This is a genomic window from Brevibacillus sedimenti (assembly GCF_020923495.1).
GTDB lineage: Bacteria > Bacillota > Bacilli > Brevibacillales > Brevibacillaceae > Brevibacillus > Brevibacillus aydinogluensis.
The window spans coordinates 1,197,734-1,255,404 of sequence record NZ_CP064048.1 but is presented as its reverse complement, the minus strand read 5'-3'; the positions used below and the strand labels follow the sequence as shown (position 1 = coordinate 1,255,404).

At 55.3% G+C, this 57,671-nt stretch carries 57 protein-coding genes (2 of these 57 running past the window's edge); 2 read left to right on the top strand and 55 right to left on the bottom strand.

Annotated elements, in window-relative coordinates; translation table 11 throughout:
* The 20 genes from IRT44_RS05970 to IRT44_RS05875 all read right to left on the bottom strand — a co-directional run.
* Positions 1–755, bottom strand: the 5' portion of a protein-coding gene (locus IRT44_RS05970; protein ID WP_171567237.1) for a type II secretion system F family protein. 154 nt of this gene lie to the left of the window's left edge; the window shows 755 of its 909 coding nt (coding positions 1–755); it begins with the start codon at positions 753–755; the stop codon falls past the left edge of the window.
* A gap of 4 nt (positions 756–759) precedes the next feature.
* Positions 760–1,659, bottom strand: coding sequence for a type II secretion system F family protein (locus IRT44_RS05965; RefSeq protein WP_171567236.1), 900 nt, complete (start codon positions 1,657–1,659; stop codon positions 760–762).
* A 12-nt stretch (positions 1,660–1,671) separates the two neighbouring features.
* Positions 1,672–3,156: a TadA family conjugal transfer-associated ATPase gene (locus IRT44_RS05960; RefSeq protein ID WP_230077625.1), complete on the bottom strand. Its 1,485-nt coding sequence runs from the start codon at positions 3,154–3,156 to the stop codon at positions 1,672–1,674.
* A 13-nt stretch (positions 3,157–3,169) separates the two neighbouring features.
* Entirely contained in the window at positions 3,170–4,573 is a 1,404-nt protein-coding gene (locus tag IRT44_RS05955; RefSeq protein WP_230077624.1) for a CpaE/TadZ family protein, read from the bottom strand.
* Positions 4,570–5,298: an RcpC/CpaB family pilus assembly protein gene (locus tag IRT44_RS05950; protein ID WP_171567233.1), complete on the bottom strand. Its 729-nt coding sequence runs from the start codon at positions 5,296–5,298 to the stop codon at positions 4,570–4,572. The genes IRT44_RS05955 and IRT44_RS05950 overlap by 4 nt, the downstream gene beginning before the upstream one ends.
* A gap of 122 nt (positions 5,299–5,420) precedes the next feature.
* Complete coding sequence (locus IRT44_RS05945; protein WP_230077623.1) at positions 5,421–5,948, bottom strand: hypothetical protein; 528 nt, start codon at positions 5,946–5,948, stop codon at positions 5,421–5,423.
* Between the two features lie 335 nt (positions 5,949–6,283).
* Positions 6,284–6,691 carry an RDD family protein gene (locus tag IRT44_RS05940; RefSeq protein ID WP_230077622.1) on the bottom strand — a complete coding sequence of 136 codons (408 nt, stop codon included), beginning with the start codon at positions 6,689–6,691 and terminating at the stop codon, positions 6,284–6,286.
* Between the two features lie 34 nt (positions 6,692–6,725).
* Positions 6,726–7,640 carry a signal peptide peptidase SppA gene (gene sppA, locus IRT44_RS05935; protein ID WP_230077621.1) on the bottom strand — a complete coding sequence of 305 codons (915 nt, stop codon included), beginning with the start codon at positions 7,638–7,640 and terminating at the stop codon, positions 6,726–6,728.
* A 23-nt stretch (positions 7,641–7,663) separates the two neighbouring features.
* The gene (locus IRT44_RS05930; RefSeq protein ID WP_230077620.1) at positions 7,664–8,626 is read right to left on the bottom strand and encodes a M23 family metallopeptidase; all 963 of its coding nucleotides are present in this window, start codon (positions 8,624–8,626) and stop codon (positions 7,664–7,666) included.
* A gap of 8 nt (positions 8,627–8,634) precedes the next feature.
* Positions 8,635–9,744, bottom strand: coding sequence for a serine hydrolase (locus IRT44_RS05925; protein ID WP_230077619.1), 1,110 nt, complete (start codon positions 9,742–9,744; stop codon positions 8,635–8,637).
* Positions 9,745–9,761: 17 nt separating this feature from the next.
* Positions 9,762–11,114: a DCC1-like thiol-disulfide oxidoreductase family protein gene (locus IRT44_RS05920; RefSeq protein WP_230077618.1), complete on the bottom strand. Its 1,353-nt coding sequence runs from the start codon at positions 11,112–11,114 to the stop codon at positions 9,762–9,764.
* Positions 11,095–11,787, bottom strand: a complete 693-nt coding sequence (locus IRT44_RS05915; protein ID WP_230077617.1) for a DUF5819 family protein — start codon at positions 11,785–11,787, stop codon at positions 11,095–11,097. The genes IRT44_RS05920 and IRT44_RS05915 overlap by 20 nt, the downstream gene beginning before the upstream one ends.
* A gap of 70 nt (positions 11,788–11,857) precedes the next feature.
* A complete protein-coding gene (locus tag IRT44_RS05910) occupies positions 11,858–12,199 on the bottom strand; it encodes a hypothetical protein (RefSeq protein WP_230077616.1) in 342 nt (113 codons plus the stop codon).
* A 729-nt stretch (positions 12,200–12,928) separates the two neighbouring features.
* A complete protein-coding gene (locus IRT44_RS05905; RefSeq protein WP_230077615.1) occupies positions 12,929–13,693 on the bottom strand; it encodes a type III pantothenate kinase in 765 nt (254 codons plus the stop codon).
* 11 nt (positions 13,694–13,704) lie between these two features.
* The gene (gene nadC, locus IRT44_RS05900) at positions 13,705–14,550 is read right to left on the bottom strand and encodes a carboxylating nicotinate-nucleotide diphosphorylase (RefSeq protein ID WP_171567230.1); all 846 of its coding nucleotides are present in this window, start codon (positions 14,548–14,550) and stop codon (positions 13,705–13,707) included.
* Entirely contained in the window at positions 14,540–16,162 is a 1,623-nt protein-coding gene (gene nadB, locus IRT44_RS05895) for an L-aspartate oxidase (RefSeq protein ID WP_171567229.1), read from the bottom strand. The genes nadC and nadB overlap by 11 nt, the downstream gene beginning before the upstream one ends.
* 306 nt (positions 16,163–16,468) lie before the next feature.
* Positions 16,469–16,891 (bottom strand): Fur family transcriptional regulator, encoded by a 423-nt coding sequence (locus IRT44_RS05890; protein ID WP_171567228.1) that lies wholly within the window; start codon positions 16,889–16,891, stop codon positions 16,469–16,471.
* 30 nt (positions 16,892–16,921) lie between these two features.
* Positions 16,922–17,761, bottom strand: coding sequence for a metal ABC transporter permease (locus IRT44_RS05885; protein WP_171567227.1), 840 nt, complete (start codon positions 17,759–17,761; stop codon positions 16,922–16,924).
* A gap of 31 nt (positions 17,762–17,792) precedes the next feature.
* Positions 17,793–18,563, bottom strand: a complete 771-nt coding sequence (locus tag IRT44_RS05880) for a metal ABC transporter ATP-binding protein (RefSeq protein WP_171567226.1) — start codon at positions 18,561–18,563, stop codon at positions 17,793–17,795.
* 139 nt (positions 18,564–18,702) lie between these two features.
* A complete protein-coding gene (locus tag IRT44_RS05875; protein ID WP_212132607.1) occupies positions 18,703–19,716 on the bottom strand; it encodes a metal ABC transporter substrate-binding protein in 1,014 nt (337 codons plus the stop codon).
* A gap of 169 nt (positions 19,717–19,885) precedes the next feature.
* Between IRT44_RS05875 and IRT44_RS05870 the strand changes: the two genes are divergently transcribed.
* Complete coding sequence (locus IRT44_RS05870) at positions 19,886–20,377, top strand: PCYCGC domain-containing protein (RefSeq protein ID WP_230077614.1); 492 nt, start codon at positions 19,886–19,888, stop codon at positions 20,375–20,377.
* A 121-nt stretch (positions 20,378–20,498) separates the two neighbouring features.
* Here the strand turns inward: IRT44_RS05870 and nadA are convergent, their stop codons facing one another.
* From nadA to glmU, 29 genes are all read right to left on the bottom strand, one after another.
* Positions 20,499–21,443 (bottom strand): quinolinate synthase NadA, encoded by a 945-nt coding sequence (nadA, locus tag IRT44_RS05865; RefSeq protein ID WP_171567223.1) that lies wholly within the window; start codon positions 21,441–21,443, stop codon positions 20,499–20,501.
* A 94-nt stretch (positions 21,444–21,537) separates the two neighbouring features.
* Positions 21,538–22,407 carry an HAD family hydrolase gene (locus IRT44_RS05860; RefSeq protein ID WP_171567222.1) on the bottom strand — a complete coding sequence of 290 codons (870 nt, stop codon included), beginning with the start codon at positions 22,405–22,407 and terminating at the stop codon, positions 21,538–21,540.
* A gap of 227 nt (positions 22,408–22,634) precedes the next feature.
* The gene (locus IRT44_RS05855; RefSeq protein ID WP_029098003.1) at positions 22,635–23,048 is read right to left on the bottom strand and encodes a hypothetical protein; all 414 of its coding nucleotides are present in this window, start codon (positions 23,046–23,048) and stop codon (positions 22,635–22,637) included.
* 201 nt (positions 23,049–23,249) lie between these two features.
* Positions 23,250–23,978 carry a hypothetical protein gene (locus IRT44_RS05850; protein ID WP_044898674.1) on the bottom strand — a complete coding sequence of 243 codons (729 nt, stop codon included), beginning with the start codon at positions 23,976–23,978 and terminating at the stop codon, positions 23,250–23,252.
* Between the two features lie 163 nt (positions 23,979–24,141).
* A complete protein-coding gene (gene ftsH, locus IRT44_RS05845) occupies positions 24,142–26,067 on the bottom strand; it encodes an ATP-dependent zinc metalloprotease FtsH (RefSeq protein WP_171567221.1) in 1,926 nt (641 codons plus the stop codon).
* A gap of 69 nt (positions 26,068–26,136) precedes the next feature.
* On the bottom strand, positions 26,137–26,676 hold the full coding sequence (gene hpt, locus IRT44_RS05840; protein ID WP_171567220.1) for a hypoxanthine phosphoribosyltransferase: 540 nt from the start codon (positions 26,674–26,676) through the stop codon (positions 26,137–26,139).
* Entirely contained in the window at positions 26,673–28,100 is a 1,428-nt protein-coding gene (gene tilS, locus IRT44_RS05835) for a tRNA lysidine(34) synthetase TilS (RefSeq protein ID WP_171567257.1), read from the bottom strand. Before tilS ends, hpt begins: the two co-directional genes overlap by 4 nt.
* Positions 28,072–28,539 (bottom strand): threonine/serine exporter family protein, encoded by a 468-nt coding sequence (locus IRT44_RS05830; protein WP_216369542.1) that lies wholly within the window; start codon positions 28,537–28,539, stop codon positions 28,072–28,074. Before IRT44_RS05830 ends, tilS begins: the two co-directional genes overlap by 29 nt.
* 6 nt (positions 28,540–28,545) lie before the next feature.
* Positions 28,546–29,295, bottom strand: a complete 750-nt coding sequence (locus IRT44_RS05825) for a threonine/serine exporter family protein (RefSeq protein WP_171567219.1) — start codon at positions 29,293–29,295, stop codon at positions 28,546–28,548.
* A gap of 16 nt (positions 29,296–29,311) precedes the next feature.
* Positions 29,312–30,235: a serine/threonine protein kinase gene (locus IRT44_RS05820; RefSeq protein ID WP_171567218.1), complete on the bottom strand. Its 924-nt coding sequence runs from the start codon at positions 30,233–30,235 to the stop codon at positions 29,312–29,314.
* Complete coding sequence (locus IRT44_RS05815; RefSeq protein ID WP_171567217.1) at positions 30,225–30,980, bottom strand: vWA domain-containing protein; 756 nt, start codon at positions 30,978–30,980, stop codon at positions 30,225–30,227. The genes IRT44_RS05820 and IRT44_RS05815 overlap by 11 nt, the downstream gene beginning before the upstream one ends.
* Before the next feature lie 72 nt (positions 30,981–31,052).
* Complete coding sequence (spoIIE, locus tag IRT44_RS05810) at positions 31,053–33,527, bottom strand: stage II sporulation protein E (RefSeq protein WP_230077613.1); 2,475 nt, start codon at positions 33,525–33,527, stop codon at positions 31,053–31,055.
* Between the two features lie 293 nt (positions 33,528–33,820).
* A complete protein-coding gene (locus IRT44_RS05805; protein ID WP_171567215.1) occupies positions 33,821–34,186 on the bottom strand; it encodes a S1 RNA-binding domain-containing protein in 366 nt (121 codons plus the stop codon).
* A gap of 42 nt (positions 34,187–34,228) precedes the next feature.
* Positions 34,229–34,537, bottom strand: coding sequence for an FtsB family cell division protein (locus IRT44_RS05800; protein WP_171567214.1), 309 nt, complete (start codon positions 34,535–34,537; stop codon positions 34,229–34,231).
* Between the two features lie 21 nt (positions 34,538–34,558).
* Positions 34,559–35,131, bottom strand: a complete 573-nt coding sequence (gene yabQ / locus IRT44_RS05795) for a spore cortex biosynthesis protein YabQ (protein WP_171567213.1) — start codon at positions 35,129–35,131, stop codon at positions 34,559–34,561.
* A complete protein-coding gene (gene yabP / locus IRT44_RS05790; RefSeq protein WP_171567212.1) occupies positions 35,128–35,412 on the bottom strand; it encodes a sporulation protein YabP in 285 nt (94 codons plus the stop codon). Before yabP ends, yabQ begins: the two co-directional genes overlap by 4 nt.
* A 151-nt stretch (positions 35,413–35,563) precedes the next feature.
* Positions 35,564–37,603, bottom strand: coding sequence for a copper amine oxidase N-terminal domain-containing protein (locus tag IRT44_RS05785; protein WP_230077612.1), 2,040 nt, complete (start codon positions 37,601–37,603; stop codon positions 35,564–35,566).
* A gap of 162 nt (positions 37,604–37,765) precedes the next feature.
* Entirely contained in the window at positions 37,766–38,434 is a 669-nt protein-coding gene (locus IRT44_RS05780; RefSeq protein WP_230077611.1) for a tetratricopeptide repeat protein, read from the bottom strand.
* Positions 38,435–38,524: 90 nt separating this feature from the next.
* Positions 38,525–38,818 (bottom strand): RNA-binding S4 domain-containing protein, encoded by a 294-nt coding sequence (locus IRT44_RS05775; protein WP_029098019.1) that lies wholly within the window; start codon positions 38,816–38,818, stop codon positions 38,525–38,527.
* Positions 38,819–38,839: 21 nt separating this feature from the next.
* Positions 38,840–40,315, bottom strand: a complete 1,476-nt coding sequence (gene mazG, locus IRT44_RS05770) for a bifunctional methyltransferase/pyrophosphohydrolase YabN (RefSeq protein ID WP_171567209.1) — start codon at positions 40,313–40,315, stop codon at positions 38,840–38,842.
* Between the two features lie 30 nt (positions 40,316–40,345).
* Positions 40,346–41,983, bottom strand: a complete 1,638-nt coding sequence (locus IRT44_RS05765; protein WP_171567208.1) for a putative polysaccharide biosynthesis protein — start codon at positions 41,981–41,983, stop codon at positions 40,346–40,348.
* Positions 41,984–42,127: 144 nt separating this feature from the next.
* On the bottom strand, positions 42,128–42,670 hold the full coding sequence (gene spoVT / locus IRT44_RS05760; protein ID WP_171567207.1) for a stage V sporulation protein T: 543 nt from the start codon (positions 42,668–42,670) through the stop codon (positions 42,128–42,130).
* Positions 42,671–42,943: 273 nt separating this feature from the next.
* On the bottom strand, positions 42,944–44,002 hold the full coding sequence (locus IRT44_RS05755) for a peptidylprolyl isomerase (RefSeq protein ID WP_171567206.1): 1,059 nt from the start codon (positions 44,000–44,002) through the stop codon (positions 42,944–42,946).
* A gap of 36 nt (positions 44,003–44,038) precedes the next feature.
* Positions 44,039–47,587, bottom strand: coding sequence for a transcription-repair coupling factor (gene mfd / locus IRT44_RS05750; RefSeq protein ID WP_230077610.1), 3,549 nt, complete (start codon positions 47,585–47,587; stop codon positions 44,039–44,041).
* A gap of 143 nt (positions 47,588–47,730) precedes the next feature.
* Positions 47,731–47,961, bottom strand: coding sequence for an anti-sigma-F factor Fin (locus IRT44_RS05745; RefSeq protein ID WP_171567204.1), 231 nt, complete (start codon positions 47,959–47,961; stop codon positions 47,731–47,733).
* A gap of 115 nt (positions 47,962–48,076) precedes the next feature.
* On the bottom strand, positions 48,077–48,643 hold the full coding sequence (gene pth / locus IRT44_RS05740; protein ID WP_230077609.1) for an aminoacyl-tRNA hydrolase: 567 nt from the start codon (positions 48,641–48,643) through the stop codon (positions 48,077–48,079).
* 295 nt (positions 48,644–48,938) lie between these two features.
* A complete protein-coding gene (locus tag IRT44_RS05735; protein ID WP_230077608.1) occupies positions 48,939–49,562 on the bottom strand; it encodes a 50S ribosomal protein L25 in 624 nt (207 codons plus the stop codon).
* Positions 49,563–49,651: 89 nt separating this feature from the next.
* Complete coding sequence (locus IRT44_RS05730; RefSeq protein WP_171567201.1) at positions 49,652–50,602, bottom strand: ribose-phosphate diphosphokinase; 951 nt, start codon at positions 50,600–50,602, stop codon at positions 49,652–49,654.
* Between the two features lie 24 nt (positions 50,603–50,626).
* Complete coding sequence (gene glmU, locus IRT44_RS05725) at positions 50,627–52,009, bottom strand: bifunctional UDP-N-acetylglucosamine diphosphorylase/glucosamine-1-phosphate N-acetyltransferase GlmU (RefSeq protein WP_230077607.1); 1,383 nt, start codon at positions 52,007–52,009, stop codon at positions 50,627–50,629.
* 267 nt (positions 52,010–52,276) lie between these two features.
* Here glmU and IRT44_RS05720 point away from each other — a divergent pair, with 267 nt between their 5' ends.
* The gene (locus IRT44_RS05720) at positions 52,277–53,293 is read left to right on the top strand and encodes a CobW family GTP-binding protein (RefSeq protein WP_230077606.1); all 1,017 of its coding nucleotides are present in this window, start codon (positions 52,277–52,279) and stop codon (positions 53,291–53,293) included.
* A gap of 121 nt (positions 53,294–53,414) precedes the next feature.
* On the opposite strand, the gene spoVG is transcribed toward IRT44_RS05720, so the two are convergent.
* From spoVG to IRT44_RS05690, 6 genes are all read right to left on the bottom strand, one after another.
* The gene (gene spoVG / locus IRT44_RS05715) at positions 53,415–53,702 is read right to left on the bottom strand and encodes a septation regulator SpoVG (protein ID WP_029098031.1); all 288 of its coding nucleotides are present in this window, start codon (positions 53,700–53,702) and stop codon (positions 53,415–53,417) included.
* Between the two features lie 190 nt (positions 53,703–53,892).
* Complete coding sequence (locus IRT44_RS05710; RefSeq protein WP_171567198.1) at positions 53,893–54,276, bottom strand: RidA family protein; 384 nt, start codon at positions 54,274–54,276, stop codon at positions 53,893–53,895.
* Positions 54,277–54,283: 7 nt separating this feature from the next.
* Positions 54,284–55,114, bottom strand: coding sequence for a pur operon repressor (purR, locus tag IRT44_RS05705; protein ID WP_171567197.1), 831 nt, complete (start codon positions 55,112–55,114; stop codon positions 54,284–54,286).
* A 58-nt stretch (positions 55,115–55,172) separates the two neighbouring features.
* Positions 55,173–56,051 (bottom strand): 4-(cytidine 5'-diphospho)-2-C-methyl-D-erythritol kinase, encoded by an 879-nt coding sequence (ispE, locus tag IRT44_RS05700; protein ID WP_171567196.1) that lies wholly within the window; start codon positions 56,049–56,051, stop codon positions 55,173–55,175.
* Positions 56,052–56,139: 88 nt separating this feature from the next.
* A complete protein-coding gene (locus IRT44_RS05695; protein WP_171567195.1) occupies positions 56,140–57,297 on the bottom strand; it encodes a YdcF family protein in 1,158 nt (385 codons plus the stop codon).
* Positions 57,298–57,568: 271 nt separating this feature from the next.
* On the bottom strand, positions 57,569–57,671 hold the 3' portion of the coding sequence (locus IRT44_RS05690; protein WP_029098035.1) for a small, acid-soluble spore protein, alpha/beta type. The gene runs 80 nt beyond the window's last position; only the last 103 of its 183 coding nucleotides appear in the window; the start codon falls outside the window, past its right edge — the gene reads right to left on this strand; its stop codon occupies positions 57,569–57,571.

Genomic DNA, 57,671 nt, shown 5'->3' with positions numbered 1-57,671 from the left:
ACCAGGACGGCCAGCATGGGAGCCACGCTGACGCCTTTGCTGATCGCCTCGTTGATCTCCAAGGCGATGGCCGTCAGCGTATCCACCTCCCAGCGAAAGGCCAGTTCCTCCAGGGCCTTGCGCCAACTGCCGCAGCGCTTCTCTTCCACTTCCAGCCTGGCAAGTTCGCGTCCCAGCCTCCCGTCAAAGCGGCGGGCCGCCTGTTTGACCGCTGCCTGTATCGGCATGCCCGCCTCGACAAGCGCCTGCACAATGCTAAAAAAGACCGGCACCTGTTCCGCCATTTCCGCCTTCGCCCGCTTGTCCGCCCATTCCAGGAGCAGGGTGGGCAGCAAAAACGCCAGGACGGCCCCCAGCATCGGCCAGGCAGCCAGCATACTCCACTCCCGCCCGCTGTACAGCCGGGCAGCCAGCTGCAAGGCCGCTCCCAGCAAGACGGCACCGCCCACTGCCTTGGCCAGGGCCACTTCCGTCACCGTGATCGGGGAGCGCAGCCGGTAGAGCATGTCCGCCGTTTTCTTTCGGTCCACGCCCGTCCATCGGCATAAACAATCCAGCCACCGCTCGCGCCGCTCCAACAGGCGTACGATCGTCCAGGAGGACCGCCGACGGCGAAACGATTCCGCCAAATGGGCCTGCCGCTCCCGCTCCAGCCGCCCAAACAAATCTCCCTCATCCGCAGCCGTCTTTTCCAGGCAGGCCGGCAGCCCAAACAAGAGCACGGCCACCCCGGCCAGCGCGCTGATCAACAACACATGGTCATCCTCCTTTGTGAATGCCTTTGCGGGCGAGGTGGCGAATCACTTCCCCGCCAATCAGAATGGAGAGCAGCGCGCCCAGAATGGACAGGCGTCCTTGAATCGTTGCCGTCAGCGGATCAAAATGGTGCGGATTATTTACGTACAAGGCGGTGACAAAGACAAACGGCATGACGCTCAGCACGTTGACCTGTGCCACGATCTGCGCCGTCGCCGCCCTCTGCCTGCGCAGCGATTGGCGGCGCCTGAGGATGGTGGCCGCCGCCAGATCAAGCGTTCTGGCCATGTCTCCGCCCATTTCCCGCTGAATCTGCACGATGGTCGACAAGTAACGGACATCTGGCGAGCCCGTCCGCCGGTAAAAGGCAGCCATCACCTGTTCCAGCGGCACCTGCGCCCGCAGCAGCTCCACCACCCGGCGGTATTCGTCCGTGACGGTCTTGTTCACGTACGGACTGGCCGCCACTTCTTCAAATGCGTGCAGGTAGGACGGAGAGGTGCGAAGCGAGCTGGCCATCAGGCGAATCGCCTTTACGTTATCCTCTTCAAACCGGTCTTTGCGCCTCGCTCCCAATACGCTGACCAGCCGCTCCGCAAACAGAATGCCGGCAGGCAGGGCGGGCAGCGCCAGCCACCAGGAACGCAAAATCTGCCCGCTCACTCCGTATGCAGCCAGTCCGAACAGGCAGACCAGCGCCACGTACTGATGGACCTCCATTCCTGAACCCGACCGCTGCAGCCGCTCATCCAACCGGTCCCACACGCTCTTTCGCTCCTTTTGAAGCTGTTCGACGATTGCGTGCCTGCCTGCCGATCCCCCCTGCCAGAAACGGCGGGGAAGCAGCAGCAGGACGATTCCCGTGCCTGCCCCGGCGGCAATCACCATCCCGATATCGACCATGATTTGTCCCTCCTACATTGGGATGGGCGTCGGAAAAAAGACTTGTTCCGCCTCTTCCGGCCGCAATCCCTTTTCCAGCCAGCGCCGCACCAGTTTCTCCGGCTTGTAGCCGGTCCATCTGAACTGTCCCACCACTTTGCCGTCCCGTATCCCTGTCGGTTCGTACACATAGATGTCCTGCAAATATACGCGTTCGGCAATGACCTGCCGAACGTTGCAGGCCCGCCGGATCAGCTCCTCGTGCGACTGACCGGTTCCCACCACTTCGGTGATCGCCACCACTTTGCGGCTGCCGTCCTCCTCGAACCGCTTGACCTGCACAATCAGGTCGAGCGCCGAACCGATCATCAAGTTGCGCTCCAACGAACTGTACGTCTCATCCGCTTTGCCGAACAGGATGGGCAGGGTGGAATCAACCAGCGCACGCGGCGAATTGGCGTGGGCCGTGCTCCAGCTTCCCGGGTGGTCGGTATTCATCGCCCACAGCATGTCGACAATCTCCCCTCCACGCACCTCGCCGACGATAATCACGTCCGGCCGTTTGCGCAGCGAAAGACGGACACAATCCCGGATGGAAAACCCGCCTTTTCCCTCATGGTTGGGCGGTTTGGCCAGAAAGCGGCGGACGAACGGATGCTGCAGTTTCAGTTCCAGCACGTCCTCGATCGTGATGATGCTCAAGTGGTGCGGCACGTATTGCGAGATCAGATTGAGCAGATGGGTCTTGCCCGACCCCGTCCCGCCACTGACCAGCCCGGATGCGCGGGACAAGCCGACCGCCCACTGCAAAAAGCGAAGCATCGGCTCGCAGATCGAACCGTAGGCCAAATAGTCCGCCTCTGTCAGCAAATCGCGGTGTTTGCGGATCGTCAGCATGTGGCCGTCCGGCGAAATGGAGCGGTGGGCTGCCGCGATGCGTGAGCCGTCTGGAAGCTGGGTATTTAATTCCGCCCTGGTTTCGTTAAACTCCCGACCCATCGAGGCGGCGATCTGCTCCAGCAGGCGGAGCATCTCCTCCTCGTCCCGGAACACGGGAACATCCGGCACTTCCAACCTTCCCGTGCTCTTGCGCTCCACCACCAGGCGGTCGTAGCGGTGAAACAGGATTTCCGTGATGTCCGGGTCCTCCAGCAACGGGTCCAAGGGGCCCCAGCCAATCAGCGAGCGCAGCAGCCGCTCCACCTCGACTTCCAAATGCGCGGAGGCAAGCGACGTGCTGGTCTCCAGCAGCAGGCGGATATCGCGGGACAGTTCCTCCAGATACGCCGGCTGATGCTTTTCCTCCCACAGCCGCTTTCCGTGTTTCTCCACAATTTGCGTCCGGACGGCCGCCTCTGTCTCCGCCGGTATCCGCTTGTCGCCGACCGGCTGCGGCATGTGCATCCGCTCGTTTAGCGTTTGCGGCGCGCGCGACGTTTCCCGCACATGGGATCGCAGGTCAAACCGCTCTCGTCCTGCCGTTTGAATCCCCAGCAGCGTTTTTCGGTCAAAATTCATCACGTTTCCCTCCTTACCGCCACAGCCATTTCAACAAGGCGGGCCGCTCTTTCGCTTTTCCCTTGACGCTGTCGTTTTTGGCTGAATCCAGCGGCAGCAGGATGCTGCCGAGCGCTTCGATCGCCTCTTTTGCCGCGCTTCTGCCGGGATGAAGCACCATGGGCGTCCCGGTGTTGATCGACTTTTTCACTTCCGCGTCATCCGGGATCGGGTGGATCTTTTGGCTCGGATGCAGGTGAAAATACGCCCGAATCTCGTCCAGTGTAAACATCTCCCGCTTCTGCATCCGGTTCATGCACAATTGAATCCGCTCCTCCGGATATTCCGCCTCCCGCAGCAGTTTTAACATCCGTTGAATATTTTCAATGGAATCTACGATGGGATTTCCGACCATCACCACGCGATCGGCAAAAAACAACGCCTGGATCGTCGCGTCCGTCGTATCGGGTGCCGTGTCGATCAGGATCACGTCGTACGCGCTGTGTTTGAGCGTTTCCAGCATCAGGTACAGGTGGTAGTCGCGAATCTCAAAACTGTGCCGGATGTCCCGCGGCGACGTGAGCACGTGAAGGCCCGTTTCCTCATAGGTAACGACGTACTTGTCCACCTCTTCGGGCTGCATCTTCACGGCCGCGACATACTCCTGCCACTCCTCGGGGCGTACGTCCAGCGGATCTTTGCCGTGACGGCGAACCAGTTCCTGCAGCCGGGCATCGATGTCCTGCACCCAGGTGAACAGGTTGGGCGAACGCGGCAGATTGAGCGACGTGGCAAACGTGCCCAAATCCAGGTTAAAGTCGACTGCCAGCACCCTGAGCGGCCGCCCGTCCCGCTTTTGCAGGGAAAAATAGACCGCCAGCTCCCGCGACAGAAAGGTCTTACCTACCCCTCCCTTGGGGCCGTAGACGGTAATCAGGTGCTTGCTCGACGAGCGGCTTTCCCGGTAAGGCTGGACCGGTTTCGCCTCGGCGACGGCATGAAGACCGGGCGCAGATCCACTCTCTGCGGCAAACGCTGGGGCTCCTCCCGCTTGCACTCCTCCCATCGGCAGCACCTGCAGGGAAGCGTGCTGCATCGCCAGCGCCTCCAACTGTCCGGGCTGGATCGGCTTGGCGATTACCCATATGCCCAGGTTGCGAAAAAACGGTTCCCACGCCAGCTCCCGGGGCTCGCATGCGGCGATATACGCCAAATGGGGAAACGCCAGCCGAAATTGCTGGCACAGCACGCCTCGTTCGGCCTCCCTGATCCCGCCCAGCAGCACCAGATCTGGCCGGACGTCACGCAGCATCCGCCAGGCGGTTTCCACATTTTCCGCCTGGCCGCACGGCTCCAGCCACTGGCTGCCAGCCAACTGCTCCCCAAGCGCGCTGCCCACGGCGGGATCGTCATCCACGATCAGCAGTCGTTTTCTCACGAACGTTCCTCCTCTCCGTCGATCCATCGTTTTTTGGTCTTGATCAAGGCGGCGGCAAACGCCGCGTCACCAATACCTGCTGTTTGCCCGTCTGCCGGTGACGCCTGGCCCAGGCGGATTTTGCCGTAGTGTAGCGCATGGGTAAGCAGAACGGCCTCGTCCATCCTGAGCGACAGGGTCACCGCCTTCAGCCGGGGATGATCCCCCTCCATCTCCCGCTGGACACCGATGATCGGCATGTTTTTTAAAAGCAACCCCGTGTGGGCGCCGGCGTCGTCTTCAAACGATGCATACACGTGTACCCGCTCCCCGACAGCGACGTAGGGAGTCACACCCGATACGTTGTCGACGGGGATGCTGATGCCGGTCATGGATGCACCCAGTGCCTGCTCCTGCCCTGCTGCACCCGGCCGTTCCACATCCTCGGCCAACAGCGGCCGGCCTCCCTCTACCCGGCGGGCCAGGGGCAGGCCGACGAAGCGCGGCGCCTCCTCCCACGCGATCAGCCCCGGCACCGGAGACGACTGCATGCGAAACAGGCCGCCCAGCGAAAGCTCCGCCCGCTCCAGGTCGGACGCTTCCAACCGCTGTCCGCTTTCTTTGACCACTCCCTGCCGCAGTTTGACGTAGGCGATCGTGTGCGGCTTCAGCACGTGATACGCACCGGCCGCCACGCAGGCCGCCAACAGCAGGATCGCCACCAGCCGCAGCGGATGTATCGACATCCCGCAACCTCCTCTCCTGTATGCTGCCATCAGCGTACAAAGGGATAACGGGACAAAAAAAGCCGCTCCAGGTGTGGAGCGGCACAGACGGGGGACAAAACGTCTGGGACTGACCGATTTCATTATCCGGTTGGTGCCGGTTTTTCGTTCATCTTCTCGATTACCTCTTCAATTTCAACCCCTGCAAAATCTGTAAACAGATTTTCGGGAACATCCGTAAGCACGTGGTACTCTTCCGTCGTTTCATTTACCAATACATCTTTTTTGTGATAGGTTGCAATTTTGATTGGAAGCCCGATGCTTTCATCCACATAAATAAACCTTGTCACTTCACCGAACCTCGGGTGTTGACCCGTGTGCTTCAGTTTGACAGCTTCCCTACCGTTAACCTGTTCTTTTCCCACTTTCTCTGCATTCGTAAACTGCGTTTTTTGATTCTCAATCAACGAAACATGATTTATTTTTTGATTTTCTTTGGCAATGGCTTCTGGCAGCTTCCACGTTGTTCCTACCAGTTTTCCGTTAACATTGCTGATCTCATAAACACGACTTCCGTTTTCCGTTACGATTGTTCTGTTTTGCAGCTGATTGGCTGCATCAACAGTATCAACCCGTGTTTCGCCAGTAACGAGATTTTTGCACGTCTCCATGTAGCTTCCGTCTTTATTTATCACTTTGATATGTTCAATTTTCGGCTTCCCGTTAGCAATAGCATGATTTACTTCCTAATTGCTTGCCGGCGAATTCCCGTTCTGATTGCCTGGCTTTTGATCCACAACAGGTGAATTTGCAGTTGTGTACGCAAGCAAACAGATCGAGACTGCCCCGGCTGAAGCCAGGGCCCATGAAGCTTTTTTCTTGCATGAACTTCTTCAATTCGGGTATTGCTGACATCCTGCATGCAAAAGAGACACTCGAACATAAGCGAGTGGAAACGGACCGTTAAAGAAGAGGCCGGTACAAACCTTAGCATTCCTTGATGGAGTTAATGACTGTCCTTTTCCCAAACCACACATAAACCGGACAGCTTATCATGCAGCGCCTGCTTGTTGGGATGTACCATCATCATCAACAGACCGACAACAAAAACAAGGACTGAAGAGATTTTACCAATCACCTCTCGTAACAGTACATCTTCCCAGGCTAGTTTGTCAGAATGGACATGTACCACCTTAATTCCCAGGATTATTTTTCCAATAGTTTGACCTAATAATAATGTAAAAAGAAAAAAATAAAGGGAAATTATCAACACAAAACCTAACTGAGCCACTAGACTGTGGAAGTCAAACATGTAATCAAAAAGGATGACTTTCAACGACCATAGAAATAATGCATCTAACAAAAATGCCAGACCCCTCGCCCAAAATCCGGCATACTGAACTTGCCTTTCCATGTAAGTTAAACCTCGCTTTTTCTTGTATACTTAACTACCGCAATATATACATGATTTTGGGTGTAGCCGTAATCATTTCTTCAATTATGTTAGTCAAAGGTTGATCCAGCGCAGATTGAGTGTTTGTTATCCCGTCTAACAATGACGTTTTTCTTGTATAACGGATTACTTTTACATCAGACAATTTCAACTTGTTCTTCAAATATTCCGTCGCGTCTTCCAAGCTGCCGAATTGATCGACCAAACCGAGGTTTTTCGCCTGTTTGCCTGAATAGACACGACCATCCGCTAAACTTAATACCTTATCTCTTCTCATTTTTCTTCCATCCATAACAACTTGCACAAATTGTTCAAAACTGTCTTCCACGATGTTACGATAAATTTGTTCTGCACGATCACTAAAATTTGACCAGGGATCACTTAATACTTTGTTCTCCCCGCTAGTAATATGAATGCTACTGATTCCTAACTTCTCTCCCAATCCTTGATAATTGGGAAAACTTATAACTACTCCAATACTGCCGGTCACGGTAGAGGGATTGGCAAAAATTTGATCTGCCGCTGTAGCAATATAATAGCCCCCGGATGCAGCAATTGCCCCCATGCTGACCACTATTTTCTTTCCGGATTTTTTTATCTCGACTAATTTTCGGTAAATATTATCGGAAGTTACCACATCCCCGCCCGGGCTGTCGATATAAAGTACAACCCCTTTGACAAGGTCATCTTCCAACGCCGCATTTAGTTGGGAAATGATTTGATCACCAAAAGCGCCAGACACAATCTGACCTTCTACATGGATTTGGGATATTTTATACGGTCCCGTTCCTTCGACCCTCTTCTCCTGCCAATCGGAAGTTGTTGTTATGTTACCATGCGTTACATGTAAAATACCTGCTACAATAAAAAAAACAATAAGTGTGCTTACCGCAACTATAAGTTTTTTCACATCGATCCCACCAATATCCCTATCTATCTAAATATGATTTTGCCGTTTAAAATCAAATCGTTACGTTTTAAGGAAACTCCATTAACTAATAGAGGAACCGGTGAACCGGAAAATACTTCATTCGATTCATTCAATATTTTAACAGCGTGCATATGTAAGTGAGGCTCACTGCTGTACCCCGAATTCCCCACATTTGCAATCCACTGTCCTTTTTTCACTGTGTCACCCTCCTTGACCCGGATGCTCCCTTTTTGTAAATGCAACAATAGGATATAAACATCCTGATGTGCGATGACCACCATATTGGAGGTGCCGGATTTTTTCAGGGATAACAGATCTTTAAGATCGTCGTTCATACTGTCAACGGTTTTGACCACTTTGCCGTCGACGGGACTGTATACGGGTTCACCGTATATTTTATAATCCTCTGGTTTCTGCGGTTTAGAGAATGGTTTATTACGCATACCCCACGCATTTAGCTTAACTATGTCAATCGCATAAGTTTGGTACGGATATGCATAGTGATAATTTATAGTCGTTGAATAGCCTCCATGTGATACACTGTATATGCCGCCCTTTAAAGGAAAATCAATTTGGACTGCCGCCTCAGTGGGAGGTTTATTCCAATAAATCGCAGGAATTCTAAACAACACCGCCAATACACTCAGAACACCAAGGACTAATAACAACGATTGTCCAAAGGCTGCAAACAAGGAAGAATCCTTACGTGACCATGGCATCCCTCGATTTTTCCAGGCTGAGTATACAATTGCTGTTGGCATTAACAATGACAGACCGATCCGCAAATAATGACTGATCAGCGCCCAATCTACAAACATCAGCATAGACATTGTCCATGCAAAAGTAACGGAGCTGAGAAGTATCCAGGTTTTCCAACTTTTCAGACGTAGCACCAGCAGAAATATATTTAACAAAAGAGGGGCCAAGAATGCTTTGAATACCAGCAACATAACACTTCCTTCCACGTCTCCCGTTATCCTTTTAGTTCCTGGGCTACCCTGGCGCGGAAGGACTGGTCAATGAAAAGCCGCTGGACAAACAAACTTATGTTTTTCTTCAGCCATCTGAACTCTTTGCGGGACGTGTCATGGATGAATAAGGCCAGCGATAACCAATTTCCTTCTCGATCCTTCACATACAGCACATGATTGGAAATAGATATGCTTGAACCTCCTTTACTCAATATCTGGACAAACGGCGAGCCTTTTCTCACCGTACGTCTCATCAAGTGCTCAAACTGCTGCCAAGCGTCGTCATCAAACCAGTCCAATTGCTTCAGCCGCTCAAACAGCGTGGCGTATAGCCGCGTTGTGCTTGCAGGCATCTTGCGAGACGCGATGATCTGAAGCTCTCTGTTGAAACTGATCCGATTGTTGTAACGTTTGATAAACGACTTTTGCTTATCTTCTGAAAGTTTGTGGAGAATTTCATTTGAAATGGCTTGATATTCATTGAAATCCATCTTCGCCAGTCTTTGTTGCAGTTCACGTAAGGTACTCCGTTCTTTATCCATCAGATAAGTACCGACCAAGCCTGCCGAAGAAATGGGGAATATCGGATCGTGTTCGGTGCCACAAATCTGGGCCACGGTGTAATTAATTGCCTCCATTCCAAGCACGCTGATCAAATACTCGGTGTTGGCGTTGGAACTGTATTTTATCATTCCTTCTGCAACTTCCAACAAGGTGACGGTCTGCCGCTGCTCCGACTGCCCTCGCTGGATTTCCTTTAACCAATCCTGATGGGCGCCGCCATCACTGAGCGGGATGTAGTAACGATCCAGTTGGTCCAGCGCGACAGTCTGATCGGGTGAAATTTGTCCTGATTTGGTTTGTCTGATAAACTCAATCGCGATCATAATTTTTAGCACGCTTGCAAGCGGCATCTTTTGGTCGGTCCGATATGAGATGATCGGACGACCATTTTCGGTAAAACAGCAAGACACACTGTCCGGATGCTTTTTAAAATATTCCAGAACATCAAACTCATTTTTTTTATTCTTACCTTTCTTAGTCGCAGCAATAATACCCAGAAGTAACAGCACGAGCAAAACAGCAACTACAGGAACGATCCATTCTCCCACGAAGAAACACCCTTTCTTTACCGACCAATTGTTGCTTGTGGTAAGTCACAAAAATCATTGCCGCAATGGTTGACCGGAATCAGATTTCGTTTCGAAGCAATGTAATCGTAAACCACAGAGCCGATCCCGATTTTCTCGGAAAGATAAAGGAAAGGAACTAACGGCCACAGCGGAACTAGCCGGGTGCAGATTTGCACAATTGAATGAATGCCTACTTTCTTTTTGTCTACACTGGCCACTTTCATGCTGTGCATCCGCTTTTCCACTTCTTGTGGAACCAAACCGTAACGTACGATAATTTGCGGATTACGAAAACTCGCAAACTTAAGAAGACCAAAGTAATCCAAACGGCGAAAGCTGCGCATAATCCTTCGACACATCGGACACCAACCGTCATAAAAGACGATGATTTGGTACGGAGCCAACCGCCTTTTTCCCCAAACCCTTCCTGTTCGCATTAGGAAGTATTGCAATTTTCTCGCAAACCGGTTCATGCGTATCCAGCCATTACGATATTCTTTATCCGTGAATACTAGGAATTCCAATATAATCATGATCACCGAAAACGTTAATAGCCCCATACCTATACAAATTCCGAGATGAAAAGTAACCATTGCAGCTACAATAAACGGCTTAAGCTTCTTGTTTAATATGGTAAAAGGGAAGGCAATCTTGATCCACATAGTAAAATAAGTGATGATAATCGTCAGCCATAAGTGTTCTTCAACCAAATAGCGCAGCAAAGGTCTGCTAAATTCTTTCACTTGTGAAATATAGTAAATGGCCGTCCCATTGTGCCACAATTCACCCATTAGCTGATACATGCCAGAAAAGAAATAGAGAATGCACAGTTGTACAATACAAAACAAGACTGCAAAGTTGTGCAGCATCGCGGAAAACTGGTAACAGAGTGTACCTTTATTCGCTTCACGGTACCGTTTAAAACGAGCATGATCCAAAGAGAAATAGGCTGTATTATTAGCGAACATCAGATAGAACATGCAGATGATAAGAATGTTGTCACCTCCATCACTGATATGACCGTACCGTTGATAAAGCGAATAGTAAAATACAAAATTTAATACTGTGAAAATACGACCTTTAAAACCCAATAAATAAATGAAGCTTACGACAATCCCCAAATGATAAATTATATCGAAATAGGTCAATGAAGGACTCAAGTGATAAAGAGACCAATCATGTTGACCTTCATAAAATGGCATAACGCCTTCAGCACTGAACAAAAAATATCTTTGGCCATAATGGATTAAATACTGGTACAGGATGATCAGACCGATACAGATACGTAATAACGATACCCCAATCAGAAAACGATCTTGGGTTATAAAATTACGGAAACGGGAGAACATCTTCTACCAACTTCCTCCATTCATGAATGGTGTAATGTTCCTCAACTTTGTAACTATCGTCATTTCGTTTTGAATATGGTACTGCTTCTTGACGCCCTGTCATTATTCTAATCTCTAAAATCTTCTTATCTGGGTAAGCCGCTTTGGCAAAGGCTGATACATAACGGTACAGATTATCTGCCTGAAATTCGGCCTGTTGCTGCAAACTTTCCTCGATGTGCGTGTTTAGCTGCTCCTTCTTAGTTGCCTTATTTAAAACCTTATAGGTAAGTTCGTCAAACCCACCTAATTGTAACGCGTGAACATATCCCAACCCCAAACGTATCATACGATTGTGAGGAGAAAATATAGTTTTTTCATTTTTCTCTAATAAGGGTGTCATCACATCGATCCAGGGGCTTTCGACAGGTTTGGTCATTCCCATTTCTGTGTACCGTACTTGAACATAAAGACGGAAATTTGTGGTTATAGGGTCTGGAGCAAATAAATGCCAGTTTTGGTAGAAAAAAGGTTTAACGTAGACATTTATGAATGGTTGCAACTTTGCTGAAATGGGGTTAATTGGACCGGCATGAAGTACTATAATTGAAAAATGTACGATTGTATAAACTGATAACAAAACTAAAACAAAATTAAATATTCCGTTTTTCAAGAATACTAACTTGCTCCCCATTGAAAGGGCCCCCCTTCCTAAAGGAAAAGGGGAAAGCTGTACGCGCGCTCATCACAGCCTCCCCAAAAATTTAGTCTAAGTCGAAAATTTCCTCAGTAATCTTTGCGTCGCTGGAAGCTAGTTCGGTTCCGAAGACATACAACGATCCTTCGCGCGCGACACGATCAAGGTCGTCAGCATAGTGTTTAAAAGCCTCTTTTGCATAAACTGCCGCTTTGACTGCCGCCCTCGCCACAGCAGCTGCAACTGCTGTCGGGGTCTCACCGGAATCATCAGCTAGAAGAGCCGTATTGCCAACCTCAGACGCTCTAGAAGCCACTGCATTATTGGCAGACAATGAAGCGTTCAAGGTAAAGCCGGTTGCAGCTACCATTGCTAGGGAAAGGAAAACTGCTACAACTTTTCTTTTCATGAAATTCACCTCCATTATAAAATATATGGTATATACCACATTTAATAACATATATTACTTTATTTGGAATTTCAATATCTTCATCTATTCTTTTTGACGTTGTATAATAGATTACTAGTCCTCGTAAACCATACACATTATATGAGCTGTTCTCTGTCGTCCTTCTCACTGCTCCGCTCTGCAATTGTCCTTTCGTAAACAATCAAATCTCGCTGCGGCTAGAACAGTCTGTATACGTAGGCAAGTAACATACCGAAGAAGAACAAGGAAGTGACGCCAATCGGCTTTCGCTCCCTCTCGATATCTATCAACCTGAAAATAAAGAACAGAATCAATATGACAGTCTTCCAAATCGCGGATACAAATGGAAACGTAAGGCCAATTCCAAATGCAATCGTTCTCATGACTATAAAACTGGCAGATTTAATTTTCTCCATGAAAGATAACCTCCTAAATGTTAATCTCAAAAACTTCTCCTCATCGCCCCTGTTGAATCCCTGGACACGTACACTCCTTCTCCTGGAGCAGCGCCATTCTCCTGCACTTGTCATGCTCGTCAATCCCGTCCGCATATGAAATCCAACACGTTTCACCAACCAAACATTACCATTTCTTGTCGCAAATGTAAACAGGAAGCTATTTTACTAGAAAGAGAAAAGCCGCAGCATTCCTGAAGAAGCTGCGGCTTTCTCTTTCCACTGCGCACGCGTTTCTTTGCGCGTACGCCCCTTATTGATTTCGTTCGTAGATCAGGCGAAGTCCCTTCAAGGTCAGGTAGGGATCGACCACGTCGATGCACGATGCCTCATCTGCGACCAACGAGGCCAGGCCGCCGGTCGCCACCACGGTGGGGCGGGTCTTGTTCTCGGCGATAATCCGCCGTACGATGCCTTCCACCAGGCCCACAAACCCGTAGTAGATTCCGGCCTGCATGGCAGTAATCGTGTTGCGCCCCACCACGCTGGGCGGTTTGGTCATCTCGAAGCGCGGCAGCTTGGCAGCGCGGCTCACCAGCGCTTCCGTGGAGACGCTGATCCCCGGAGCGATCGCGCCACCCCAGTACTGTCCCCGTTCGTCCACGTAGCAAAACGTGGTGGCCGTCCCGAAGTCGACGACGATCAGCGGCGCGCCGTAATGATGGATGGCCGCCACCGCGTTGACGATCCGGTCCGAGCCCACCTCGCGGGGATACTCGTACTTGATGTTGAGGCCGGTCTTGATCCCCGGTCCGACGATCAGCGGCTTGATGCGGAAGTATTTGTCGCACATCCGCTCGATCGTCAGATTCAGCGGCGGCACCACCGAAGAGATGATCACCCCGTCCACCTGATCCAGCGTCAGGCCGACGCTGTCAAACAAACTGCGGACCAGCATGCCGTACTCATCCTCGGTCTTGTTGCGGTCGGTGGCGATCCGCCAATGGTGCCGCAGCTCTTCGCCCGTATACAGTCCCATGACAATATTGGAGTTGCCGACATCCATCACCAGTAGCATGCGGGTTCCCCTTACCGTTTACGTGTATTGAGATCGAGACTGATATCCAGCGCCTTGACCGAATGCGTCAGCGCCCCGACGGAGATGACGTCCACACCCGTCTCCGCGATGGAACGGATTGTGTCCAGCGTGACGCCGCCGGAGGCTTCCACCACGGCGCGGCCGCCAATCAGCGTCACCGCCTGTTTCATTACGTCCAGCGGCATGTTGTCCAACATGATGATGTCCGCCCCTGCGTCCAGCGCCTCCTGCACCTGGTCGAGCGTCTCCGTCTCCACCTCAATCGTCATCGTGTGCGGAACCGCCGCCCGGGCCGAAGCCACCGCCTGGGCAATGCCGCCGGCGCCCTTGATGTGGTTGTCCTTGATCATCACCGCGTCATACAAGGCGTAGCGGTGGTTGTGACCGCCGCCGACGCGGACCGCGTACTTCTCCAGCATGCGCAGCCCCGGTGTGGTTTTGCGCGTATCCACCACCCGCGCCTTGGTGCCGGAGACCGCTTGGGCGTACTCGCTGGTCCGGGTGGCGATGCCGGAGAGGCGCTGCAGCAGGTTGAGCGCCAGCCGCTCTCCGCTGAGAATGGAGCGGACCGAACCGCTCACTTCGGCGATCTGCTCCCCCTTTTCGACGCGGGCCCCTTCCTTCACCAGCGCGGTAAAGGACAGCGTCGGGTCCACTGTTTCAAACACCAACTGCGCCACCGGCAGACCGGCGATGACGCCCGCTTCCTTTGCGTACAGAATCCCGACGCCCTGCGCCGTTTCCGGGATGGTGCTCATTGTAGTCACGTCGCCAAATCCGATATCTTCCTGCAGCCACTCTTCGATTTTGCGCTGCAATTCCCGTTTACTCCACATCGTACTGTTCACTCTCCTCGCGCACGCCTTCGCCGATCGATTGGATGATGTGCTTGCGCCAAATCAGGTCGTCCTTGTTGGGGAAATCAATGCGATAGTGACCGCCCCGGCTTTCCTCCCGCAGCAGTGCCGCGCGCGTCGTCAGCACGGCGGTATTCAGCAGGTTGAGAAACTCAAACGATTCCCGGTCACTGTACGTTCCGTAACAAAACTGCTGCATGCGCTCCAGCTCGTCCAGCGCTTTTCGCAGTCCTTTCTCATGCCGTTTCAAGCCCACGTGGCGCAGCATCAGTTTTTGCAAGCGGACCCGCTGTTCCCGCGTGTCCACGCTGCGGGATGTCCGCTTTGGCTCCACCGCGGCAAACGGACGCACCTCGGGCAGCGGCGTCAGCTCGCGGATGCGGCGAACGATGCGGTGACCGAACACCACCGCCTCCGACAGCGAGTTGCTCGCCAGCCGGTTGGCACCGTGCACCCCCGTGCAGGACACCTCGCCGCAGGCAAACAGCCGCCTGGTGGAGGTCTCGCCATTCAGATCCGTCTGCACCCCGCCCATGATGTAGTGGCAGGCGGGCGCCACCGGAATCCAGTCCGTCACCATGTCCAGCCCGTACTGCAGGCAGAACCGGTAGATGGTCGGAAACCGGTGCTTGATCAGCTCTTCCGACTCATGAGTAATATCCAGGTATACGTAGGACGAATGGGTCTTTTCCATCTCCGACACGATCGCCCGGGCCACGACGTCGCGGGGAGCCAGTTCTTTTTGCGGGTGGTATTTTTCCATGAACCTCTCGCCGCTGGTGTTGCGCAAAATGGCTCCTTCCCCGCGCACCGCCTCCGAGATGAGAAAACGGGGCGCTCCCGGGTAGTAAAGCGCGGTGGGATGAAATTGAATAAACTCCACGTCCTTGATCCGTGCCCCGGCGCGGTACGCCATCGCGATCCCGTCCGCCGTGGCGATGTCGGGGTTGGTCGTGTAGCGGTAGAGCTGTCCCGCTCCCCCCGTCGCCAGCACGGTTGCGTTTGATTCGAGGAAAAACAGGCCGCCTTCCTGGTTCTGCACGATGACTCCGACGCACTCGCCGTCCTGTGTCACCACATCGATCGCGAAGTGGTTTTCCAGCACGGTGATGTTGGCTTGATCGCGCACACGGGCGGACAAGGCGCGGACGATCTCCGCCCCGGTCGCGTCGCCGTGGGCGTGCAGGATCCGCCGCTTGCTGTGCGCTCCCTCTTTGGTCAGCTCATAGCGCCCCTGGGCGTCCTTGTCAAATTTCGTACCGTACGCGATCAGCTCTTTCAACCGCTCCGGTCCTTCGTGCACCAGCACCTCCACCGCTGCGTACGAGCAGAGGCCCGCTCCGGCGATCAACGTATCCTGCCGGTGCAGCGCGGGGGAGTCCGATTTGGCCGTCACAGCGGCGATCCCTCCCTGGGCCCAGCGGGTATTGCTGTCGTCCAGCCCCTTTTTGCTGATCAGTACCACGTCGGCGTACTCGCTCGCCTGAAGTGCCGTGTACAACCCGGCAATCCCGGCGCCGATCACCGCCACGTCCGTTTTTACACGAGGCAGCGTATGCAGGTCAAAGTCAACGATATAACGGGGAATCATGCCGCTGTGTCCCTTCTCTCTTCCGTGTGATCAAATGGCACATCTTGTCCCACTCATTATAGCAAATACCCGTTTGCCGCCAAAAGCCGGTATGCCGCCCGATAAACAAGCAGATGGCCGATCGCCGCTCGTTACAGCCAGCGGAAAACATTTGTCACTACCCGGCTCCCCCAAAAACGGGAGCGGCAAAAAAGAAAACATGCCGCCCATTTTCAGGCAGCATGTTTCGCTCATGCGTTCGCTTGCGTCCAATCCATTACGTCCCATTTACAGAGAGCGCGCCTTTTTTCCTGTACAGACGGCCGCTCACTGTGCCGGCCGGCACTCCTTGCACGTACCGTATACCTCAAATTTGTGGCCGGTCACCTGGAATTCCTCCGGGATCGATTGCAGCACGCTCATCGGACAGCCGGGCAGTGCCGACGTCTTGCCGCATACCGTGCAAATCACGTGATGATGGTGGTGGCCGTCAACCGAGCAGGCCAGCCGGTACTTTCCTTCCCCGTCCAGCTCCGTCTCTTCCAGGATGCCCAGTTTCACAAATGTGGAGATGTTGCGATAGACTGTGTCAAAGCTGAGGGAGGGGTAGTGGTCCCTGATTCGCTCCATGATTTCCTTGGCCGACAGGTACCGTTTCTCTTCCGCGCAGATGCGGATCATCTCTTCCCGTTTGCCGGTGTATTTGTATCCGTTTTCTTTCAATATCTGCAGCGCTTCTTCTACCGTCATCGCCAACGCTCCTTCCCGCTTACTATGGTCTTACCGCAGAGCGGCCCTCAGCCGTTTCACTCCCAATACCGCAACCAAGATGAGAACAGCCATCAATACAATGGTACCACCTGAAGCCCAGTCCAGCAGATAAGCAAGGTAGAGGCCGACCAGCACGGACATCTCCGCGAAGACGATCGCGTACAGGATCGTCTGGCGGAAGCTGCCGGCAATCTGCAGGCTGGCCGCCACCGGTATGGTGATCAGCGCCGAGATCAAGAGCACGCCGACAATCCGCATCGACGCCGCGATCGTCAGCGCGACCAGCACCATGAACCAGAGGTTGATCGACCGGCGAGCCACCCCGGAGACGCGGGCAAATTCCTCGTCGAACGAGACGGCAAACAGCTCCTTGTACAGCAAAAACACGGTGACCAGCACCACCGCCGCCACGCCAATCAGCGCATACAAGTCGTCCTTGGTCACGGCGACGATCTTCCCGAACAAGTACGAGTACAGGTCGGCGTTAAATCCTTTGGCGATGCTGATCAATACCGTAAACAGCCCCAGCCCGCCGGAGATGATGATCGGTATCGCCAAATCCTGATACGATTTGTATACCTTTCTCAACCGCTCGATAAACAGCGATCCTGCCACCGAAAACAACATGCCGAAAAACAGCGGATTGACCGCTTGAAACAGCGCCACCTTTTTGGACAGCAGCATCCCCGCCGCGACGCCGGAAAGCGTCACGTGGGACAGTCCGTCCGCCATCATCGACAGGCGGCGCACAATCAAAAACGTCCCCAATATGGGACAAATCAGTCCGATCAGCACCCCGGACAGCAGGGTGTAACGCAAAAAGTCATACTGCCACCAGTCAGCCAGCATGGTCATGCTCCTTCTTTCCGTTCCCCGATTGTCAATGATGATGAGCGAGCAGCTTCACCGTATCGCCGTACATCTGCTGCAAGATGCGCTCGTGACTGTGGGCAAACTCGTCCGCCGTCCCGTGGAAGTGCAGCCGCCGCTGCAGGCAGGCCACCTTGTTCACCCACTGGGTCATCACGCCCACATCGTGGCTGACGATCATCATCGTCATGCCGTTCTCTTCCTTGAGCGAGCGCAGCAGCTCGTAAAACTGCTCGATCGATTCCTGATCCACGCCCACCGTTGGTTCGTCGAGGATCAGCAGTTCCGGCTCCGCCACCAGCGCCCGGGCGATAAACACCCGCTGGAGCTGACCGCCAGACAGGCTGCCGATCCGCTGATCCAGCTTTTCCGCCAAGCCGACGCGTTCCACCACGTCCCGCACCTTCTCGTGATGGTGCGGCTTCAGGCGGCGGAACAGCCCGACCTTGCCCACCAGGCCGGAGGAGACCACTTCCCGCACGGTAGCCGGAAAACCGCCCGCGCCGTGGGCAGCCTGCTGGGCGACGTAACCGATCTTGGTCCAGTCGCGGAACCGGGAGAGCGGCTGACCGAACAGCTCCACCTTCCCTTTGGTCGCCGGCAGCAGACCGAGGATCAGCTTCATCAATGTCGATTTGCCCGACCCGTTGGGACCGACGATGCCGACAAAATCCCCCCGCTCCAGCGTAAAGGTGACGTCGTCCAGCACCACTTTATCTTCGTATTGAAAGCTGACCGAAGTGAGCTGTACCACGGCCTCTTTGTGATGCGTCCGTTCCATAAGACAATCCCTTCTCAAATCGGATTTATTCAGATTTGCTCCCTTCATCCTACTACGATTAGCCAAAATCCTCAAGTATACACATATCCTTCGCATTCACCGGCACGGGCAAGCACACTCGGAGGACAATCTCGTCTTCTTACTGCAGCGCTGTGCGCAGCATGTTCAGATTGTCGCGCATGATGGAGAGATAATCCTTGCCGGACTGAGCTTCTTGTTCCGTCAGTCCTTCCAAGGGGTTGAGCGTGCCCGTTTTCACGCCTGCCTCTTTGGCGATGACCTCCGCCACTTTCGGAGAGACCAGCGTTTCAAACAGAACGTAGGAGATGTTGTGCTCCTTGATGTGCTCCACCAGTTCCTTCATGTCGGAAGGGGACGGTTCATCCGCCGGGTTAAGTCCGGAGATGGCCACCTGTTTCAAACCATAACGGTTCGCCAGGTAAGCAAATGCGCTGTGAGAGACCATAAATTCTTTTTTCGGCGCCTTTGCCACCATCTCCTGAAACTCCTGGTCAAGCTGGTCCAAGTCGCTGGCCAGCTGCTTGAAGTTCGCTTCGTAATCGGCCGCGTGCGCCTGGTCTTTTTGCGCCAGCGCCGCCTTGATCTTTTCGGCCTGCTCCTTCAGCATGGTCGGGTCGAGCCATACGTGCGGGTCAAACTGCCCGTGCTCGTGCTCGTGGGCCTTTGTCGAGCCTCCTTCCTCATGCTCCTCGTGTCCGTGTTCCGCGCTCCCTTCCTGATGTTCGTCACCGTGCTGGTGACCCTCCGCGGCCTTGAGCAGTTCCAATCCTTCCGTGGCGTTGATCACAACCGTTTTATTTTTGTCGAGACCCTCGACCGCCTTGTCCACCCACGCCTCAAAGCCATTGCCGTTGTAGATGAACAGATCGGCTCCCGACAGGCCGACCATGTCCTGTGCCGTCGGTTCAAAATCGTGGGGTTCAACGCCGGTCGGCACGATGTTGGTTACCTCGGCGTGATCGCCGGCGATCCGCTTGGCCGCGAACTCCAGCGGATAGATGGAGGTGTATACTTTCAGTTTTGACGCGCCCGCATCTGTCTGGGGCCCGTTTTGGGAGGCGTCCTGCGCTCCGCAGCCGGCAAGCGCTGCCGCCGTGATGACACTCAGTATAGTTAACAGGCTCTTTTTCATCCTTACTCGTCCTCTCCAAATTCATAATCATTACGATTTACAAGATGTCGTTCTTAATTATACAGACAGATGACCGGGATGTAAATAGGATTTATTCCGATTTACCTGCTGGCTTTCACACTTTCTGCACAAGGATATGATATGATTGTCGCAAGGAGGTATGTCCCGCATGAAACGGAAACCGTTGCTCGCCATCAGTCTCCTGGCGGCGGCCCTGATTGCCGGCTGCGACGGGCAGGATAATGCCCAGGGCGACCACTCCGGTCACCAACAGCACGCCCCCAATGGAGACCTGCAGGAATTGACCGCCTCGGCGGACCAACTGCCCAGCTTTTTGAACGATCTGGACCCCCAGATCGCAGCGGCCTATAAAATCGCCGCCGCCAACCGCGACCTGTTGAAATCCATTCCATGCTACTGCGGCTGCGGGGAAAGCGCCGGCCATCAGCACAACGGCAACTGCTTTATCAAGGAAGAACGGGAAGACGGCTCCATCGTCTGGGACGATCACGGCACACGCTGCGGCGTCTGCATGGAAATCGCCATCGTCTCGTCCAAACTGAAGCAGGAGGGCAAATCGGTCAAGGAAATCCGCCAGTTTATCGACGACACCTACAAGGAAGGCTACGCCGAACCGACGCCTACCCCGATGCCATCGTAATTATGCGGGCCCTGTCTTGCCGGGGACGCGCCCGCTGCATGTGCCCCCACAAGCAAAAACCTGCACCCTCGCGCATCGTGCACACGGGTGCAGGTTTTTTCCTGTTTGCTCGCCTGTGTCGTTACGCCGGCGCCACTTCCAGCATGCGCTCCAACGAAGCGCGAGCACGGTTGGCGATATCCTCCGGCACGTAAATTTCCGGCTTCATGTTTTCCAAGGCTTCCACGCATTTTTTCAGGTTGTTTACCTTCATGTTCGGGCAGACCAGGTACTTCGACGCAAAGATAAAGGTTTTGTCCGGACTGTCCTTCTCCAGCATGTAGCGCGTGCCGTCTTCGGTCCCGATGATGAACTCCTTGTGGGAGGACTCGCGGCAGAACTTCAAAATTCCCGTCGTGGAACCGACGTAGTCTGCCAGGGCGACCACTTCCGGACGGCACTCCGGATGGACGACGACCAGCGCGTTGGGATGCTGCCGTTTCAACGTCATGATGTCTTCGACGGAAAGCTGGTCGTGGGTGTTGCAGTACCCTTCCCAGATGATCATTTTCTTGTCGGTAAACTGGGAGACGTAGTGGCCCAGGTTTTTGTCCGGCACCCAGATGATCTCGTCACTGTCGATGGACTCGATCACGCGTTTGGCGTTGGAAGACGTACAGCAGATGTATGTTTCCGCTTTCACGTCTGCCGAAGTATTAATGTACGCCACGACTTTGGCGTTGGGGTGCTGAGCTTTGAGGCGGCGCAGGCCTTCCACGTTGACCATGTCCGCCATCGGACAGCCGGCCCGCTCGTCGGGAATGATCACCTTCTTGTTGGGATTGAGAATTTTTGCACTTTCTCCCATGAAGTGAACGCCGCAGAACAGTATCACGTCCGCATCGGTCTCTTTCGCCTTTTGGGCCAAACCAAACGAATCGCCAATATAGTCAGCCACTTCCTGAATCTCCGGCCGTTGGTAGTAGTGAGCCAAGATAATGGCATTGCGTTCTTTTTTCAACTGCATCAGCCGTTCGCGTAACTCAGCATTTCGCTGCGCTTTCTTCTCTAACGCCAAGGCTTCCATGGAATATCCCCCTACATGGTGTCGTAACTTAGGGCCATTGTAATCCCAATGCTCCCCCTTGTCAATGTATTGTCCTTGGGGGAACTGCTGGTTTTTACCCGCGCCCGAGCACACGTTCCCGGATAAACCGGGCGACCCCGTCTTCATTGTGGTGCGGGGCAATAAACCGGGCGATTTTTTTGATCGCCGGGTCCGCATTCTCCATCGCCACGGAGTAGCCGGCATGGGTCAGCGCTTCGCGGTCGTTGTCCGCGTCGCCAAACGCCATGACCTGTTCCGGGGTAAAGCCCCACTTGCGGATAAAATAAAGAAGTCCCTCCCACTTGGACGCGTGTTTGGGAATCACCTCGATGTTGTACGGACCCGAGGTAGTGATCGCCGCTGACTCGCCCCACTGTTCCAGGCGCTGACGCACCGGTTCCAGCTGCTCCGGTACAGGGTGCCAGATAAACAGCTTGACGATCTCCGCTTCGCCTGTCGATACCAGCCGCATCATCTCCTCCAGCGGTGCGACGCGGGCCCACTCGTAAAACGCATGGCGGCGCAGCTCCAGGCCTTCCACCGAAGCATCCTCCCCGATCAGCGTTTCGATGCGCTCCCGGTCTTCCTGCACCATCCAGCGGTTGCCGGCCGTGTCGTGCAGTTCGTAATACAGCAGTTCCTGCCGAAGTGTATCCACCACTTCCCGCACCATGTCCGCCGGCAAAAAGGTGCGCTGCACCAGCCGTCCGTCCGCTTCGTACACGGCCGCCCCGTTGCTGCAGACGTAGCCGTCAAAGGGAAAGCCGTCAATCGGAAGTCGGGCCGACGGGTACGTTCTGCCCGTCGACAGCACCAGCTTGCAGCCGCTGGCCTGGAGCAGACGGCACGCCTCCCGAGTCGCCTCCGTCATCCGTGCGTCCTCGTTCAACAACGTACCGTCCATGTCAAAAGCCGCCAAGCGCAGTTGGGAAAACAACGCCATCTCCTCCTTTGCTAATAGAAAAGCGCAGGCTGCCGCTCCTGCACTTTTTCATTCCGTTCGTGTTCCGTTGATCCACCTTCACTGTACCCGATTCTGTCCCGAGTTTCAATAGGAGGTACGCATAAATCCCGATCACACCAGATGACAAGCGACGTAGTGCTCCCCGCCCACGTGCCGGTAAGCCGGGGGCTGTTCCCGAATGGTCCATCCAGATAATCTCGTTATACTCACCCATTTCTTTTTGTCAATTGTACATTTCTTTCAAATACAAGAGCAAACAGTAATGTTTCTGATACGGGAATGAGTGGATACAAAAAGGCAGAAACAGGGTGTATCTCATACATGTACCAAAGGGTAAACATGATCGCCAGCAATGAGTAGTAAATAAAGCTGTTCACGCTTATTTTTTGGGTCAACCACCGCTTGAACCATACACTCAAACCATTTTTGATTAGAGTAGCAATTGAAAACAAACCCCACAAGTAGAAAAAAGCAAAAAAGGGCATTTGTTTGGAAACCTTCTCGAAACTGTCCAAACCAGGGTCATAGTAATTGATAATTAACTCAAGGGCAGCCATGTAAGCACCCATGATAAGGTTAATACCCAACAATAACACCCATATCTGCTTGTTTTTCATCATTTTCAGATTCCCCCTCTATATATAGTACCATAAGAAAGCGACAAATAACAAAATTTATTAAGAATTCATTTTTATGGAATTTCAAGTAGATACGTATCATGCATTACCCATTTCTTATCGAGTTTCTCAAGCGAGATTTCATCAGGAAAAAAGACCAACTCCCATAGGAATTGGTCCAATATAATATATTCACTTACAGATTTAATAATCCTTTTTCACCCTGACGATGTTAAACAGATAACGATCTTCTCCGTAAAAGCAATAGTTTTTCTTCCGATTACCGTCATCGTATACCTGAATGGAAGTAGAACCTGATCCATCCAATACGATGGCATTCTTAGGATCCAAACCAATAAACTCAATAGACTGTTTCGCATGAGGAACAGTGACAGGGTCCGTGAATGCGATCAGATATGCATTTGTATCGTCCCAAGCGAAAATCGTTCGATAGGTAGGTAACTGGTATGCCAAAGGAGACCAATCCGATTCCGCAAAGCTGGTTCCCCCAATTACATTGGTAATATTGTCATAACGAGCTTTGACGTCATCCAAGTTTCGAGCATACATGTAGTCAGCCTTGATGGTTCCTTTCTTTTCATAAAGAACGGCTGTTTTTCTGGATTTCTGATTCTTGGCTGTACCGTTATACTCGTAGATCTCCGGAAGCGTCCGTCCTTTATAGGTTACCTTATCTCCTTCGTCAAACTCGTTATACGCAATGGAACGACCTTCTGTCGGTGGTTCGTCATAGCTGTCTGCTGCAAAGAACCCACCATTGATTCCCGTGTAATCAGTTTTGGACAGCGGGCGCAAAATGGTTTCGGTACGAATGTTATCAAGTTTGGTTTTGATAATGATCATCTCAGGGCCAAGTGAATGATTGTTTAGCGGACGGCCAAATTTTTTCATATAATCAAAATATTTAGCCATAAGACATTTCCCCTTTCTGTTCTCTGAGCGACTTTGACCGGTCATAATGTCGCCTTCACCTATCTAGGCAAAAAACCCAAGGCAAAAACAACCAAGAGAACATATTTTCTTTATACAGAAAAGGGAAATGTATGGAAAAGGAAAGGAGCGCTCTCGGCGCTCCTTATGCCTTCGGTTCTTCGTTTGTCTCTTCGTCCTTTTTGGGCTGGATATTGACTACGACATCGCTGTTGTCCGCTGCCGTGTCGTCTTCTTCCAGTTTGCCCGTTTCGATCAGCCGCTTGATCTGCTCCGCATCCAGCGTTTCGACGCGCAGGAGCGTGGTCGCCACCAGCTCGAGCTGGTCGCGGTGCTTGATGAGCAGCTCTTTGCATCGCTCGTAGCACTCGTTGATGATGCGCTGCATCTCCTGGTCGATCTCGTAGGCGATCTGGTCGGAGTAGTTGCGCTCGTGGCCGATGTCGCGGCCGAGAAACACCTGTCCCTGGTTGCGGCCGAACTGCATCGGGCCCAGACGGCTCATGCCGTACTCGGTGATCATGCTGCGAGCAATTGCTGTCGCGCGCTGGAAGTCATTGTGCGCACCGGTACTGATGTCGCCCAGCACCAGCTCTTCTGCAACCCGTCCGCCCAGCAGACCGGTGATCTTGTCAAGCAGATCGGACTTGGTGGCAAAAAAGCGGTCTTCTTTTGGCAGCATGACGGTGTAACCGCCTGCCTGACCGCGCGGAATGATGGTCACCTTGTGCACCATTTCCGCATTTTTCAAATGATAGCCGACGATGGTGTGACCCGCTTCGTGATATGCCACGAGACGGCGTTCTTCCTCGCTGATGACGCGGGATTTCTTGGCCGGTCCGGCGATGACGCGGTCGATCGCCTCGTCTACCTCTTCCATGCTGATCTGCTTCTTGTTTTTCCGGGCGGTCAGGAGTGCCGCTTCGTTCAGCAGGTTCTCCAGATCGGCGCCGGTAAAGCCCGAGGTCCCGCGGGCGATGACGTCCAGCTTCACATCGTCGCCGAGCGGCTTGTTGCGGGCGTGGACTTTCAGCACCGCTTCCCGTCCTTTGATGTCCGGGCGGTCTACGGTAATTTGTCGGTCAAAACGTCCCGGACGCAGCAGGGCCGGGTCCAGAATGTCCGGACGGTTGGTGGCAGCGATGATGATAATGCCTTCGTTGCCGGCGAACCCGTCCATTTCCACGAGCAATTGGTTCAGCGTCTGCTCGCGTTCATCATGGCCGCCGCCCAACCCCGCACCGCGCTGGCGGCCGACGGCGTCAATCTCGTCGATAAAAATAATACATGGCGCGTTTTTCTTTGCGTTTTCAAACAGGTCGCGCACGCGGGATGCACCCACGCCGACAAACATCTCCACGAAGTCAGAACCGGAAATGCTGAAAAACGGCACACCTGCCTCGCCTGCTACGGCTCGCGCCAGCAGGGTTTTACCCGTACCCGGAGGGCCGACCAGCAGCACGCCTTTGGGGATGCGGGCACCGACTGCGTTGAATTTGCGCGGGTCCTTGAGGAAATCGACGACTTCCTCCAACTCCGCCTTCTCTTCGTCTGCCCCTGCCACATCGTCAAATGTAACGCGTTTCTTCTCTTCGTTGTACAGCTTCGCGCGGCTTTTGCCGAAGTTCATCACCCGGCTGCCGCCGCCCTGGGCCTGATTCAAGAGGAAGAAGAACAGGATGAAGATGATGACAAAAGGAATGATCGAGGTCAGGAACGTCAGCCAGATGCTGTTCCCTTCCTGCGGGCCAAATTCGACCCGTTTCACTTTTTGTGCATCAATCTTTTCGTTCAGCAGCGCGATCATATCCGAATCGTACAACGGCACGTACGTGATAAACTTTTCGTTTTCCTGTCCCTGAGATTTCAGCAACGTACCTTCCACGCGATAGGTGCTGCCCTCGGGACGAAGGGAAAGCTCACTAATGTTGTTAGCTTGCAGTTGTACCCGGAATTCCTGATATGTAAGTTTCGCAACCTTATCAGAACCGGAGAGGATAAAATTCACGATCCCGACCGTGACAAGAAATATTAGTAGGTAGAACCCGGTGTTACGAAAAAAGCGATTCATTCCTTACCTCCTCTCACGAACAGACACTTTTCACATTTTACCATAGGAAGCAGGGTCTTCACAACAAAGCTACTTGGTGTACACTTCCGGTTTCAACACGCCGATGTACGGCAAGTTGCGGTACCGCTCGGCATAATCCAGCCCGTAGCCGACCACGAATTCGTCCGGAATGGTAAAGCCGCTGTAGTCCGGCGAAATGTCCACTTTGCGCCGTTCCGGCTTGTTCAGAAGCGTCACCACTTTGACCGAAGCTGCCTCCCGGTGGCGAAGCAGTTCCACCAGACGGCTCAAGGTGAGACCGCTGTCCATGATGTCCTCAACGACCAACACGTGCCGGTTCTGTACGGAGGTGTCCAGGTCCTTCAAGATTTTGACCATGCCGCTCGACTCCGTGCCGCTGCCGTAGCTGGAGACGGCCATAAAGTCCATTTCGCAGGGGATGTTCATCTGCCGGATCAGGTCAGCCATGAACAAAACGGCCCCTTTCAGCACGCAAATGACCAGCGGGTTTTTGTCCCGGTATTCCTCGCTGAGAATGTCACCCAGCTCTTTTACTTTTGCAGCGATTTCTTCCTGTGTCAGCAAGATCTTCTTGATGTCGTCATTCATAATAAAACCTCCCGCCAATCTTCTCCAAACTCAACTTCCATGTACAAAACCCGCCTGGTCTGATCATCGACAGGCGCTGTGGCGGAACGGCGGACGCCGGGCACCCAGATCAACTCCTCTCCCGACACCACAAGCGGCAGTTTGTCCCGCCACGCCAGCGGCACCTTGGCGTCGATCAGGAGCTCTTTCAGCTTTTTGGCATGTTCTGCACCAAACGGGGTGAACCGGTCACCCGGGGTTCGGCTGCGTACGAACAGCGGTCCGGGAAGCCGATCCGCATCAAAAACGACCGCATTGTCCGGCAGTTGTGCCCAATCGACCGGGCTTTCACGAATAACCGTATGTATCCTGGTTCCGCTCTCCGCGATCAAAGTCGTCCCTGGGACAACAAGCGGGTATCGAAAACCGTGTATCTGGCGATGACGTCCATCACGCCGGAAACAAACCTGCCCGTACATTCGCTGTACGGTCACCTGTTCGGGCAAATGCAGCTCGGCTGATGGACGGTTACCCTCTATCATGTGCAAAACGGCCTCCACATGCTGCGAAGACCATTCGGTTTGCCTTGAGAGATAACTTAATATTAGAGTAATCATTCTCCTTTGTAAAGCAACGTCACAAGTTTGAAATTTGTCAATATCAACCGTTACAGCGTCCGGTTTCCTCCGGGTTACCACCTGTTCCAGGCGCCGTTCGCTTTCCCGCTGCAGATACGCCTCATCCTGCCGCACCGCATCCGAAAGCGACAGGATGTGTTCGCGGTAGCGTTCGTTCACCTGCTCCAACAGCGGCATGACGTCCAGCCTGAGCAGATTGCGCTTGTACTTTCGCGAGCGGTTGCTGCTGTCCTCACGCGGCGCAAGGCCGTTCTCGCGGCAGTAGCGCTCCAGATCGGACCGGCTGGTCGACAGCAGCGGGCGCACCAGCTCGATTTTGCCCTCCTCCAGCCAGCGGCGCTGCGGCATGCCAGTCAGGCCGTGCAGCCTCGTTCCGCGCAGCAACCGAAACAGGATCGTCTCCACCTGATCGTCGGCATGGTGCCCCAGCGCCACTTTGCCCGCGCCGTGACGTTGAGCCACTTGCCTGTACAGCTCGTAGCGAATCGCCCGGCTGGCTTCCTGTGCCCCCATCCCCGTTTCTTCCATATAAGCGGGGACATTCCGTTCAAACAGGTGAAACGCGACCCCGAGCCGCCGACAGAGAGCCTCCGCGCAGCGGGCGTCCTCACTCGCTTCTTCTCCGCGAAAGCCGTGGTTGAGGTGCACCGCGTGCAGTGTCCAGCCATAGGGATAGTGTTGATTTAGCGACCACAAGATATGCAGAAGCGCCGTCGAGTCGTTTCCGCCGGACAGGCCGACCACGATGGTGTCGCCCGACGTCAACAGCCCCTCCCGCTCAATGTGGCTGCGCACGTTTTCCAGCACGTTTTTTCGCATGGCGGACTCCTTTCCAGATGGTCACGAGCGACACGCCAAAAATCAGCCCGAAGGCAATCGCACCGGCCACCATCGCCGTCTGCGTAGCCAGCGATATTCCCTCCATGTTCTGACCGTTGACGAAGGCAAGCATCGCCTTGTAGGCCAGCGAACCGGGCACCAGGGGAATAATGCCGGCTACGCTAAAGTTGGTCGACGGGACGCGCAGAAAGATGGAAAGCAGTTGGCTCAACAGCGAGACAGCCGTCGCCGCGGCAAACGTGGAGAGCATCACTTCCGCCCCCCACAGCGGCAGCAGGGAAAAGACCAGCCATCCCGTCATGCCGGCCAAACCACAGGCCAGCAGTGTACGGACGGGCACGTTAAACAGCATTCCCCACGCGATCGAAGAACACAAACTCAATCCCAAACCTTTCAACAGAATCATCGCACCTCACCTCGTGAACCACAGGGTAACCGCTGTCGCCGCTGCCACGGACAGTGCCGTGAGCAGCGCTTCCGCTCCTCTGGACACGCCGGCCACCAGATCGCCGGCCATCAGGTCCCGCAGCGAGTTGGTAATGGCAATACCTGGAAACAGCGGCAGCATCGCCCCGATGATGAGGACGCTGATGCGCAGTTCGGGAAACAGCGTAACGATAAGCAGTGCCAGCATTCCGCCCAACAGCGCGGAGACAAACTCAAAGAAAAATTTCACCCGGAATAACTGTTCAAAAAAATCGGAGCTTAATCTGACCGTTACGGCCGCCAACGCAGCCGGCAGCAGTTCGTACCAATATCCGCCGGAAAGCATGGCAAAAGAGCCGCTGGCCATGCCAGCCGCCACAAGCTGCAACCACTTCGGATAAATGGTTGTTTTCTGATCGATTTCACAAAGCATCCGATACGCCTGCTGCAAGGTGATTTGCCCGGAGACAAAGCGGCGGGACACGTCGTTGGCAAGCGTGACCTTGTTCAGATCAATGGTTCGGTGGGGGGTGCGAATCATACGCGTATGGTCCTCCCCATTGATGCGAAACGAAAGAATAATGCTGGTCGGCGTCGCCGAGCTGTTGACCGAATCCATACCGGCCGCCCGCGCGATCAACGTCATTGTTTCCTCTGAGCGGTACGTCTCGCCGCCGTTCTTCAACATGATTTCGCCTGCCAACAGGCACGTATCCATAACCAAGTCTGGGGACACCGACAAGTCACACCCTTCACATCATCCATGCGTAATACAGAGTCCCCGCAAGCAGCAGCAAGGAGGCGACAAACAGCCCTCCCACCAGCTTACCCGCAGAGTCGGACGCCTGTTTGCCCCGATGGCCGATCGTACGCTCGCGCACGATGGCGAGCATCTCCGACCGCATCTCCCCTGCAGATGCGTACTTGCCGTGAAGCGCTTTTACAAGGGAAACCCGATACGGGTACAGGCTGTCACTGTTCCGTATTATATCACAGAGCAGACTGGTTTGACGCGGTTCCTGGCGCCTGCTTTTCCACATTTCCGGATCTGCCGACAGACGCACGGCCATGACCGCCAGGGAAAACAGGTCGTACGCGATGTCGGCCCGCCGGTCACCCGCCTGCCATGCGGCGCGGTCGTACTCCTCCGTGAACTGGCGGACTGCGTTCCCCATTTTGGTGACGCCTCCGAAATCAATGAGCCGAACCTGCTTGTCCGCATGGGTGACCATCACGTTTTCCGGTTTCAGGTCGCCGAACACCCAGCCGTGTCGGTGCAGTATCTCCAACCGGGCCAGCAGTTGGATCATCAGGATAGGCACCCAATCGGTCCCCATCCGTTTGACATAGCGATCCAACTGCTCCCCCTCCAGGTATTCCATAGCGTAAAAGGTAAAGGTCTTGCCGTTGATGACCAGATCATCCACGTCGCTGACCAGCGGCGCCACGCGAGCATCCCGCCCCTGCTGCACGCTTTTCAGCACGTTCACTTCCATTAAAAGGTCCATGCCCTCCGCCCCGACTTTGACGGCCCGCCGCACGCCTCCCTGGGCGGCCAGATACACGGCGCCATTCGCCCCGCGTCCCAGCTCCCGCAGGACGCGGTACGACTTTTGGTTCCATTTGCCGCAAAACTGCAGGGGCAGGTCGGGTATCGTCGGTTTGTTAGAAGACATGGTCGCGCAGACTGCCGTCGTCTTCTTCCTGTTCGTTACGGAAGCGTTCGGACAGCGAAGCCGGGAGCTGTACGTGCTCAAAGAGCGCAATCGCTTCTACGATCGCCGGTCCGGTAGGCGTGATTCCGCTCATGGTCAGCCCGGACGTCAGCTGATGCGCCTGTTCTACCTGATCTGTCCACGGAATGCGCACATCCAGATGCTTTTGTTTCCCAGGAAATGAACAAACGGCCATGCGGCTCTGCCCGCTGCGTGAGCGCAAGCTGATGCTGAAATCGTGGATCGCCTGCTGAACAGCGCTGAGCTTCGATTTCATGCTGCCGGACGTATCGACAAGCATGACCACGTCCAGACGGCTCCGTTCCCCCAGCTCGTCCACCATGCCTGCTACCTGGACCCGCTTTTCCGGAGACAGCACGTCGATGGCGGAATCGCCTAAAATCTCCTTCAATTCCTTGTTGACGACATGGTGGATCGTTCGAGTCATGGCTTTTCGCGTCAGCATCTGCACCGTTTGCGCCAACTGCTGCGGGTAAACGATGTCGTACAGACCTCCGCCCGCATTTGCGATCTCGCGGATTTCCTTTTCCCCCTGCTCGCCCATATCGCCCTTTTCAATCACGCCGATGACGTTTACCGTTATGCCTTGTTCCCTGGCCAGTGTCGCTGCTGCCACCGGGCTTATGCCGGCATTGGAGCAGCCGTCTGTAACGACCAGAATTTGCCGCAGTGTAGCTTCTTTCACAAAAATCTCCCCATTCTGCCTATATTTGTATTTCGCTACCAGTATCGACAGAGGGGAAGGGAATCATACCTTTCAGCTCACGACCCGCGGCCGTTCCAGCTTGGGCATCCCGTGCACCTGGATGGCCGACCACTGCGGCACAAAACGGTCGAGGCGAGCCACCAGCACGGTCATATCGTCGACAATGCTGCCGGAGTGCTGCCGGATCACCCGCTCCAAAAGCAGGTCGGCCACTTCCTGCGGGTCGTCCGTCTGCAGTTCGGAAATCATCCGCTTCATCCAGACCTGCCTGTTTTCGATGTGTCGGGGCGCCTCGTAAATGCCGTCGGACATCATGATTAGCAGGTCGCCTGGCTTCAATGTCCGCGTAACCACATCCACCTCGATATCCTCCAATATGCCGGCGGGCAGGTTGCTGGCGGTTACAGTGATGACGTCATCCCCCCGTTTGATGAAGCTGGGGGTAGAGCCGATTTTGACAAACCTGACATGGGCGGTCTGCAGGTCGATCAGCGCGAGATCGACCGTGGCAAACATCTCGTCGGTGGAGCGCAGCGCCAGTACGGAATTGACGGTCTTGATCGACAGTTTTTCGTCGATACCCGACCGGAGCAGCTGCTGCAGCATGTCCAACGCCGACTGGCTCTCCAGATACGCCCGCTCGCCGTTACCCATACCGTCGCTGATCGCCAAGGCCATCTTGCCGTTGCCCAGATCCATCGTGCGGAAACTGTCGCCGGACAACAGCTTGCCGTCCTTGGCGGCGCCGGCCACTCCGATGTCGACGTCGAACGCTTTGGCGGAAGCAAGGCACATCCGGCACGCCCCATCCTTTTGCGGCTCGCAGTGCCGCTCCCTCACCACGATGTTCTCGCCCAGGATTTCGGTCAGCATCGGAGCGACGATTTTGGCACACTCGTCCCGTCCGTAACAGGTCGGCTGGCTGATCTCGATGTCTACCTTGCCTTCCTCCAGGTTATGGATCTCCACACGACGCACAGACAGCCCCAGTCCTTCCAGGGCCTGCGACACCTGCTTTTCCTGCAGGGTCAGCTCCATGCCCTCCCGCTGAATCTCGCGGGCAAAATCGCTCATCACCCGGGAGACACCTGACAGTTGGTCGGCCACCAGCTTGCGGCTTTCCCGCACCTGCCGCTTCAACTGCTCAAATGACTGCTCCCGTTCGAATTCCTGCTCCATTACGGTAAACACCTTGTCCACCTTGACACATTTGCGCTCCCAGTCGCGCGGCGGAGTAACGCCGGCCAGCGTGCCGGTTTCGTACAGTTTTTCCGCCAGCCAGCGCATCCCTTGATACGTGGCCTGCGTATCCTTTTCCCAACACTGTTCTTTTTTCCAGCACTTCTGGCAGGTAAACGAGGTCACCCGGCTCAGGAAGACGTCTGCCTGTTCTTCCCGCTCCTCGGCGTCGGACGTCTGGGCAAAGCTTTTGGAAAGCTGCGTGAACAGCTCGGCGAACTGCTGGATTTTCCCCGCCGTCACATCCCGCACGCGCCGCATGTACTCCTGGTGGGATTGCAGGTTTTCCGGCGTGCCGGGGATGAATCGGGCGACTTTTTTCCACAAAGCCGCCGGCGTCAGGACGAACAGGAGGATGGCCAGTCCCGATTCGGTCAACGACAGGTACAGGGTGTCCTCCGCCCCGCCGTAGATCGCCAGAATCGCCGTGCCGATCAAAAGCCCGGCGGAGACCCCTGCCTTGCCCGCCTCCTTGAGCAGTCCGGCCAGCAATCCGGAAAAAGCGAGCAGATTGATTTGCAGCAGCGCGCTGACGTTGGCCAGACTGAGGATAAGACCGGTGACGACCCCCACCGCTGCCCCGATCGTCCCGCCGCCGGTAAAGGCAAATAGCAGCAGCAGGTAACGGGAGAGCACGTGTTCCATGGAGACGCCTTCGACAACCCAGTCCACCGTCCCCGTCATCAGCGACGCCAGCAGGATGACGAGCGACACCACTTCTTCATTTTTCAGCGGTTCGTACGGTTTCGCCAAATGGACGATCGACAGCGACTGGATGAAGATCAGCGTCAGCACAAAGCTGAGCACGCCCTCCACCGCCACCATTACCAGTTTGTACGTAGTTACCTGATTGGTAATGACAGCAAACAGCAGATGGCTGACGAACACCGTCACGAACACCAAAAGAGGCGTCCGGGAAAAATCCTTCCGCCGGAACCGCTCGCTCCATTTGCATACGAACAGACCAAGTGCGACACTGATGGTCGCCTGCAGGCCCAGCGGAATCGCCTGCGAAAACGCCCCGAGGATCAGCGCCGCAGCCGAAATGATTACGCAATCCCGACGCAGGTAGTACATCACCATGAGATACGGCACAACAAACGGCGACAGCTCCTCCAGGATCAGGGCTCGTCCGAGCAAAAAGCCCATCAACATCGGAAGGACATGCCATTTTTGTGCGGTATCTGCGACCTTTTGCCCCCAGCTGCCTGTCGCCGCTTCCCATTGTTGTGAGACACGGCGCGCCCATACATGGCCCGTGTCGGATATGTTTTTGTTTGCGATCATCGTTACACCACCCCGTTCTGGCATCAATGTGGTTACCATTATACGGAGGAGGTTTTGTAAATTTTGTCAAAATACCTTGAAGCATTCTCAGAATCGTGCGACAAATTCATTGACGCAAAGGGACAAAAAAAACCGACGTTTTGGCGGTCAACGTCGGCTGACAGGTGATTCGCGCTTAGCGAAACGGGCTTAATAATTACCATTCGTCACGTTTTTAAAATGCCCTTCCTCAATTTATCGTCAAATTGCGCATTTTTGTTAGAAAGAAAAGTGAAAAAAGTCAAAACCTTTCGCTAACGACCTCGTCCTCGCTTGTCCCGTTTTTTCCGCAGAGACATCTGGCGGTCTTCGCTGTCCTTGAGGAACCGGCTCAGCTTTTCTTCAAACCCGTCTCCTCGCTCCCGCTGGGGACGCGGCCCCCGCTCCTTGTCCCGGGCTTTTTTAATGGACAGGCCAATCTTGCCGTCACGGACGTGCAATACCTTTACCGTCACGACATCGCCCACTTTCAGGTGCTGGTGAATATCCCTCACATACGTGTCCGCAATTTCGCTGATGTGCACGAGACCGGTCACGCCGCCGGGCAGCTCCACAAACGCGCCGAATTTCGTGATGCCAGTCACTTTTCCTTCAAGCTTGCTCCCTACCTCGACTCCCATGAAAGTGGAAAGCCTCCCTCTGCTCGTAGATAACCTGAGCGACTATTCCGGAATCACGTATATGCTCTCCCCAGGCTTGGTGAGAAACCACTCTTTTCGCGCCAGTTCGGCGATGTACTCCTGGTCGTACAGACGGCTTGCCTTGTAAGACAGCTCCGCTTGCTGCTGCTGTACCTCGGCCGCTTCCTTCTTCAGGGTTTCCAGCTCCGCTTCCTTCTCAGACAGCATTCCACTCTGGAGGTAGAGTGTGTAGCCGATCCAGACAAACAGGCAGAGGACGAAGAACAGAAAGAGACGTATCCTGCGCTTTTGCCCTTTTCTGTTGACGTGAGAGGGGGATGGTGTAGTCATGTCAGGCCACCTCTAATGTCGTTACTCCTGCTTCTTCTTAGAGTGAAACCAATTCTTCCAATTGGTCCAAAATCCTGTTGTGTTTCGGTACATTTTTTTCCCCAAATGCCGACCCCATCTGGCAAAAGGAGACGCGGTGTAACGCGCCAGCTTCCACCCAAACCCGAACACGGTCATCACGGCCGCGTACAAAGACGCAAGCAACATGAAGACCAGGCGGTAGACAAACAGGATGGGACGGATGATGAGCAGGTCAATCACCCGCAAAATGGTTCGATATAACCACTTACAAAATTTTATCACGGCCATCAGGAATTGGATATACTTCTTACTTCCTATGACAAAATACACCCATGCCCCAAACAACATGCCGAGAAAGATGGGAAACCGTACAATGCCGTCATTCACCTTGACCAGGATGAAAAACACAAGCCCCATGCTGCCCAGCCAGAACAACACGTCGCAAACAAACAACAGCCACGCCGGCAGTCTGCTTCTTCCTGTCAAGACGTGGTAGGTATCGTACCCCATCCCCATTAGCGCCCCGCACGCCGACATGACCAGAACCGTTTGAATCTGAACGGCAATGCTCACTTGAACAACTTCCCGAAGAATCCTCTGGACCGGTCGCTGGCGTGCCCTTGTTCCAGATAGACCATTTCGTGAACCAGGCCGTCAATCGCCACTTCTCCGGTCTCCAGACTGAGGTTTTTCATATGCAGGTTCTGGCCGCGTATGGTTAAATAGCCGCCTTCCGTCTCCAGCAAGAACTCCTCGCTGTCAAAGCTTTCGACGTTTTTCACTCCGGAAATCGCCAGGCTGCGGCGGTTGATCATCACGACTTCGTGGCGAGGCCGCTTCATCTGGTCGTTCATCCTGCTCCCTCCTAACGTACCGCTTCTTGTACCATCGTATGGAGGGGGATGTCCTTTTAGACCAAAAAACAGCCCCACCGAAGATGACGGTGAGGCTGCCCCAACACTAAGCCCCGTTTCCGCGGAAACGGGGCAGCGTGCTTTCGTGTGTTTACTTGTACACGGTGTAGTTGCCGTTGTAGTAGGTGATCTTGTACTGCGTCCGCTCGGCGACGAATCGGAGCGGCACGACCGGCATGTTGTTGCGCGCCTGTACGGCGACCGGCAGCGTCACCGCCTTGCCGTTGACGGTCGCGGTCTTGGACCCGACCGTGAACTGGATGGTAGTGCCCCCGCTGACGATCCGCGCGGAGGACTTGGTCCAGGTCACGGACATGCCGAGCGCGTCGCGGAAGAAAGACGCGGGCATCAGCGTGTGGCCGTTTACGGTGAACGGCGCTGCTGCCAGGGCTTGCGTCTTGCCCTGTTTGGTAAACGACGCCACGTTTGCCTTGAAGCTGACTGCGTTTGGCGACACGATGGTAACCGGGCGGGAGAACAGCACTCCCTGCTGTTCGGACGTATAAACCCCGATGCTGTAGGTGCCCGGCGCAGCCGGTGCGGCGATGCCTGCCGACTCCAGCACGTTGATTTGGACCGGCACGTTAACCGGGAGGTCTTGCGCCGGGTAGACGAGCACGTTCTTGCCGCGAACGCCGACGTACGCGGCCGCAACCCCGTTGACGGTCACGCTGTTCGGCTGGATGTACGCCGGTACGCGGAATTCGAGCGGCAGTACGATTTCGACAAAGCCCTTGTTTTTCTCCAGCGGCATGCCCAGTGCCTTGATTCCGACCTGCAGGCCGGTGACTGCCTGCGCCGCCGTTTTGGTCAGCCCCACTGTGGCCGTGCTGTTGTCCACAGCCACCGGCGCGGCGGGAACTGCATTACCGGTGATGTCGAACGGTTTGGACCAGTACTTTTTCTTGTCCACCGTGACGACCAGCTCGTACGATCCCGCTGTTTTCGGGTTGGTCACAAAGGCATCCAGGCCAAACTCAATGCTCAGCTTGCTGCTGCTGCTAAACCGGCTGGGCGTGCGAAAAGAAACCTTTCCGCCGCTGACGCCGACGTTGGTCACCTGTTCGCCGTTCACCTTGATCGCGGACTCGGAGATGAAGGGCGGGACCATGTCCACACTGGGAAACTCCACCGTGATGTCGGTGCCGCCGCTCACTTTGGCGGACAAATTCAGATCCATCCGGTAACTGCTGCGGGCCCCCGGAGCCTTGTCGGAGAGGGCTACGTCAAAGGACGCCTTTTTGGAATCCTTGATCTCGACTTTCTCCGACTCGTACGTACGATTGTTGTACGACACCTTGTACACGTAGCTGGTTCCGGCCTCGGACGGGTTTTGAATATCCGCCGATGTGGCAAACTCCAGCTTGATGTAGTTGTCCCCGTCCGCGCCGCTGGGCACCTCGATTCGCACGGTGTCACTGTCCGTGACGGAGACGTTCTGGGCTTTGTAGCTGTTAACCTTGACATCGGATTTGTCGATGCTTTTCGGCAGCATGTCCTTTGCCGGGAAATCGACGTAGATGTACTTGCCCTTTTTCAACTTGTCCGACTTGGACAGGCTGATTTTGCCCAGCGTCAGCGAGGTGGAAGCTCCCGCATCTTGACTGCTTTGGCTGACTTCGAACGATTTGCTGCTTGTTTTGTTGCTGCTTGAGGATTTGCCGACGGACACCTTGTAGCTTTTTGACGACTCGTTTGAGGTCTCCACTTTGATGGTGTAGTCGCCCTTGCTTTTCGGATTGGTGATCTTGTCGATCGTCAGGGTCAGCGTCGTGTCCGCCTTCACCCGTTCGTCCACTTTTACTTTGACGGTGGTCTTGCTCACTGACACGCTCTTGATGTCGATCGAGCGGCCACGGTCATCCTCCAAGCTGACGTCCGACCGTTTCAGACTTTTGTACACCTTGTAATCGCTGGGAAACTTGACGATGATCTCGTCTCCGGCCTTCAGGTCCTTGTCGATTTCAATCTCGATCGTGTATTCGGTCTCCTCATCCGTGTCCGGATCGTCTGCTGAAACATCTTCCACGGTCAAGGCATAAACGGTCTGCGGAACTGCCGCGAACGGCCCGGTCAACACCGTGACGGCCAACAGCGCGGACAAGCCTGTTTTCGCGCTTTTGTTCACCATTAACGCCTCCTTTTCCTGCAACTCCCTCCATCATAGGAAATGAGTGGGAAAGAAGTCGTTACAAACAGGTAACAAATCCCTGCGAACCGCTTTCTCCGGTGTTTCCCGCAGCCGTGTTCGCTGCACCCTGATGGCCAGGAGGCCGCATTCACGCGTCGATCTTCATCGATTCAGCCACGCCAGCAGCGCCCACCGCCGTTCCATGCGCCGCTTGTAGGCCGGCAGTCCGCGATAGACCTCAACCGCCTCGCGAAACGCCTGCTTGGCCCGTTCCTTCTGCGTAAGCTCCGCGTACAGCTTCCCCAGCTTGTAGTAGACCTCGCACGACGACGTGTGCATGGACGCCAGCTCTTCCAGGAACCCCAGCGCCTTTTCGCGCTGGTTGTGGGCGGCATAGGCTTCGCCCAGCCGGAGGTACGGTTCCCCGTATTTGACGCGCGGATTGATCGTCAGAGCTTGCTGAAGCAGCCGCTCTCCCTCCTCCACCCGGCCCAATTTGAGGCAGCAGATGCCGCGATCGCTCAGATACTCGGCCGATTCTCCCATCGACGGCGCTATCTCTTCCAGGTAGGCCAATGCCTCCTGGTACCGCCGCCTCTCCATGAGCAGCCGGGCGGCCTCCAGCTTTGCCGAGGTGTCGTGCGGATTGAGCGCTACCTGACGCTTGAGCGCAGCCAGACGCCGGTTTTGGCGAAACGGTTTGGTAATGTCGGGCAGCAGCCGGACAAAGCGAAGATCAAGCAGATACAAAAGAAGCAAAATGATAATCAGGGCGGCAAACGGGTTGCCGGTCAGCCACCACAAGATTGAAAACAAGAAGACTTTCCCCACAGTTTCTCCCTCTATTCTTCGCGTAAGTTGTTCGCTATTACTATAAGAGGCTCCCTGGTCATTGTCAATTTTTGTTAGAAAAAGAAAAGACTACCCTCTGAGGTAGTCCTCTTCTTCCTTTTCGTCGCGCGGCACCGGCACTTCGCCTACTACGGTGTACAGGGAAGCGGCCTCCTCCTTGCGCGGGTTCTCCTTGATGTCCTCCACTTTGACCACGACGATCTTCTGGCCGAAGCGAATTGCCAGTTTGTCGCCGATCTTGACAGTGCTGGAGGCTTTCGCAGGCCGGTCGTTGATTTCCACGCGCCCCTGATCGCACACTTCCTTGGCCAGGGTGCGCCGTTTGATCAGCCGCGACACTTTCAGGTATTTGTCCAACCTCATGGACACGGTTCCCCCCTTCTTTTATTCGCGGTGTTTTGCTTCCTCCCACCAGGCGTCCATCTCCTGCAGATTGGTCTCTTCAAAGGTACGGCCTGCCTGGCGCAGTTTCTCCTCGATGTAGGCAAAGCGGCGCTTGAATTTGCGGTTGGTCTTCGCCAATGCTTCCTCCGGGTCCAGCTTGAGGAAGCGGGCGAGATTGACGACCGCAAACAGCAGATCGCCCAGTTCACCGGCGCGCTCTTCCGGCGCAGCTTCCCGCAGCTCCCGGAACTCTTCCTCCACTTTCCCGAAAACGTCGGCGATGTCGTCCCAGTCAAACCCGACTTCTGCCGCCTTTTTCTGCAGCTTGTAGGCGTACATCAACGCCGGCAGGTCGCGCGGAATGCCGTCCAACTGCGACCGGGAGCCAGGCTCGATGCCTTTGGCCGCCTTTTCCCGGGCCTTGATTTCCTGCCAGTTGGCCAACGCTTCCTCCGCGTTGCCTGCGCTTTTGTCGCCAAACACGTGCGGGTGACGGCGAATCAGCTTTTCGTTTAGCCCGGCGACGACGTCGTCTACAGTGAAGTAGCCGTCCTCCGCCGCCATCTGGGCATGCAGCATGATCTGCATCAGGAGGTCTCCCAACTCTTCGCACATCGCGTCGGGATCGTCGTCGTCGATGGTCTCCAGCACCTCGTACGTCTCTTCGATCAGATTCTTGCGGATGCTCTGATGGGTCTGCTCCCGATCCCATGGACAGCCATCCGGGCTGCGCAGGATGGCGACAATCTCTTTCAAATAGGCAAACTGCCGGTAACGCACCCGCTCGTCCTGCGTCGGCGCCACGTAGACCAGTGTCAGGTTGCCGAAGTGATCCAGCCGGTCCAGCTCGTACAGCGGCACCGTTTCGATCCGCTCCTGTCCGGCTACGCCGACTGCGGTCGCCACCGTGACTGGATGCTCGTCCGGCAGTACCTCCATCAGCGTCAGCTTGACGTCGGAGGCCACAAACCTGTCATACACCTGAGCGATAATGGTGTGCAGCATCGGATTTACCTGATCAGCCCGCATGTCCGTGCCGTCCAGCAGGGCAAACCCCTCGATCGGATCGATCTGCAGGCGGGCAAACAGCGGATCGAGAAAACTTTGTCCGCCTCCGATCACAACACGGACCTCTCCGTTCGCCTCCCGCTCCAGCAGCAGTTGGACAGTTCGCTCCGCCACCAGCGGATGACCGGGCACAGCGTAGACAATGCTGCCCTCCTCTGCCGTTTTTGCCAGAAGCGTCTCGACAATCCGTTCGTACACCTCTGCAAATGTCCCGTGCTGTTCGTAAATCTCGTCGAACGACTCGTAGGCGACACCCTCCGCGGCCAGACTGGCCACCACCGGGTGCTCCCGGGTTCTGAGGTAGAGCTTTTTAGCCTGCTTCAATGTACGGTAGACCCCGTACGGCAGTTGTTCCAAATCGCCCGCGCCGAGTCCGACGACCGTAATCGTGCCCGCCGCATCACTCATGCGCCGTCCCTCCTTGTTTTCCTTCTCAACTCATTGTCCGCGCAGCAGACCAATCCGTTCCAGCAGCGCAACGATCCGTGCCCCCTTCGGCAGGAAGCGGAGATCGTCCCGCGTCAATCCGCCCGTTTTCAACAGCGCCAGCAAATAGACCACTGCGCCACACCCGACCGCTAACAGGGCCGTAAGCGTGTAGGCAAGCCGGCTGGACGAAAGCGCGCCGGGCGCCAGCATCATGCATCCCCATTCCACCACAAGCACGACGACGGACATGATCAGCACCGACAAAAACGGCTTCTTGGCAATCTGCCGCAAACCGATGCGCGCCTTGGTGTACTTGACGACTCCCAACACGTTGAGCCCCATGGCGACCAGATACGCCATCACAGTGGCAAACGCCGCCCCGGCAATGCCCCAGAACGGCACCAGCGCCAGGTTCAGCACCAGTTTGAAGACGACTCCGATCAGCAGGTTGCGGGCCGGGCGCATCACCCGTCCCATTCCCTGCAGGATGCCGGCACTGGCGATGCTCAGCGTGGCAAACAGGATGGTAAAGGCCTGGATGGCCAGCGCTTCCGTCCCTTTGTCGTCGCCGTAGAGCATGATGTTGACCGGCTCTGCCAGCAGCGCCAGTCCGACCGAAGCCGGCAGTCCCAGCAAAAAGGTGAGCCGGATCGCCACTTCCGAACGGCCGGCAATCAGCCGGTACTGCCGCTGTGCCGCCGCCTCGCTGATCGCCGGAACCAGCGCCAGCGAGAGGGAAGTGGCGAAAAACGTGCCAAACTGAATCAACGGCTGCCCCCGGTCATAGGCGCCCTTTGCCACTTTCGCCAATTCTTCCTCCATGCCGCTCCACTGCAGCATGTTGACGACGGTCAGCGAGTCCACCAGCGGGATCAGGGGCAGCACCAGCGCCCCCATGCAGATTGGCAGGGCGTAAAACAACAGGCTTTTCAGCACCTGCCGGTTGCCCCAGACAGCCACGTCGGCCGATTGGGTCACGCCCTCCCCGATCGGTCCGGACTGCTTGTCCCTTTTCCAGTACCACAACAGGACAAGCACCGCCGCCACCGCCCCGGGAAATGCGGCGAAAACTGCGCCCGTTCCTGCCAAATAGGCGTCCTGGTAGACGCTCATGGCCCAGAAAGCGGCCAACAGAATGAAAACAACCCGGATCAGCTGTTCAATCACCTGCGATACCCCGGTCGGCATCATGTTTTGATGTCCTTGAAAGTACCCTCGCAAAATGGCTGCCATCGGCACGATCGGCAGCGACCAGGCGACCGCCCGTAGTGGGGTGACCAGGTGTTCATCCCCCATGAAGCTGGCGATCAGCGGTGCTCCGCCGTACAGCAGCGCAAAGAAAAAGAACCCCAGCACCACAAGTGTGACGCTGGCAACGCGAAACGCCTTGCGCGCGCCAAGCACATCCCCGACCGCGATGCGTTCGGAGACAATCTTGGAGATGGCGATGGGAAACCCGGCCGTCGCCAGGATCAACAGCGTGGTATACAGCGGATACACCTGCATGTAGACGTACAAGCCGATGTCGCCGGCAATATTTTGGTACGGGATGCGGTACACTGCACCCAGCAGTTTGGAGACCAGCCCGGCTGCCCCCAATATGGCCGCTCCTTTTACAAATTGGACGGATGCCTTTTCCTGAGCCATGCGCGTGATGTTCTCCTCTCAAAACACAAACTGCGTCCATTATATCACAACCGATCAACGGGAAGAAAAGCGGGGGATTGACGCGTCCTCCACCTCCGGACGTAAAAAAAAAAACAGCCCCGCCGCACGAGGCTGTTTGACGTGTTACTGCTCCATCTGCTTGGCCAGGAAACCGGCCGCTGTCTCTGCCATTTTCATTTCCAGATCGCCCATCTTGGTCCCCTCGTTTTTCGTGAGGAGAATCACCGCACCAATCGGGTCGCCGCCGGCCACGATCGGCGCGATCACAAAGGACCCGTACGTTTCTTGCAGGTCGCGGCAAATTTCATACGTGCCCGAATTCTTTTCGACGCGCGTCTTCCGCTCTTCCAGGCATTTTTCCACGATGCTGCCGATCGGCTTCTCCAGGTACTCCTTCTTGGATGCGCCGGACACGGCGATGACGCTGTCGCGGTCGGAAATCAGGATGATATGGTTCAGGCTTTCGTACAGCGAGTCAGCGTATTCCTTGGCGAAATCACCCAGTTCTCCGATGGGCGAATACTTCTTCAGGATAACCTCCCCGTCGCGGTCCACGAAGATCTCCAGCGGATCGCCTTCGCGAATGCGCAGGGTGCGACGAATCTCCTTTGGTATCACGACCCGGCCGAGGTCGTCGATGCGACGAACAATACCAGTTGCTTTCATGTCATGTTGCCTCGCTTTCGTGAGAAGTGGGTTGTGAAAGAGTTGGTGGTTACCTGTATTTTTTCCTCAGATTCTCATTTTAACGACGAGTGACGACTGCAACATTTTCCAGTTTGATTTTGTTACTCTCCCCCGGGCGGTAGCGAGTGACTATAGTATTCGCCGGAGCTTCAAGAATATGCGAGAAAACGAAAAAACAGGGAACCTGAGTTCCCTGTCAGACTGAAGACGTTGCATTTCCAGGCCAAAAGGCCTGCACTCAAAAGACCCGTCCTATTTGGCCTGTTCCGCAGGCTGTTTCACTTCCGGAAGGTTGTACTTGGTAATCAGCTTGTCCAGCTCGGTATTGCCGAATTTGTCGTACTCCTGCTCCAACGCCTGCGCGCGAAGCTGTTCCTTCATCTCGTCAAAGCTCTTTTGTTTCCGGCTTTCCACCTTCATTACATGGTAGCCGTAATCAGTTTTTACCGGATCACTGATTTGCCCGATTGGCAGTTTCAGGGCCGCGTCCTTGAACTCCGGCACCCATTGGCTCACGTCGGCGTCTTCGTACAGACCGCCCGTGTCCTTGCTGCCCGGGTCGTCGCTGTGCTCTTTGGCCAGTTTGGCGAAATCCTCCCCTTTTTTCAGGCGGGCCGCCAGATCGTTGGCCAGTTTGAGCGCTTCTTCCGGTTTCCGATTTTCGGTGGAGATCAGGATGTGGCGGACAGAGGCGACGGTCAGCGATTCCTTGCTCATGCCGTCGTACATCTTTTTCAACGCCGCGTCATCAATGTTCTTTTTCAGCACGTTGATCGAGTTGTTGATGAGCGTCATCTGATCGATCACGAGATTCTTGGTGACGCCCTGATTCTCCATCAGCTTGTCAAACTTGGCATTGTCGTTGCCCAGGAGGCTGAGATACTGCTCTTTGATCTTGTCGAAGCTCTTCTCAGCCGTCTCCCTGGACTCTTTCTCGATCGCAGCGTCGGCTTTGGCGGCCAGGATTTTCGTCGCCGTGAATTCACGGGCGAACGTTTTTAACATCTCCTGATCCGCCACTTCGATCATTTGCCCCTGCATCGGATTGAGGAAGTTAATCACTCGCAGGAACGTCTCAAATTCCTTCCCGCTGAGCGTGCCTCCCTGGTACTCGACGACAGCGGCATTTTGATCCACTTTGAACGGCAGGTTCAGCTTGGGAAACTGCGCCAGCGGATCGTTTGCCTGGTCACCTGCTGCTTGGTTCTGGTTGGTCTGGTTGGAAGCATCTGTGTTGTTGTCTCCTCCGCATCCGGTCAGCAGTGCCACGACCAGGACGGCGGAAGACAAAATGGCTACAGATCGTTTCATGGAATGGCTCTCCCTTCCCGAAAAGCCCGTTCTCCCTCAGGAGACGGTGCTTTCCGTACTGGTGTCCTTGCGCACCAAGTGAAATTGACGCAGCAGCTTTTCGACAAGCTGCACGCCTTCATCTTCCCGTAACCCTTTTACTTTAACAGTAATGACGATCTGTTGTCCACCCGAGAGCCCCAATCGCCTGTTCCAATTGCTGGCCAGTGCGAACAACGCGCCGCCGTCGATGTTGTTGTTCTGGCTGGGATGCAGATACAGTTTGATCTCGTCCGGATTTTTCTGGCTGATCTCGGTGATGTGGTGCTTGAGCGCGTACACCCGCAGGCGTGAGATCGTGAGCAGGTTCTCCACCGGTTTCGGCACGGGGCCGAAGCGGTCCAGCAGTTCCTCGGCCAGGTCGTCCACGTCCTCCAGGGAGGAGACGGCCACAAATTTTTTGTACATCTCGATTTTCTGCCGGCTGTCGGTGATGTAGAGCGACGGGATGTAGGCGTCCAGCTGCAGGTTGATCTCCACCGGGGAGACGCTCTCCTGCTTCACTTCCCCTTTCAGCTCGTCAATCGCCTCTTTCAGCATCTGGCTGTACAGGTCAAACCCGACCGAGTTGATGAATCCATGCTGCTCGGCGCCCAGCAGATTCCCGGCGCCGCGGATGGAGAGGTCGCGCATCGCGATCTTAAAGCCAGAGCCGAGCTCGGTAAACTCCTTGATCGCCTGCAGCCGCTTCTCCGCCACTTCGGTCAGCACTTTGTCCCGCTGGTAGGTAAAGTAGGCATAGGCAATCCGGTTGGACCGGCCAACCCGTCCACGGAGCTGGTACAGTTGGGACAAGCCCATTTTGTCCGCATTGTAGATGATCAGCGTGTTCACGTTGGGGATGTCCACGCCCGTTTCAATGATCGTCGTGCTGACCAGCACATCGTAATTGCCTTCCAAAAAGTCCAGGATGATGCCTTCCAGCTCGCTCTCGTTCATCTGGCCGTGCGCCACGGCGACGCGGGCGTCCGGCACGAGCGCAGCGATTTGCTCCGCCATCTGCTCGATCCCCTGCACCTGGTTGTAGAGGAAAAAGACCTGACCACCACGGGCCAGTTCCCGTTCGATCGCCTCCCGCACCAGCGCCGGGCCGTACTCCATGACATAGGTTTGCACCGGGAAGCGGTTTTCCGGCGGCGTCTCGATTACGGACAGGTCGCGCACGCCGATCATCGACATGTGCAGTGTCCGTGGAATCGGCGTCGCGGTCAGGGTCAGCACATCCACGTTGGTCTTCATCTGTTTCAGTTTTTCCTTGTGGGTGACACCAAAACGCTGTTCTTCATCGACGATCAATAGTCCCAGGTCGCGAAACTGGACGTCTTTGGACAGCAGTCGGTGCGTCCCGATGACGACGTCCACCGTGCCTTCCTTCAGCCCTTTCAACGCGGCGTTCTGCTCTTTGCGCGAGCGGAACCGGCTGAGCACTTCGACACGGATCGGGTAGTCGGCAAAACGCTCGCGGAAGGTCTCGTAATGCTGCTGCGCCAAAATGGTGGTGGGCACAAGCACGGCCACCTGCTTGCCGTCCATGACCGCCTTGAAGGCCGCCCGGATGGCCACCTCTGTCTTGCCGTAGCCCACGTCGCCGCAGACGAGACGGTCCATCGGTCGACGCTTTTCCATGTCCTGCTTGACTTCAGCGATCGCCCGGAGCTGGTCGGGCGTCTCCTGGTAGGGAAACATCGCCTCAAACTCCCGCTGTTCCGCCGTATCAGGCGAGAAGGCGTGGCCCACAGCCGCTTCCCGGGCCGCGTAGAGCTTGATCAGGTCTTCCGCAATGTCTTTGACGGAGGACTTCACCTTGTTCTTGACGCGCTTCCACTCGCTGCCCCCGAGGCTGTAGATTTTCGGCTCCGACTCTTCGCTGCCCACGTATTTCTGCACGTGGTCAATCTGGTCGATCGGCACAAACAGGCTGTCTCCGCCGGCGTACTGAATATGCAAGTAATCTTTATGAATTCCGAGAATTTCTTTGGTTTCGATCCCCAGGTATTTGCCGATCCCGTGGTTGACGTGCACGACGTAGTCGCCCGGTTTTAGCTCCAGGTAGTTTTTGATCCGCTCGGTGTTGGTCATCGTCTGTTGGACTTTGCGCGCCTTGCGCTGTTTGGGGGTAAAGACTTCCCCCTCGGTGATGACGACGAGCTTGTTCAACGGCAGTTCAAACCCGGTTTGTAGGTTGCCGATAATAATGGTCGGACGACCGGGTGGAACCGATTCCACCGACTCGGTCAGCAGGTCGGCTTCCATCTCGTAGTCATGCAGCACCCGTTCCAGACGCTTGGCCCGCTCCAGATCGGCGGCAACGAAAACGATCTGGTCCTGGGATTTTTTCCAACGGGCCAGCTCCGTCTTCAGCACGTTCATCTGGCCGTGGAAGTTTTGCATCGTCCTGCAGGTGAGATTGACGATGTTTTGCGGCTGCGTTTTGGGCGATTGGCGCAAAAACAAAGACAGGTAGACGATCTGCCGCTTTTTCGCGCCCACGGTCTCCTCGTAGGAGCGGGACAAGCTCAAATTGGCCATGTACTCCCCTTCGGCGATCCGGCCGGTCAGCCACTCCGCCTCCTCTTTTTGAAGCTGCGCCGCCGTATCCAGCACGCGGGACGGTTCGTCCACGATCAGCACCGTGTCAGCCGGCATATAGGAAAGCAGCGTATCGTTCGTCGGGTAGAGGACCGAGATGTAGGAATAGAGATGGGAAAACCGCTGTCCCTGCATCATCCGTTCCACGTCGGCGCCGATTTTTTGCACCACTTTTTCTTTAGCCGCCCCGTCCTTCAGTTTGGATACGGTTTCGCCCAGCTTTTGCTCCAGCCGGACAGCTGCCTCCTGCAAGAGTGCGGTCGTGGCAAAGACCTCCTTGGCCGGCCCGATTGTAAACGACTGGACGGACGTAAGCGAGCGCTGCGTTCCCATGTCAAATGTGCGGATCGAGTCGATTTCCACATCAAACAGCTCGATCCGCACCGGCCATTCCGAGTCGATCGGGTACAGGTCAATGATCCCGCCGCGCACGCTGAATTCACCTTTTCGCTCCACCATGTCGACGCGCTCGTACCCCAACTCCACACAGCGGAGCAAAAACGCGTCAATGTCCAGTTCTTCGCCGACCCGCAGTTCGATCTGCGCGTCCCGCCAGATGTGAGGCGGCACGACCAGACGGCGTACGCCGGCGAACGGCGCAACCAAAATACCCGTAAAGCCTCGGGCTAAACGGTTGAACACGTGTACGCGCTGCGCCAGCATCTCGGGACTGGCGATCGCCAGTTCGGAGCCTATCAATTCGTTTCCGGGAAAGAGCAGCACCTCGTCGGCGGGGAGGAGTTCGATCAGATCCTCGTACACTTTTTGCGCTTGAAACATGTTATGGGTGATGACGCACATCGGACGGCCCGCCATCTGTTTGAGCGCCACCATCAGCGCTTGCCGGGCGGAACCGGCCAGACCGGAGACGAGCTGTTCGTGCAGCCCCTTTTCCAGGCCGGCGACAATTGTCCCGATGTTGGCGTCCCGTTTTATCGGGTTAATGATGACTTGCATTCATTAGTCCCCTCTCTGGATTTTCTGTCATGCGAAAAGAAGCCTTAGCTCAAGAAGCCAAGGCCTTGTCCTTGCAAGCCTTACACCGAAAGCATTTCGCTTCCTCCATATATTATTTATAAGAGGATGCAGCTGTAGGAGTGTTATTGGAGCGGATTACCGATCAGGGAAAGCTCCGGATGCAGATCCAGCGCCTCACGACAGTAGGCGCACGTGATGCTGACAACCGTGTCTCCCTCAGGTTCTTTGGTTATTATAAGAGCACGTTCTTCCGGGGTCAAGGAATCCAACCCCAACTGTGCTTCCGTCACACGCGCATCGTCAAATTCCGCAATCCTGATGCCGCAGCAGCGGCAGACATAGCGAATGCTCACTCGCAATACACCCCCAGGCGAATCTACCGCTTAGTATGGTCGAGGGGGTGGAAAAACATACTTGATCAAGCCGCATGGCGTGAGCGGTTTTTTGACGTTCAGACGCTTAACCGTGTTACTTCCGACTGTTGTAGCGGTTCATCACGAGCTCAAACGGTTCTCTCGTCCACATCGCGGCAGCCTCAGCTGCCTGCTCCACGGCAGCGTTGATCACCGGGCGCTCGGCGGCAGAAAAAGTCTGCAAAACGTAATCGCTTACACTCCTTCCCGGTTCGGGGCGACCGATGCCCACCTTGATTCGCTTGAACTCCTGGGTACCCATGTGCTGGATCAGCGATTTGATGCCGTTGTGTCCGCCAGCGCTGCCCTTTAACCGCAGGCGAAGCTGGCCGCAAGGCAGATCCAAATCGTCGTAAATTACCACAATATTATCCGGCGTCAGCTTGTAAAACGACAGCACCTCGATAACGGACTCCCCGGACAGATTCATGTAAGTCTGCGGTTTGACCAGCAGCACCTTTTCCCCTTCGATCCGGCCCTCGCCAACAATGGCGCGAAACTTGTGCTGTTGTACGGGAATGTTCCACTTATCGCTAATTTTATCTATGGCCATAAACCCTGCATTATGTCTTGTATCTTCATATTTTTTGCCGGGGTTGCCCAGCCCAATGATCACTTTCACGGTTGTTCCCTCCTAACCTCCCCTCATTGTACATAGAAAACCAAGCTCCGCCAAGGCGGTGACACCTACATAAAAAAGCCCCGAACATCCGGGGCACAGACTGAAGACAAACGGTTCATTGAGTTAGCGTCCACAAAAAATGATTTCCAGGCCGAAAGGCCTGCCCATTCATCAACCGAAGCGGAAGACAATGTGCATCGCATGGAGGGATGGGCCAAGCGAGCGGGCCCGATCTCCCCTGCGCCGCGGACTTTGTCTACACGCTGAGCCCCAAACATCCGGGGCAGGAGCCACTCTATGTGGTTTTGGCTTTCTCTGGCGGCGATCCGGCCTCTTCGGCCACAGCCTCGGCCGACTGTTCCGCCTCCACTGCTTCGTCCGACTTGGCCTTCACCGGCAGGATGCTTACAACCACTTCCATCTCGTCAATCCCGAGATCGACGTCGGGCGGAATCTCCAGATCTTTGGCCAGCACCACGTCCCCGATGTTGAGGCCGTCGACATTGACGGTAAACGCTTCGGGAATGCTGCCGGGCAGGCAGGAGATTTCCACGCTGTGGCGGACCAAGGTGGCCACCCCCAGTTCCGGGTCACCCTCCAGCAGCACCGGGACGCTGGTGTGCACTTTTTCATTCATATTGATTTTTTTGAAGTCAGCGTGAAGAATGTTGCCCTTCACGGGATGACGCTGCAGTTCGTAGACCATCACGGGGTGTTCGTTGCCGTTGACCACCAGCTTGAATGGCTTGTTGGTGGACTGATGGCGCAGGGCCTGATCCAGTTCCCGTCCATTCACCTGGATCGCCAGATTCTGGACGTCGCTTCCGTAGACGACAGCCGGGACCCAGCCCTGGCGTCGCAGTTCGTTGTTCGTCGGCTGTTCTCCCTTGCGGCGGATGATCGCCTTGATCGTTTCCACAAAAAAACCTCCTCTGGACAGCTAGCAGATTCTTCCTTCTCCCTAGCTTGTCCAGCGGAGGCGTATTTCAATCGTCTGACCGGGTTGTACTAATCAAACAGCTTGCTGACAGACAGCTCTTCGTGAACGCGGATGATCGCTTCCCCGATAATCGGTGCCACAGACAGCACCTTGATCTTGTCGATCATCCGATCCTGGCTCAACGGGATGGTGTTGGTCACTACCAATTCGCTAATCTTGGAATCGTTGATTCGCTGGATGGCCGGGCCGGACAGCACCGGATGCGTGCAGCACGCGTACACGTCACGCGCACCTGCTTCCACCAGCGCGTTGGCCGCCAGCGTAATCGTGCCAGCCGTATCGATGATGTCGTCAATGATGATTGCTGTCTTACCCTCGATGTTCCCGACGATGTTCATCACTTCTGCAACATTTGGCTCCGGACGGCGCTTGTCGATGATCGCAATCGGCGCTTCCAGGCGCTCCGCCAGCCTGCGGGCACGGGTTACGCCACCGTGGTCAGGCGAGACGACGACGATGTCCTGCAGGCCTTTTTCGGCAAAGTATTTCCCCAGAATCGGTACGCCCAACAGGTGGTCGACCGGGATGTCGAAAAAGCCCTGGATTTGCGTCGCGTGCAGGTCCATCGTGATGACGCGGTGCGCCCCTGCGGTCTCGATCAGATTGGCGACCAGTTTGGCCGTAATCGGATCGCGCGCGCGGGCTTTCCGGTCCTGACGGGCGTACCCGTAATACGGAATCACGACGTTGATGCTCTTGGCAGAGGCGCGTTTCAGCGCATCGACCATCACAAGCAGTTCCATCAGGTGTTCGTTAACGGGAGCACATGTTGGCTGAATCACAAACACGTCACAACCGCGAACGCTTTCGTTCAATTTGATTTGACACTCGCCGTCGCTGAAGCGGACTGCTTCCGCATTGCCCAGCGGTACACCGATGTGCTCCGCAATCTCTTTTGCCAGTTGGCGATTTGCGTTGCACGTAAAGACTTTCAGTTTGGGATCGCGGTAGTTAGCCATGATAGTTAAAAAAACCCCCCGTTGTTAATCCTTCTTGCCTTTGCGTGGCAGTTTGTTAGCATAACCCGGCTTGTTTATCTGACGCTCTCGAGCAATGGCCAGCGCTTCGTCCGGCACGTCCTGTGTAATGGTGGAACCCGCTGCTACATACGCTTGTTGTCCCACAGTAACCGGCGCAACGAGATTGGTGTTGCAGCCGATAAAAGAGCCGTCCATTACGACTGTTTTGTGTTTGACGGCGCCGTCATAGTTGACCGTAATCGTACCGCAGCCGATGTTGACACCCTCGCCAATCTCGGCGTCGCCTACGTAGCTGAGGTGCGGTACCTTGGTGCCTTTGCCGATTTTCGCATTTTTCAGTTCGACAAAGTCGCCGATTTTGACACTCGGGCCAATTTCCGTTCCCGGCCGCACATAAGCAAACGGTCCGACCGTGGAGTCTGCTTCCACACGAGCGTCGACCATGACGGAGTAGGAGATGGTGACACGGTCTGCCACCTGCACATTGCTCAAATCCGCCTGCGGACCAATCACGCAATCGGCGCCGATGGTTGTCCCTGCGCGCAAATACGTTCCGGGCTGAATCACCGTATCCGCACCGATCACCACGTCCGCTTCGATGTACGTGGATGCGGGGTCGACAATGGTCACGCCGTTTTTCATATGGCGCACGGCGATGCGTTTGCGCATGTATGCTTCGGCTTCGGCCAGCTGCGAGCGGTCGTTGACGCCCATCGTTTCATCCGGGTCAACCGCTTCAAACGCGGCCACCTTTTCTCCTGCTTCCCGCAGAATGCCGATACAATCCGTCACATAGTATTCACCTTGAGCGTTGTCATTTTTCACTTGTGCCAAGGCTTTCAATAATTTTTGATTGTCAAAACAGTATATGCCTGTGTTGATTTCTCTGATCGCCCGTTCCTCTGGAGTTGCGTCCTTGTGCTCGACGATTGCCTGCACCTCACCTGTTTCACTGCGCACGATGCGTCCGTAACCGGTCGGGTCCGGGACGACAGCAGTCAGTACAGTTGCAGCTGCCTGCTGCTCTTCGTGATAGCGCAAGAGGGCAGTGAGCGTCTCCTCGGACAGGAGGGGTACATCTCCGTACAAAATAAACGTAGTTCCTTCTTTCGCCTGCAAAAACGGTACCGCCTGCTGTACGGCATGAGCCGTACCCAACTGTTCCTTCTGCAAAGCGTACATGACGCGGTCGCCCAATCTGGAACGAACAGCGTCAGCACCATGACCTACGACGACGATGACATCCTCCACCCGCATGGAAGCCAGCGTGTCCACCACATGCTGGACCATGGGCTTGCCGCAGACGGGGTGAAGAACTTTGTACAGCTTCGATTTCATCCGCGTTCCCTGACCGGCAGCCAGTACCACGGCATGGATCTTAGACATGTCAACCCTCCAACGTATAAGTTCCACAATGACTATATCTTAATCAAATGGTGATTTCAAGACGGTAGGCACTGGTTTCCCATGGCGATTTTTAGTCGTTTGACGCCTGTTTCCCACCTGGATTATGATGGGAAGTGAACCGAGAGCGGGTCTTCAAGGGAATTGTCAGTCTCTTGCGAAAATATAAATGTAACATTTTTGACATTTTTCCCAACTCCGCCCTCCGTGTTCTGACCGTTACATGACAAGGCAAGGGGGATGGTGGCGTTGAGCGCTGGCGTATACATGTTGACCGGGTATCTGGGCAGCGGAAAGACGACGCTGTTACAAAAACTGCTGGCCTATCTGCAAAGCCAGGATGGTCGGGTCGTGGTCCTGATGAATGAGATGGGCGAGGAAGACATCGACGGCGAGCAGATTCAGGGTTTTGGCTTTCCGGTAAAAAAGCTTCTGGACGGCTGCATCTGCTGCTCCATTCGCGGGGAGCTGACGGAAGGTCTGAAGGACATTCTCGCTTCCTTTGAGCCTGACCACATCCTGATCGAAACCACCGGCGTGGCCGATCCGGTCGATGTGGTGGACGCACTGACACATCCGGAGCTTTACGACAGATTGGAGCTCAAGGGAATCATCAGCGTCGTGGACGCGTCCCGCTTCCGCAGCCTTATCTCCCGTTTTCAGTCGAGCAGCACGCTGGTCAAGACGATCCGCAACCAGGTGAAGTACGCCGATTTGCTTCTATTAAATAAAATCGATCTGGTCACCCCGGATGTGTTGGAAAAAGTAAAGGCCAAGCTGCTGGAGCTGAATCCGCACGCTCCGATCCACCAGACGATCCAGAGCGACATGGACCTGCGGGAACTGTTGAACATCAAACGCGCCGCCGAACGCAGTGCAGCCATACAGGCCCGGGACAAGGCCGGCACTCCTGTGCAAAAAAGCATAGGACGAATGTCCACCCTGGATAAAGTAAAACGATCGCTCGGCTTCTCAGCCGGTCAGCCGTCGCTGTACAACAGCATCGAAACCTTTTCCTACCATTTTACTGGACCGGTAGACGCAGACAAGTTTGAGGATTTTCTCTGGGATCTGCCGAAAAACGTCTACCGCGCCAAAGGGTACGTGCTGTTTAAAGGAAGGGAGGAACTGATTTCATTTCAGCACACCGAAAACCAGGTGCACCTGTTTCCGTTCGAAAACTTCGGTCCGAAGATGGTAGCCGTCTTTATCGGCGAAGGATTGGACAGGGAAAAAATCATAGCCGATCTGGAGGCCTGCTATTAGCGGCGAAAACGGCAACAGGACCGGGACCGGTGGAACAGCCTCGCCTGGCTTTTCGTCCGGCTGCTTCGGCAAGAACAAAGCACCCAGTCGTCGAGACCGGGTGCTTTTTGCTGGACTTGAATCAAGCGCCTGCTTCGATGGTGTTCTCTTCTTCCTGACCGACGCGCTCGTATTCAGCCAGCACAGCAGCCTGAATCTTTTCGCGCGTGGCAGAGGAGATCGGATGTGCGATGTCGCGGAACTCCCCATCCGGGGTGCGTTTGCTGGGCATCGCAACAAACATGCCATTGTTCCCGTCAATGACACGAATATCATGAACCACGAATTCATGGTCAATCGTAATGGACGCAATGGCTTTCATTCTACCATCCGTATTCACTCGGCGAAGTCTTACGTCTGTTACTTCCATTAAGTTCACTCCCTTTATCTATCAAAGCGTTTAGGATTATTTCCACGCTCTGGGTAAATATTCCTGCTGGGTTACCGAATTTTTGAAAAAAAAAACGATAATTTTTCTCTCCCCTGCGGGACAAATGCGCAAAAAACAAGTCCGACACGGCCTGGTGTCGGACTTTTTGATTATTCTACACGATTCTCCATTATTCTCCTGCGTACGCAATGACTTCGATTTCCACCTTGACGTCGCGCGGCAGACGAGCCACTTCCACCGTAGAACGGGCCGGTTTGTGATCGCCAAAGTATTCGGCGTACACGTCGTTCAGCCGGCCAAAATCGTTCATGTCCTTGATAAACACAGTCGCTTTCACCACATCAGCGAGCGACAGCCCGGCTTCGGCCAGGATCGCCTTGATGTTGGCAAACACCTGGTGCGCCTGGTCCACGATATCCCCTTCGACCAGGGTGCCGTCCGGGCGCAGCGGGATTTGACCGGATGCATACAGAAAAGGGCCTGCCTTGACCGCCTGGCTGTACGGACCGATTGCCGCCGGCGCCTTGTCCGTCGAAACAAATGAAATCGCCATCTGTTCATTACTCCTCTCTGTTGTGAAAATAACTGCCCAGCTCGATCTCGATTTGCTTGCCCTTCACATCCACATCGCGCAGCTTGGCCAGCGAAACGTACTCGTCCACGAGACGATCCGTGACGTCAGCCGTCTCCACCAACACGCCGCAGCCCACCACAGTGGCGCGGAACTCCTGCAGGAGATCGATCATGCCGCGAATCGTGCCGCCGGCCTTCATGAAATCGTCGACGATCAGGACACGGGACTGTTCGGCCAGCGCGCGGCGGGCAAGCGACATCGTCTGAATGCGCTTGCTCGAGCCGGACACGTAATTGATGCTGACCACGGATCCTTCCGTCACCTTGTTGTCGCGCCGAACGATCACAACTGGCACGTTCAGATAGGCGGCCGTTGCGTAGGCGAGCGGAATCCCCTTGGTTTCCACCGTCATGACCACTTCCACGTTCTTTTCGGCAAAGGCGGTGGCAAACAGCTTGCCGATCCGGGCCATGGTGGCCGGATGGCCGAGGATGTCAGACATGTACAGGTAGCCGCCCGGCAGCAGGCGGTCGGGATTTTCCAAATGGCCGATCAGTTCGCGCATGAAGTGAAGGGCCTGTTCCGTCTTCATCTGAGGAATGTACTTCACGCCGCCAGCCGCTCCCGCTACCGTTCGCAGCGCACCCACACCCTGGCTCTCAAACGCTTCCTTGATAATGGACAAGTCTTCGCTGATGGACGACTTTGCCGCTCCGTACTGTTCGGCAAACATGGTGAGTGGAATCAGCGTGTGGGGATGGGCGAGCAAGTGCTGCGTCATGTCGACCAGACGCGCACTTCTGCGCATTTTCTTCATGATTCTTCCTCCAAAAAAACCGAATATTATGGTGCTAATTTATCATTTCCATACGGGATCATGCAAGCATTTCCCCATCAGGCATCCCCAGCATGCGGGCCACGAACACGTCTTTGACAAATCCGCGCAGCGCGTTGTAGATACGGTGGACCTTCGCTTCCTTTTGCACGAGGGCGAACACGGTCGGTCCGCTCCCCGACATCAGCACCCCGTCCGCTCCCGACTGTTCCATCAGCTCCTTGATCTGCCGGACCTGCGGGTGCATGTCCAACGTCACCTCTTCCAGCACGTTACCCATGGAGCGGCACATCAGTGAAAAATCCTGTTCGCGAATCGACCTGATCATTTGCTCTGTGGAAGGATGGCGGGCGATCTCCTGAACGCGCAATCGGCCGTACACGTCAGCCGTGGAGACCCCGATCGGCGGTTTCGCCAATATGACCCAGCAAGGAGCGGGAGCCGGCAAATGGGTGATCTGCTCGCCTCTCCCCCTGGCGAGTGCCGTGCCGCCGTAGACGCAAAACGGCACATCGGACCCGATTTCCGCCCCGATGGCGGCCAGCTCGTCCAGACTCAGCCCGAGATTCCAAAGCTTGTTTAGGCCGCGCAGGGCGGCTGCCGCGTCACTGCTTCCTCCGGCCAGTCCGGCGGCTACCGGAATCTGTTTGTCAATATGCACATGTACGCCCTGACGTATCTGATAGCGTTCACGCAGCAGCACCGCCGCCTTGTAGGCGTGGTTGCGTATGTCGTCCGGTACAAAACTGGCAGAGCAGTCCAGCGTAATGGCGCCGTCCTGGCGCAAGGTCAGGTCTACGCGATCCGCCAAGTCCACTGTGGTCATCACCATTTCCACTTCGTGATAACCGTCCGGCCGTTTGGCCAGCACGTCGAGAGTCAGGTTGATTTTGGCGGGCGCTTTGACCGAGATACGCATGTTGTTCACCTCTGCCTACGTTCAGATTTTCTAGTCTCTTATTGTAGCACAGGGGTTCTCTGCCGTGCCAGTTGGACGGAAGAAAAGCCTATCGCTGTTTTCCGGGATACGCCCAGATGCCCGAAGCTCTCAACAGGTCACGGTAGGTGACCAGTCGCTCGTCTTTCGTCACCTGCTGCGCCTCCTCGATCGTCGGGTAATCCAGGCTGGCCACATGGCTAAATCTGACGCTCCCGCTGCTGCCGTTCATCTTCGCGTACAATTCGCCGGCTTCGCGAAAGACGGTCAATGCCCGTCTCATATGGCTCGCGCTAGTCACCAGCGTGACGTCGCGGATCCCTTCCCGCTCCAGGATCGCCATCGTAAACAGGGCGTTTTCCACCGTGTCCGTCGACTTGTTCTCCAGGAGGATGCGGTCCTGGTCAATCCCTTGGGAGACCAGCCATCGGCTCATCGCGTCCGCTTCGGTGACGCCCTGCTTTGGCACTCCGCCGGTAACGATGATGTTGGCCTGCGGGTATTGTCTGGCGACCGCCAGGCCCGTTTTCAGCCGGTCCACGAGCGGCTGGCGCATCGAACCGTCGTCCGCCAGCGCGTAGCCCAGGATCACGATCGCGTGCCGGGTTTGCGGCAGCCCGGCCGGAACCGCGGTGTTGAGCCTGCCGGCCAGGATCTCGTCTGTCGCCCGCAGCTTTTCCAGATAGGCGGCCGTCCTTTGCGGATCGATCGTCCGCAGCCTGGACACGGCCTCCTGAAACGCCCGCTCGTCTCCGTTCGCCTTGGAGTAGACGGCGAACAGCAGGGTGGCGTTGAAATTGTCAGGGTCCAGGCGCAGGATCTGCCGGTACGTCTGCAGGGCTTCGGGCAGCTTTTTCTGGATGACCTGCGTCGACGCCAGCGAAAACTTCAGATCCAGATTGTACGGATCGAGGATCGTCGCTTCCCGAAAGGCGTGTTCGACCACATCGTATTTGCCTTTCAGGGTGATGCCCTTGAAGATTTCCTTTTCCGCTTGCTGCAGGTCGCCGCCGTGCCAGTAGTAGTACATGGCCGTGTCGACCAACTGATTGATGCGGACGGATGTGGGCTCGTCGTTTTGGATGACGCTCGCCGGCGCTTCCGCAGACGCTGATGGCGGCGGCTCGGGAGATACCGCCTCCGTTTGGGCCGGAACTGGTGTATAGAGCGCCGTAGAGATGACAAAAGCGGCCACTGTTCCCCGTACGATTCCCTTGCTTTTCCACATACTTCCCATTCCTCCTGTCGCTGATCGATCTGTTTGGTGCGTAACCCTCGCCTGTTCCCGGTCTGCTGCCCGCTTTCACCTCCTGAAAAAAGCATGAGCGTCCAGAGCAGAGGGACTCGCCCCTTGCCGCTTCCGTTCGCTCATGCCTAGTTCGCCTAGTGACACGCGTGTGTATTTTTCTGAATATTCTATCATAATAGGCAATGCGGAGCAACTGCCGCGAAACCAAAAACGCAGGAAGAAGCCGGGTTTCCCCGGCCTGTCAACGAGTTTATTTGGCATTCTGTTTGGCTAACGCTTCCTCGGCAATCTGAATCGCGCGTTTGACCAGATTCCCGGCATCGCGCGTGGTGATGGCGCCCCAGCCTTCAGTT

Bases quoted from the DNA above. Each gene is read 5' to 3' on its own strand.
- IRT44_RS05940 (WP_230077622.1), bottom strand. From the start codon at position 6,691: ATGGAAAGGCAAGTTCAGTATGCCGGATTTTGGGCGAGGGGTCTGGCA.
- yabP (WP_171567212.1), bottom strand. From the start codon at position 35,412: ATGAACGACCAGATGAAGCGGCCTCGCCACGAAGTCGTGATGATCAAC.
- IRT44_RS05785 (WP_230077612.1), bottom strand. From the start codon at position 37,603: ATGGTGAACAAAAGCGCGAAAACAGGCTTGTCCGCGCTGTTGGCCGTC.
- IRT44_RS05805 (WP_171567215.1), bottom strand. From the start codon at position 34,186: ATGGGAGTCGAGGTAGGGAGCAAGCTTGAAGGAAAAGTGACTGGCATC.
- mazG (WP_171567209.1), bottom strand. From the start codon at position 40,315: ATGAGTGATGCGGCGGGCACGATTACGGTCGTCGGACTCGGCGCGGGC.
- glmU (WP_230077607.1), bottom strand. From the start codon at position 52,009: ATGTCTAAGATCCATGCCGTGGTACTGGCTGCCGGTCAGGGAACGCGG.
- IRT44_RS05800 (WP_171567214.1), bottom strand. From the start codon at position 34,537: ATGACTACACCATCCCCCTCTCACGTCAACAGAAAAGGGCAAAAGCGC.
- IRT44_RS05755 (WP_171567206.1), bottom strand. From the start codon at position 44,002: ATGAAACGATCTGTAGCCATTTTGTCTTCCGCCGTCCTGGTCGTGGCA.
- nadC (WP_171567230.1), bottom strand. From the start codon at position 14,550: ATGTGGAGTAAACGGGAATTGCAGCGCAAAATCGAAGAGTGGCTGCAG.
- IRT44_RS05850 (WP_044898674.1), bottom strand. From the start codon at position 23,978: ATGGCTAAATATTTTGATTATATGAAAAAATTTGGCCGTCCGCTAAAC.
- IRT44_RS05765 (WP_171567208.1), bottom strand. From the start codon at position 41,983: ATGGCTCAGGAAAAGGCATCCGTCCAATTTGTAAAAGGAGCGGCCATA.
- IRT44_RS05920 (WP_230077618.1), bottom strand. From the start codon at position 11,114: ATGTTCTCCCGTTTCCGTAATTTTATAACCCAAGATCGTTTTCTGATT.
- IRT44_RS05905 (WP_230077615.1), bottom strand. From the start codon at position 13,693: ATGCTACTGGTGATGGATGTCGGCAACTCCAATATTGTCATGGGACTG.
- IRT44_RS05880 (WP_171567226.1), bottom strand. From the start codon at position 18,563: ATGGAACGGACGCATCACAAAGAGGCCGTGGTACAGCTCACTTCGGTC.
- IRT44_RS05885 (WP_171567227.1), bottom strand. From the start codon at position 17,761: ATGCTGGCTGACTGGTGGCAGTATGACTTTTTGCGTTACACCCTGCTG.
- IRT44_RS05875 (WP_212132607.1), bottom strand. From the start codon at position 19,716: ATGAAAAAGAGCCTGTTAACTATACTGAGTGTCATCACGGCGGCAGCG.
- IRT44_RS05710 (WP_171567198.1), bottom strand. From the start codon at position 54,276: ATGGCGATTTCATTTGTTTCGACGGACAAGGCGCCGGCGGCAATCGGT.
- IRT44_RS05960 (WP_230077625.1), bottom strand. From the start codon at position 3,156: ATGAATTTTGACCGAAAAACGCTGCTGGGGATTCAAACGGCAGGACGA.
- IRT44_RS05820 (WP_171567218.1), bottom strand. From the start codon at position 30,235: ATGTCTTCTAACAAACCGACGATACCCGACCTGCCCCTGCAGTTTTGC.
- IRT44_RS05775 (WP_029098019.1), bottom strand. From the start codon at position 38,818: ATGAGGTTGGACAAATACCTGAAAGTGTCGCGGCTGATCAAACGGCGC.
- IRT44_RS05695 (WP_171567195.1), bottom strand. From the start codon at position 57,297: ATGTGGAAAAGCAAGGGAATCGTACGGGGAACAGTGGCCGCTTTTGTC.
- spoVT (WP_171567207.1), bottom strand. From the start codon at position 42,670: ATGAAAGCAACTGGTATTGTTCGTCGCATCGACGACCTCGGCCGGGTC.
- IRT44_RS05860 (WP_171567222.1), bottom strand. From the start codon at position 22,407: ATGGCGTTGTTTTCCCAACTGCGCTTGGCGGCTTTTGACATGGACGGT.
- nadA (WP_171567223.1), bottom strand. From the start codon at position 21,443: ATGGAAGCCTTGGCGTTAGAGAAGAAAGCGCAGCGAAATGCTGAGTTA.
- hpt (WP_171567220.1), bottom strand. From the start codon at position 26,676: ATGAATGACGACATCAAGAAGATCTTGCTGACACAGGAAGAAATCGCT.
- nadB (WP_171567229.1), bottom strand. From the start codon at position 16,162: ATGATTCCCCGTTATATCGTTGACTTTGACCTGCATACGCTGCCTCGT.
- IRT44_RS05950 (WP_171567233.1), bottom strand. From the start codon at position 5,298: ATGTCGATACATCCGCTGCGGCTGGTGGCGATCCTGCTGTTGGCGGCC.
- mfd (WP_230077610.1), bottom strand. From the start codon at position 47,587: ATGCAAGTCATCATTAACCCGATAAAACGGGACGCCAACATCGGGACA.
- IRT44_RS05945 (WP_230077623.1), bottom strand. From the start codon at position 5,948: ATGGAGACGTGCAAAAATCTCGTTACTGGCGAAACACGGGTTGATACT.
- IRT44_RS05965 (WP_171567236.1), bottom strand. From the start codon at position 1,659: ATGGTCGATATCGGGATGGTGATTGCCGCCGGGGCAGGCACGGGAATC.
- IRT44_RS05855 (WP_029098003.1), bottom strand. From the start codon at position 23,048: ATGATGAAAAACAAGCAGATATGGGTGTTATTGTTGGGTATTAACCTT.
- IRT44_RS05830 (WP_216369542.1), bottom strand. From the start codon at position 28,539: ATGATTCTGTTGAAAGGTTTGGGATTGAGTTTGTGTTCTTCGATCGCG.
- purR (WP_171567197.1), bottom strand. From the start codon at position 55,114: ATGAAGAAAATGCGCAGAAGTGCGCGTCTGGTCGACATGACGCAGCAC.
- IRT44_RS05915 (WP_230077617.1), bottom strand. From the start codon at position 11,787: ATGGGGAGCAAGTTAGTATTCTTGAAAAACGGAATATTTAATTTTGTT.
- IRT44_RS05730 (WP_171567201.1), bottom strand. From the start codon at position 50,602: ATGGCTAACTACCGCGATCCCAAACTGAAAGTCTTTACGTGCAACGCA.
- spoIIE (WP_230077613.1), bottom strand. From the start codon at position 33,527: ATGATCGCAAACAAAAACATATCCGACACGGGCCATGTATGGGCGCGC.
- IRT44_RS05870 (WP_230077614.1), top strand. From the start codon at position 19,886: ATGAAACGGAAACCGTTGCTCGCCATCAGTCTCCTGGCGGCGGCCCTG.
- ispE (WP_171567196.1), bottom strand. From the start codon at position 56,051: ATGCGTATCTCGGTCAAAGCGCCCGCCAAAATCAACCTGACTCTCGAC.
- spoVG (WP_029098031.1), bottom strand. From the start codon at position 53,702: ATGGAAGTAACAGACGTAAGACTTCGCCGAGTGAATACGGATGGTAGA.
- IRT44_RS05910 (WP_230077616.1), bottom strand. From the start codon at position 12,199: ATGAAAAGAAAAGTTGTAGCAGTTTTCCTTTCCCTAGCAATGGTAGCT.
- IRT44_RS05890 (WP_171567228.1), bottom strand. From the start codon at position 16,891: ATGACGGTAGAAGAAGCGCTGCAGATATTGAAAGAAAACGGATACAAA.
- ftsH (WP_171567221.1), bottom strand. From the start codon at position 26,067: ATGAATCGCTTTTTTCGTAACACCGGGTTCTACCTACTAATATTTCTT.